This window comes from Pseudomonas sp. ICMP 561, assembly GCF_002699985.1.
Lineage (GTDB): Bacteria > Pseudomonadota > Gammaproteobacteria > Pseudomonadales > Pseudomonadaceae > Aquipseudomonas > Aquipseudomonas quasicaspiana.
On sequence record NZ_LKBT01000025.1, the window covers coordinates 1 to 43,297 of the forward strand.

The 43,297-nt window shown below is 56.4% G+C and carries 38 protein-coding genes; 34 read left to right on the top strand and 4 right to left on the bottom strand.

The features are described from left to right. Window positions 1–655 precede the first annotated feature (655 nt). The 23 genes from rpsB (at window position 656) to ispD (ending at window position 26,866) form a co-directional block, all read left to right on the top strand. Window positions 656–1,396: a 30S ribosomal protein S2 gene (gene rpsB, locus AO242_RS18765; RefSeq protein WP_095093596.1), complete on the top strand. Its 741-nt coding sequence runs from the start codon at window positions 656–658 to the stop codon at window positions 1,394–1,396. Between the two features lie 191 nt (window positions 1,397–1,587). Continuing rightward, window positions 1,588–2,457 carry a translation elongation factor Ts gene (tsf, locus tag AO242_RS18770; protein WP_027898811.1) on the top strand — a complete coding sequence of 290 codons (870 nt, stop codon included), beginning with the start codon at window positions 1,588–1,590 and terminating at the stop codon, window positions 2,455–2,457. Between the two features lie 207 nt (window positions 2,458–2,664). Then, entirely contained in the window at window positions 2,665–3,408 is a 744-nt protein-coding gene (gene pyrH, locus AO242_RS18775) for a UMP kinase (RefSeq protein WP_027898810.1), read from the top strand. Next, window positions 3,405–3,962, top strand: coding sequence for a ribosome recycling factor (gene frr, locus AO242_RS18780; protein ID WP_027898809.1), 558 nt, complete (start codon window positions 3,405–3,407; stop codon window positions 3,960–3,962). Before pyrH ends, frr begins: the two co-directional genes overlap by 4 nt. Window positions 3,963–3,978: 16 nt before the next feature. Next, window positions 3,979–4,734, top strand: coding sequence for a polyprenyl diphosphate synthase (uppS, locus tag AO242_RS18785; RefSeq protein WP_027898808.1), 756 nt, complete (start codon window positions 3,979–3,981; stop codon window positions 4,732–4,734). Continuing rightward, the gene (locus AO242_RS18790) at window positions 4,734–5,549 is read left to right on the top strand and encodes a phosphatidate cytidylyltransferase (protein WP_099269917.1); all 816 of its coding nucleotides are present in this window, start codon (window positions 4,734–4,736) and stop codon (window positions 5,547–5,549) included. Before uppS ends, AO242_RS18790 begins: the two co-directional genes overlap by 1 nt. After that, window positions 5,546–6,736 (top strand): 1-deoxy-D-xylulose-5-phosphate reductoisomerase, encoded by a 1,191-nt coding sequence (gene ispC, locus AO242_RS18795; RefSeq protein ID WP_099269918.1) that lies wholly within the window; start codon window positions 5,546–5,548, stop codon window positions 6,734–6,736. Before AO242_RS18790 ends, ispC begins: the two co-directional genes overlap by 4 nt. A 60-nt stretch (window positions 6,737–6,796) precedes the next feature. Continuing rightward, on the top strand, window positions 6,797–8,149 hold the full coding sequence (gene rseP / locus AO242_RS18800) for a sigma E protease regulator RseP (RefSeq protein WP_099269919.1): 1,353 nt from the start codon (window positions 6,797–6,799) through the stop codon (window positions 8,147–8,149). Between the two features lie 79 nt (window positions 8,150–8,228). Continuing rightward, complete coding sequence (gene bamA, locus AO242_RS18805) at window positions 8,229–10,601, top strand: outer membrane protein assembly factor BamA (protein ID WP_099269920.1); 2,373 nt, start codon at window positions 8,229–8,231, stop codon at window positions 10,599–10,601. 45 nt (window positions 10,602–10,646) lie between these two features. Then, window positions 10,647–11,150: an OmpH family outer membrane protein gene (locus tag AO242_RS18810; protein WP_027898803.1), complete on the top strand. Its 504-nt coding sequence runs from the start codon at window positions 10,647–10,649 to the stop codon at window positions 11,148–11,150. Between the two features lie 3 nt (window positions 11,151–11,153). After that, entirely contained in the window at window positions 11,154–12,209 is a 1,056-nt protein-coding gene (gene lpxD / locus AO242_RS18815; RefSeq protein ID WP_099269921.1) for a UDP-3-O-(3-hydroxymyristoyl)glucosamine N-acyltransferase, read from the top strand. Window positions 12,210–12,320: 111 nt separating this feature from the next. Next, window positions 12,321–12,761 carry a 3-hydroxyacyl-ACP dehydratase FabZ gene (gene fabZ, locus AO242_RS18820; protein WP_099269922.1) on the top strand — a complete coding sequence of 147 codons (441 nt, stop codon included), beginning with the start codon at window positions 12,321–12,323 and terminating at the stop codon, window positions 12,759–12,761. After that, window positions 12,758–13,534 (top strand): acyl-ACP--UDP-N-acetylglucosamine O-acyltransferase, encoded by a 777-nt coding sequence (lpxA, locus tag AO242_RS18825; protein ID WP_099269923.1) that lies wholly within the window; start codon window positions 12,758–12,760, stop codon window positions 13,532–13,534. Before fabZ ends, lpxA begins: the two co-directional genes overlap by 4 nt. Window positions 13,535–13,536: 2 nt before the next feature. Beyond that, on the top strand, window positions 13,537–14,676 hold the full coding sequence (gene lpxB, locus AO242_RS18830) for a lipid-A-disaccharide synthase (RefSeq protein WP_099269924.1): 1,140 nt from the start codon (window positions 13,537–13,539) through the stop codon (window positions 14,674–14,676). Between the two features lie 11 nt (window positions 14,677–14,687). Then, complete coding sequence (gene rnhB / locus AO242_RS18835) at window positions 14,688–15,338, top strand: ribonuclease HII (protein WP_099269925.1); 651 nt, start codon at window positions 14,688–14,690, stop codon at window positions 15,336–15,338. A gap of 74 nt (window positions 15,339–15,412) precedes the next feature. Then, complete coding sequence (gene dnaE / locus AO242_RS18840) at window positions 15,413–18,934, top strand: DNA polymerase III subunit alpha (RefSeq protein ID WP_099269926.1); 3,522 nt, start codon at window positions 15,413–15,415, stop codon at window positions 18,932–18,934. 113 nt (window positions 18,935–19,047) lie between these two features. Further along, entirely contained in the window at window positions 19,048–19,995 is a 948-nt protein-coding gene (locus tag AO242_RS18845; protein WP_099269927.1) for an acetyl-CoA carboxylase carboxyltransferase subunit alpha, read from the top strand. A gap of 113 nt (window positions 19,996–20,108) precedes the next feature. Further along, window positions 20,109–21,449, top strand: a complete 1,341-nt coding sequence (gene tilS / locus AO242_RS18850) for a tRNA lysidine(34) synthetase TilS (RefSeq protein WP_099269928.1) — start codon at window positions 20,109–20,111, stop codon at window positions 21,447–21,449. 265 nt (window positions 21,450–21,714) lie between these two features. Then, a complete protein-coding gene (locus tag AO242_RS18855; RefSeq protein ID WP_095093583.1) occupies window positions 21,715–23,346 on the top strand; it encodes a CTP synthase in 1,632 nt (543 codons plus the stop codon). A 17-nt stretch (window positions 23,347–23,363) separates the two neighbouring features. After that, window positions 23,364–24,209, top strand: coding sequence for a 3-deoxy-8-phosphooctulonate synthase (gene kdsA / locus AO242_RS18860; RefSeq protein ID WP_027898794.1), 846 nt, complete (start codon window positions 23,364–23,366; stop codon window positions 24,207–24,209). Between the two features lie 164 nt (window positions 24,210–24,373). Continuing rightward, the gene (gene eno / locus AO242_RS18865; protein ID WP_099269929.1) at window positions 24,374–25,660 is read left to right on the top strand and encodes a phosphopyruvate hydratase; all 1,287 of its coding nucleotides are present in this window, start codon (window positions 24,374–24,376) and stop codon (window positions 25,658–25,660) included. Between the two features lie 189 nt (window positions 25,661–25,849). Next, on the top strand, window positions 25,850–26,128 hold the full coding sequence (gene ftsB / locus AO242_RS18870) for a cell division protein FtsB (protein ID WP_027898792.1): 279 nt from the start codon (window positions 25,850–25,852) through the stop codon (window positions 26,126–26,128). A gap of 24 nt (window positions 26,129–26,152) precedes the next feature. Further along, a complete protein-coding gene (gene ispD, locus AO242_RS18875) occupies window positions 26,153–26,866 on the top strand; it encodes a 2-C-methyl-D-erythritol 4-phosphate cytidylyltransferase (protein ID WP_099269930.1) in 714 nt (237 codons plus the stop codon). 370 nt (window positions 26,867–27,236) lie between these two features. Here ispD and AO242_RS18885 read toward each other — a convergent pair whose 3' ends face one another. Then, entirely contained in the window at window positions 27,237–28,124 is an 888-nt protein-coding gene (locus tag AO242_RS18885; RefSeq protein ID WP_176560665.1) for a LysR family transcriptional regulator, read from the bottom strand. A 112-nt stretch (window positions 28,125–28,236) separates the two neighbouring features. Here AO242_RS18885 and AO242_RS18890 point away from each other — a divergent pair, with 112 nt between their 5' ends. From AO242_RS18890 to rpoS, 8 genes are all read left to right on the top strand, one after another. After that, window positions 28,237–29,349 (top strand): S-(hydroxymethyl)glutathione dehydrogenase/class III alcohol dehydrogenase, encoded by a 1,113-nt coding sequence (locus AO242_RS18890; protein WP_099269932.1) that lies wholly within the window; start codon window positions 28,237–28,239, stop codon window positions 29,347–29,349. 90 nt (window positions 29,350–29,439) lie between these two features. Next, window positions 29,440–30,285, top strand: a complete 846-nt coding sequence (gene fghA / locus AO242_RS18895; RefSeq protein ID WP_027898788.1) for an S-formylglutathione hydrolase — start codon at window positions 29,440–29,442, stop codon at window positions 30,283–30,285. 53 nt (window positions 30,286–30,338) lie between these two features. Next, on the top strand, window positions 30,339–30,812 hold the full coding sequence (ispF, locus tag AO242_RS18900) for a 2-C-methyl-D-erythritol 2,4-cyclodiphosphate synthase (RefSeq protein ID WP_099269933.1): 474 nt from the start codon (window positions 30,339–30,341) through the stop codon (window positions 30,810–30,812). Next, on the top strand, window positions 30,809–31,867 hold the full coding sequence (gene truD / locus AO242_RS18905; RefSeq protein WP_099269934.1) for a tRNA pseudouridine(13) synthase TruD: 1,059 nt from the start codon (window positions 30,809–30,811) through the stop codon (window positions 31,865–31,867). Before ispF ends, truD begins: the two co-directional genes overlap by 4 nt. Further along, a complete protein-coding gene (surE, locus tag AO242_RS18910) occupies window positions 31,855–32,604 on the top strand; it encodes a 5'/3'-nucleotidase SurE (protein ID WP_099269935.1) in 750 nt (249 codons plus the stop codon). The genes truD and surE overlap by 13 nt, the downstream gene beginning before the upstream one ends. A 41-nt stretch (window positions 32,605–32,645) precedes the next feature. Continuing rightward, the gene (locus tag AO242_RS18915) at window positions 32,646–33,281 is read left to right on the top strand and encodes a protein-L-isoaspartate(D-aspartate) O-methyltransferase (protein ID WP_176560666.1); all 636 of its coding nucleotides are present in this window, start codon (window positions 32,646–32,648) and stop codon (window positions 33,279–33,281) included. 191 nt (window positions 33,282–33,472) lie between these two features. Then, window positions 33,473–34,339 (top strand): peptidoglycan DD-metalloendopeptidase family protein, encoded by an 867-nt coding sequence (locus tag AO242_RS18920; protein ID WP_099269937.1) that lies wholly within the window; start codon window positions 33,473–33,475, stop codon window positions 34,337–34,339. Window positions 34,340–34,440: 101 nt separating this feature from the next. Then, window positions 34,441–35,457, top strand: coding sequence for an RNA polymerase sigma factor RpoS (gene rpoS, locus AO242_RS18925; protein ID WP_099269938.1), 1,017 nt, complete (start codon window positions 34,441–34,443; stop codon window positions 35,455–35,457). Window positions 35,458–36,010: 553 nt separating this feature from the next. Here rpoS and fdxA read toward each other — a convergent pair. Beyond that, on the bottom strand, window positions 36,011–36,334 hold the full coding sequence (gene fdxA, locus AO242_RS18930; protein WP_099269939.1) for a ferredoxin FdxA: 324 nt from the start codon (window positions 36,332–36,334) through the stop codon (window positions 36,011–36,013). A gap of 247 nt (window positions 36,335–36,581) precedes the next feature. Further along, on the bottom strand, window positions 36,582–39,149 hold the full coding sequence (mutS, locus tag AO242_RS18935) for a DNA mismatch repair protein MutS (protein WP_176560667.1): 2,568 nt from the start codon (window positions 39,147–39,149) through the stop codon (window positions 36,582–36,584). A gap of 521 nt (window positions 39,150–39,670) precedes the next feature. Between mutS and AO242_RS18940 the strand changes: the two genes are divergently transcribed. From AO242_RS18940 to recX, 3 genes are all read left to right on the top strand, one after another. Then, window positions 39,671–40,171 (top strand): CinA family protein, encoded by a 501-nt coding sequence (locus tag AO242_RS18940; protein ID WP_099269941.1) that lies wholly within the window; start codon window positions 39,671–39,673, stop codon window positions 40,169–40,171. A 93-nt stretch (window positions 40,172–40,264) separates the two neighbouring features. Next, window positions 40,265–41,329, top strand: a complete 1,065-nt coding sequence (recA, locus tag AO242_RS18945; protein WP_027901813.1) for a recombinase RecA — start codon at window positions 40,265–40,267, stop codon at window positions 41,327–41,329. A gap of 6 nt (window positions 41,330–41,335) precedes the next feature. Further along, window positions 41,336–41,803, top strand: a complete 468-nt coding sequence (recX, locus tag AO242_RS18950; protein ID WP_099269942.1) for a recombination regulator RecX — start codon at window positions 41,336–41,338, stop codon at window positions 41,801–41,803. Between the two features lie 3 nt (window positions 41,804–41,806). Here recX and AO242_RS18955 read toward each other — a convergent pair whose 3' ends face one another. Next, window positions 41,807–42,922, bottom strand: coding sequence for a TIGR00730 family Rossman fold protein (locus tag AO242_RS18955; RefSeq protein WP_099269943.1), 1,116 nt, complete (start codon window positions 42,920–42,922; stop codon window positions 41,807–41,809). Window positions 42,923–43,297: the final 375 nt, after the last annotated feature.

Consider the following 43,297-nt stretch of genomic DNA (forward strand, 5'->3'; position numbering starts at 1 on the left):
ATGCCCCGCATCTTTCGATGCGGGGCATTTTCTTAAATCTGAAAGGAGTTGGCTAGGTTTTCACACAGTCTGTACCGGTCCGAGGCGCTACCGCCGTTTTCGCTCTGCTTTTGATCTGCTTTTGATTTTGATCTTAAGCGCCCCTTAAACCACGCCGGCCGGAATTCGATATTGCTGTGTGGGGTGAACCGGCAGGGATGCCGGTTTAGCCGCCTCAGGCCATGGATGGCCGTTGGCGGCGGCCCCACGCAGCAATGTCGGATTACGGGTATGCCGAGCGACAGCGAGGCACCCAGTGGTGGGGCAAGAGCCTTTTGCTTACTTTTGGGCCCAANCCAAAAGTGAGGCGCCGTAAGGGCGCAACCAATATCAGCCGTTATCCCGGTAATGGATATGTACGCAAAAAATCGCCTCCGCATTATTCGTGCTTACACAGGGCTAATGAGTGGGGCAGTAAAGCGCCGTGCAACCTGCATGTAATTCGAGTTCCGTTATCCAGACTTCTATGGTATAAAATGCGCCGCTTTCCGGGGTAAGCCCCGCAAGCACTAACCCACACACGTGTCGACACGATGACCTGGGTGCCCTCGGCTAGAAGCCGCTGGTTGGTCATTGGGATACGTGGAGGCCTAACCCGACTTATCAAGGAACTATCATGTCCCAAGTCAACATGCGCGATATGCTGAAGGCCGGTGTGCACTTCGGTCACCAGACCCGTTACTGGAACCCGAAAATGGGTAAATACATTTTCGGCGCGCGTAACAAGATTCACATTATCAACCTTGAAAAAACCCTGCCTATGTTCAACGAAGCTCTGTCTTTCGTTGAGAAACTGGCTTCGGGCAAAAACAAGATTCTGTTCGTCGGCACCAAGCGTTCCGCTGGCAAGATCGTTGCTGAAGAAGCAGCACGTTGCGGTTCGCCGTACGTCGATCACCGCTGGTTGGGCGGCATGCTGACCAACTTCAAAACCATCCGTCAGTCCATCAAGCGTCTGCGTGACCTTGAAGTTCAGGCTGAAGACGGTACTTTCGCCAAGCTGACCAAGAAAGAGGCGCTGATGCGCACTCGCGATCTGGAAAAGCTGGATCGTAGCCTGGGTGGTATCAAGGACATGGGCGGTCTGCCAGACGCACTGTTCGTTATCGACGTTGATCACGAGCGCATCGCGATCACCGAAGCCAACAAGCTGGGGATCCCGGTTATCGGTGTAGTCGATACCAACAGCAGCCCGGAAGGCGTTGACTACATCATCCCAGGCAACGATGACGCAATCCGCGCTATCCAGCTGTACATGGGTTCGATGGCTGATGCTGTAATCCGCGGTCGCAACAACGTTGCTGGCGGCACCGACGTTTTCGTCGAAGAAGCTCCAGCAGCTGCAGTTGAAGGCTGAGTAATTAACGCCTAGCGTTTACTCAGTACGCAAAAAGGGGGCTTGGCCCCCTTTTTGCCACCTCGAGAACCATGTGTTGGCGTTGTCATGACTTTCTTGTCATGTGCGGCATGCCACCATGGGTTTTCAAGAATTTGAACGCCCGTTCAGGCGGGTGGAATGGTTAAAGACCTGTCCAAGAGGATTTTGAAATGGCAGAGATTACTGCAGCGTTGGTTAAAGAACTGCGCGAGCGCACCGGCGAAGGCATGATGGATTGCAAAAAGGCCTTGACCAAGGCTGGCGGCGACATCGAAAAAGCCATTGATGACATGCGTGCTTCTGGCGCTATCAAGGCTGCCAAGAAAGCAGGCAACGTCGCTGCTGAAGGTGCTATCGCTGTCAAGGTTGCTGAAGATGGCAAGCGCGCTACCATCATCGAAGTCAACTCCCAGACCGACTTCCTGGCCCTGCAAGACGACTTCAAGAACTTCGTCACCAGCAGCCTGGAAAAAGCGTTCGCTGACAAACTGACCGACGCAGCTCCGCTGATCGAAGCTCAGGAAGTCGAGCGTACTGCTCTGGTTGCCAAAGTTGGCGAGAACGTGAACATCCGTCGTCTGGCGAGCATCGAAGGTGACGTGGTCAACGCTTACCTGCACGGCAACAAGATTGGTGTTGTCGTTGTCTTGAAAGGCGGCGACGCTGAACTGGCCAAAGACATCGCTATGCACGTAGCGGCCAGCAACCCTGAGTTCCTGCTGCCTTCGGAAGTTTCTGCCGAAGCGATCGAGCGCGAGAAGGGCGTCTTCCTGCAACTGAACGAAGACAAGATCAAAGGCAAGCCAGCCGAAATCGTTGAGAAAATGGTTGCCGGTCGTATCACCAAGTTCCTGGCTGAAGCCAGCCTTGTTGAGCAGGCTTTCGTCAAGAACCCGGAAGTCAAGGTTGGCGAGCTGGCCAAGAAAGCCGGTGCTGAAATCGTTTCCTTCACTTACTTCAAAGTGGGCGAAGGCATCGACAAGCCAGTTGACAACTTCGCTGAAGAAGTCGCTGCGCAAGTAGCTGCAAGCAAGAAGTAAGACGGTTCACTGACTGTCGTACCCAAGAGGCTGCCCGCTTACGCGCGCAGCCTCTTTGTCAAAAAGGAAAAGGTGTTTGTTTTCCTTGGAGAAGTGGCTTACAAGGCTGCATTCTTCTGACGCTGTCGCAGCGTCAAGCTAGAGTTAGCGCAGGCTTAAAGTGCCCGCACAGATTTTTTTCAGAAAACGCCGCAGGAGAGATTCGCAATGGCTCAGCAGGGCAGTGGTTATCAGGCTCGCTATAAACGCATTCTACTCAAGCTTAGCGGCGAGGCCCTGATGGGCTCCGAAGAGTTCGGAATCGATCCAAAAGTACTGGATCGCATGGCGCTTGAAGTCGGCCAGCTGGTTGGCATAGGCGTCCAGGTCGGACTGGTTATCGGCGGTGGCAACCTGTTCCGTGGTGCCGCACTCAGTGCTGCTGGAATGGACCGTGTCACGGGCGATCACATGGGCATGCTGGCCACTGTGATGAATGCCCTGGCAATGCGTGATGCGCTGGAGCGCGCCAACATTTCTGCCATCGTGATGTCTGCCATTTCGATGGTTGGTGTGACCGATCATTACGATCGCCGCAAAGCCATGCGTCACCTGAGTTCAAAAGAAGTCGTGATTTTCGCGGCAGGTACTGGCAATCCGTTCTTCACCACCGATTCGGCTGCTTGCTTGCGGGCCATTGAAATCGACGCTGACGTTGTCCTCAAGGCAACCAAGGTGGATGGTGTGTACACCGCAGACCCATTCAAAGACCCGCATGCAGAGAAGTTCGATCATCTGACTTACGATGAAGTCCTGGATCGCAAGCTGGGCGTGATGGATCTGACGGCAATCTGTCTGTGCCGCGATCACAAGATGCCACTCCGTGTTTTTAATATGAACAAGCCCGGCGCCCTGCTGAACATCGTACATGGCGGCGCTGAAGGAACCCTGATCGAGGAAGGCGCACAATGATCAACGAAATCAAGAAAGACGCTCAAGAGCGCATGCAGAAATCCCTGGAATCCTTGAGCCATGCATTTGGCCAGATTCGTACCGGCAAGGCTCACCCAAGTATTCTGGGCAGTGTGATGGTGCCTTACTACGGCGCTGATACCCCTTTGAGTGGCGTTGCGAACGTGACTGTCAAAGACTCCCGCACCCTGCAGGTTGTTGCCTTTGAGCGCAACATGCTGGCGGCTGTCGATAAGGCAATCCAGAGCGCTGGTTTGAACCTTAATCCGACTAACCTCGGTGAGTTGCTGCTGATTTCCATGCCGGCGTTGACCGAAGAGACCCGTAAGGGCTTCACCAAACAGGCACGTAGCGCTGCTGAGGATGCTCGCGTCGCTGTGCGTAATATCCGCCGTGATGCATTGGGTGATCTGAAGAAACTGGTCAAGGACAAGGAAATCAGCGAAGACGAAGAGCGTCGTGCTGCTGCAGATATCCAGAAACTGACCGACAAGGCAGAGGCTGACATCGATTCGGCCACCAAGGCAAAAGAAGCAGACCTGATGGCCGTATAAGGTTCGGGGCGCTTTCATGGAAAAGACAAAATCGACCGCGCCGTCATCGGTGCCGCGTCATGTCGCGATCATCATGGATGGTAATAACCGCTGGGCGAAGAAGCGCCTGTTGCCCGGTGTTGCCGGGCATAAAGCGGGCGTGGATGCGGTTCGCGCGGTCATTGAGGTGTGTGCTGAGGCCAAGGTCGAGGTGCTCACGCTTTTTGCGTTTTCCAGTGAAAACTGGCAGCGGCCAGCCGAAGAAGTCGGGGCGTTGATGGAGCTTTTCTTCACGGCCTTGCGCCGTGAAACCAAGCGCCTGAACGAGAACGAGATCAGTTTACGCATCATTGGTGATCGATCCCGTTTTCACCCCGAGCTTCAAGCGGCCATGCGAGAAGCTGAAAACCGCACTGCCGGAAACGATCGGTTTGTCCTGCAGATCGCGGCCAACTACGGTGGTCAGTGGGACATTGCCCAGGCTGCACAGCGACTTGCGCGCGAAGTGCAGGCAGGGCATCTGCGTCCGGATGACATTACGCCTGAATTGCTGCAAACCTGTCTGGCGACCGGTGATTTGCCGTTGCCGGATTTGTGTATTCGTACGGGTGGCGAACACCGCATCAGTAACTTCCTGCTTTGGCAGCTTGCGTATGCCGAGCTGTACTTCTCCGACCTGTTCTGGCCGGACTTCAAACACGATGCCATGCGCGCTGCGCTGGCCGATTTCGCTTCGCGTCAGCGTCGCTTCGGTAAAACGAGCGAGCAGATCGAAGCTGGAGCCCGGGTTTAATGCTCAAACAACGGATTATCACTGCACTTATTCTGCTGCCGATTGCGCTTTGCGGATTTTTCCTGCTTTCCGGGGCCAGCTTCGCCCTGTTCATCGGCGTGGTGGTAACCCTTGGTGCCTGGGAATGGGCGCGTCTCGCCGGTTTCCCCGCTCAGTCGGCGCGCATCGCTTATGCCGCAGTTGTGGCGGCGCTATCGTTTCTTCTCTATCTCATGCCGGGGCTTGCTCCCTGGATTCTGATAGCAGCGGTTATATGGTGGGTGCTGGCAACCTGGCTGGTACTGACCTACCCGGAATCCAGTCGACACTGGTCCAGTGCGATCTGCAAGCTGGCTATCGGTCTGGTGATCCTGCTGCCCGCATGGCAGGGGCTGGTACTGATCAAGCAATGGCCGCTGGGTAACTGGTTGATCCTGTCGGTCATGGTCCTGGTCTGGGGGGCGGATATCGGTGCCTATTTCTCTGGCAAGGCTTTTGGCAAACGCAAGCTGGCGCCGAAAGTCAGCCCGGGCAAAAGCTGGGAGGGAGTGTACGGTGGTTTGCTCACCTGCTTGCTGATCACTGTCGTTGTCGGTGTTGTTCGTGACTGGACTGGATCACAGTTCGTGTTCGGTTTGCTGGGTGCTGCGATTGTTGTGTTTATCTCTGTGGTAGGCGATTTGACTGAAAGCATGTTCAAGCGCCAGTCCGGCATCAAGGACAGCAGTAATCTGCTGCCTGGCCATGGCGGAGTGCTTGATCGTATCGACAGTCTGACGGCTGCTATTCCGGTTTTTGCAGTGCTGCTGTGGGCTGCTGATTGGGGCGTGCTGTGAGTCGTCCTCAACAGGTTACCGTTTTAGGCGCTACCGGCTCGGTCGGTTTGAGTACGCTGGACGTCATTGCTCGTCATCCTGATCTCTATCAGGTATTTGCGTTGACTGGCTTTACCCGGCAAAGCGAGTTGCTGGCACTGTGCATCAAACACACGCCTCGCTTTGCTGTGCTGCCGACCCAGGAGTCTGCGCGCAAGTTGCAGGACGATCTGGCCGCCGCAGGTCTCGATACTCGAGTGCTGGTGGGGGAGAGGGGGCTTTGTGACGTTGCCGCCCACCCACAGGTTGATACCGTGCTGGCTGCGATTGTCGGAGCTGCTGGACTGCGGCCTACCTTGGCGGCTGTCGAGGCAGGCAAGAAAATTCTGCTGGCGAACAAGGAAGCGCTGGTCATGTCCGGCGCGCTGTTCATGCAGGCGGTTCGTCAAAGTGGCGCGGTTCTGCTGCCTATAGATAGCGAACACAACGCGATTTTTCAGTGTCTGCCGCTTGATTACGCGCGCGGGCTGGCGCCGGTTGGTGTGCGACGCATTTTGCTGACTGCGTCGGGTGGTCCGTTTCGCGAGACACCGTTGAGCGAATTGAACGATGTATCTCCTGAGCAAGCCTGCGCTCATCCCAACTGGTCGATGGGGCGCAAGATTTCAGTGGACTCTGCCAGCATGATCAACAAAGGTCTCGAGCTTATTGAGGCTTGCTGGCTATTCGATGCACGGCCGGATCAGATTGAAGTGGTGATTCATCCGCAGAGCGTCATTCATTCGATGGTCGACTATGTCGATGGGTCGGTGCTTGCCCAATTGGGCAATCCGGATATGCGTACGCCGATTGCTCATGCGCTGGCCTGGCCGCAGCGTATTGATTCAGGTGTGGCACCTTTGGACCTGTTCAGCATCGCACGTCTGGACTTTCAGGCACCTGACGAACAGCGCTTCCCGTGTCTGCGTCTGGCGCGGCAAGCTGCCGAGGCTGGCAACAGCGCCCCGGCCACGCTGAACGCAGTAAACGAAGTTGCTGTAGCTGCATTTCTCGATCGGCGCATCCGTTATCCGGAAATCGCGGGTATGATCGACGATGTTTTGAATCTTGAACCCGTTGTGCCGCTTCCTGATCTGGAAGCTGTATTCAGTGCGGATTCAAAAGCGCGCGTTCTGGCCGAGCAATGGCTCAGTCGCAACGGGCGTTAATCGCAGACGCTAGACGGTACTGGCTCGGGGCTTGACCCAGACGGTACCCGGAGAAAGTTGATGAGCGCGCTCTATATGATTGTCGGCACCCTGATTGCGCTGGGTGTGCTGGTTACCTTTCACGAATACGGCCACTTCTGGGTCGCACGGCGTTGTGGCGTCAAGGTTTTACGCTTTTCGGTCGGCTTCGGCACTCCACTGGTTCGTTGGCATGACCGGCAGGGCACCGAATTCGTAATCGCAGCCATCCCGTTGGGTGGCTACGTAAAAATGCTCGATGAGCGTGAAGGTGACGTTCCTCCCGAGCTGGCTGATCAGTCGTTCAATCGCAAATCGGTTTATCAGCGCATAGCCATTGTCAGTGCTGGCCCGATTGCGAACTTTCTTCTGGCAATTTTCTTTTTCTGGATTCTGGCCATGCTGGGCACCCAGCAGGTACGCCCGGTTATCGGTGCAGTCGAGGCTGGCAGTATTGCGCAACAGGCAGGGCTGAGTTCCGGTCAGGAAATTGTTTCTGTGGATGGCGAAGCAACTGCAGGCTGGTCAGCTGTGAATCTGCAACTGGTGCGCCGGCTGGGTGAAAGCGGTACGGTCGCGCTCAAGGTGCGTGAGCCTGGCGCGACGGTCGATACCGCTCACAGCCTCGCTCTGGATAACTGGTTGAAGGGGGCAGAAGAGCCGGACCCGATCAAGTCGTTGGGCATTCGTCCATGGCGTCCGGCACTGCCGCCGGTTCTGGCCGAGCTGGATCCGAAAGGTCCCGCCCAGGCAGCAGGGCTGAAAACCGGTGACAGGCTGGTTGCCCTGGATGGTCGTCCGGTAGAAGAGTGGCAGCAAGTGGTTGATTGGGTGCGCGAGCGCCCTGACGCGAAAATTTCCCTGCGTGTTGAGCGTGACGGTGTACAACTTGATGTGCCGCTGACACTCGCGGCGCGTGGTGAAGGCAAGGCTGCGAGCGGTTATCTGGGGGCTGGCGTCAAAGGTATCGACTGGCCTCCGGATATGCTGCGCGAAGTCAGTTATGGTCCATTAGCCGCTGTGGCCGAGGGCGCCAGCCGTACGTGGACCATGAGCGTATTGACGCTCGATTCACTCAGGAAAATGTTGTTCGGCGAGCTCTCGGTAAAAAACTTGAGTGGACCGATAACCATTGCTAAAGTGGCGGGCGCTTCGGCCCAGTCGGGCATAGGTGATTTCCTGAATTTCCTCGCTTATCTGAGCATAAGCCTGGGAGTCCTGAATTTACTGCCTATTCCAGTGCTGGACGGGGGGCATCTGTTGTTCTATCTGATTGAGTGGGCACGTGGTCGCCCCCTGTCAGAAAGGGTTCAAGGTTGGGGGATTCAGATTGGTATCAGTCTGGTGGTGGGCGTTATGTTGCTCGCACTGGTCAACGATCTGGGTCGACTGTAAAGCTTAGCTTTGCTGAGTTGCGAATCTGCCGCATTTTGCGGCAGTTTGTTTATTGCCAGTTGGAATAAGAAAGGACTTCATGAAACGTCTGCTGCTAACTGCGGTTCTTGCCGTACTGATGATTGCCGAAGTTCACGCCGAGTCCTTCACTATCTCCGATATCCGTGTCAATGGCCTGCAGCGGGTATCCGCGGGCAGTGTATTTGGTGCGTTGCCGCTGAACGTTGGCGAGCAAGCGGATGATGGTCGTCTGGTCGATGCCACTCGCGCACTGTTCAAAACCGGATTCTTCCAGGATATCCAGTTGGGTCGTGACGGCAACGTGCTGGTCATCACCGTCGTCGAGCGTCCATCTGTCGCGAGTATCGAAATCGAAGGCAACAAAGCCATCTCTACTGAAGACCTGATGAAGGGTCTGAAACAGTCGGGTCTGGCTGAAGGCGAAATCTTCCAGCGGGCAACTCTTGAAGGTGTGCGTAACGAACTGCAGCGCCAGTATGTCGCTCAAGGCCGCTATTCGGCTGAAGTTGCGACTGAGGTCGTTGCTCAGCCACGCAACCGGGTTGGTCTGAAGATAAACATCAATGAAGGCACGGTCGCGTCCATCCAGCACATCAACGTGGTGGGTAACAGTGTCTTCCCTGATGAAGACCTGATCGATCTGTTCGAGCTCAAGACCACCAACTGGCTTTCCTTCTTCAAGAACGACGACAAGTACGCCCGGGAAAAACTTTCCGGCGACCTCGAGCGTCTGCGTTCCTACTACCTCGATCGCGGCTATATCAACATGGATATCGCCTCGACTCAGGTCTCGATCACGCCTGACAAGAAAAACGTTTACATCACGGTCAACGTCAATGAAGGCCAGAAATACAGCGTCAAGTCGGTCAAGTTGAGCGGAGACCTCAAGGTTCCCGAAGATCAGGTCAAGTCCTTGCTGCTGGTCAAGCCAGGTCAGGTGTTCTCGCGTAAGGTCATGACCACGACTTCCGAACTGATCACCCGCCGTCTGGGTAACGAAGGCTATACCTTCGCGAACGTCAACGGCGTGCCGACACCTAACGACGAAGATCATACTGTCGACATCACCTTCGTGGTTGATCCAGGCAAGCGTGCTTATGTAAACCGCATCAACTTCCGTGGTAACACCAAGTCTGCCGACGAAGTGCTGCGCCGTGAAATGCGTCAGATGGAAGGCGGCTGGGCTTCGACCTATCTGATCGATCAATCCAAGACTCGTCTGGACCGTCTGGGCTTCTTTAAAGAAGTGAACGTCGAGACGCCTGCCGTACCGGGTACTGACGATCAGGTTGACGTCAACTATGCGGTAGAAGAGCAGGCATCCGGTTCGATCACCGCCAGTGTCGGCTTTGCACAGAGCGCAGGTTTGATCCTCGGTGGTTCGATCAGTCAGAACAACTTCCTCGGTACTGGTAACAAGGTCAGCATTGGTCTGACGCGCAGCGAATATCAAAGCCGTTATAACTTCAGCTACGTCGATCCGTACTGGACCGCTGATGGTGTGAGCCTGGGTTACAACGCGTTCTACCGCACCACCGACTACGATGATCTAGACGTCGACGTCGCAAGTTATGCGGTAGATAGCCTGGGTGCTGGTATCAGCATGGGCTACCCGATCAACGAGACCTCTCGTCTGACTTACGGTCTGACCGTGCAGCAGGACGAAATCAAGACCGGTACCTACACCGTCGACGAAATCTTCGACTTCGTGGACAAGGAAGGCGACAAGTACCTGAACTTCAAGGGCTCTGTCGGCTGGTCCGAATCCACCCTGAACAAAGGTGTGCTGGCGACCCGTGGTCACTCGCAAAGCCTGACATTTGAAACCACTTTGCCGGGTAGCGACCTGTCGTTCTACAAACTGGACTATCGCGCTCAGTACTTCCACCCGATTACCGACAACTACACCTTGCGTCTGCACACTGAGCTGGGTTACGGCGACGGCTACGGTTCGACTTCAGGTCTGCCGTTCTATGAAAACTACTATGCCGGTGGCTTCAACTCGGTTCGTGGTTTCAAGGACAGCACCCTGGGTCCGCGCAGTACGCCTAGCAGTGGTACTCGTCGGGGTACGCTTGCAGACCCGGATCAGGATCCACTTCCGTTCGGTGGCAACGTCCTTGTTCAAGGTGGTGTAGAGGTTATGTTCCCTCTGCCGTTCATCAAGGATCAACGTTCTCTGCGTACCTCTCTGTTCTGGGACGTCGGTAATGTGTTTGACTCGAACTGCGACTCAAACCGCACCCGCAATGGCGAGAAAGTTGAATGTAACAACGTTGATCTGTCCGGTATGGCCAGCTCCGTTGGTGTAGGTGTGACCTGGGTCACCGCGCTCGGTCCATTGAGCTTCGCTTTGGCGATGCCGATCAAGAAACCGGATGACGATTCTGAAACCCAGGTTTTCCAATTTTCCCTTGGTCAGACTTTCTAAGCGTCTGACTTTAGATAACGACAGCGAATTCTGTAGGAGTACATCGTGCGTAAGTTGACTCAATTGGTACTGTTGGCAACCGTTCTCGCAGCAGGCCCGGCTTTTGCCGACATGAAAATTGCCGTTCTGAACTATCAAATGGCTTTGCTGGAATCTGATGCGGCCAAGAAATATGCCGTTGATGCAGAGAAGAAGTTCGGTCCGCAACTGACCAAACTGAAAACTCTGGAAAGCAGCGCGAAGGGCATTCAGGACCGTCTGGTTAGCGGTGGCGACAAAATGGCTCAGCCTGAGCGCGAGCGTCTTGAGCTTGAATTCAAGCAGAAAGCCCGTGACTTCCAGTTCCAGTCCAAGGAGCTGAACGAAGCCAAAGCCGTTGCTGACCGTGAAATGCTCAAGCAACTGAAGCCAAAGCTGGATCAGGCCGTTGAAGAAGTGATCAAGAAAGGTGCATTTGATCTGGTCTTCGAGCGCGGTGCAGTGATTGACGTCAAGCCACAGTATGACGTTACTCGCCAGGTCATCGAGCGCATGAACCAGCTGAAGTAACCTATGACCGCGACTATCAAGCTCGGTCAATTGGCCGAGTTCCTCGGGGCTACGCTACGTGGTGCCGAGGATAAAGAAATTACCGGGCTGGCCACTTTGCAAGAGGCCGGTCCAGGTCAGGTCAGTTTCCTGGCAAATCCGCAGTACCGTAAATTCCTCGTTGATACTCAAGCTTCGGCGTTGCTTTTGAAGCCTGCCGATGCTGATTCATATGCTGGCGATGCGTTGCTGGTGCCGGATCCCTATCTGGCCTACGCACGTATTTCCCATCTGTTCGATCCGAAGCCGAAGGCAACTGCCGGGGTTCATCCGACGGCAGTCGTCGCTGATGATGCGCAGATTGATCCTGCTGCGAGCATCGGCGCGTTTGCTGTGGTTGAGAGCGGGGCGCGAATTGCAGCTGGTGTTACCGTAGGGGCTCAGTGTTTCATTGGAGCCCGTTGCGAAATCGGCGAAGGCGGTTGGCTTGCTCCACGGGTTACGCTTTATCACGATGTACGCATCGGCAAGCGGGTGGTCATTCAGTCAGGTGCTGTCCTGGGGGGCGAGGGCTTCGGTTTCGCCAACGAGAAGGGTATCTGGCAGAAGATTGCCCAGATTGGCGGTGTACTGATCGGTGATGATGTGGAAATTGGCGTAAATACCGCCATTGACCGCGGTGCATTGGCCGATACACGAATTGGCAATGGTGTGAAGCTGGATAACCAGATTCAGATCGCTCACAACGTGCAGATCGGTGATCACACGGCCATGGCGGCTTGTGTGGGTATCTCCGGCAGTACCAAAATCGGCAAGCACTGCATGCTGGCCGGTGGCGTTGGGCTGGTAGGCCATATCGACATTTGTGACGGTGTTTTCATCACCGGCATGACCATGGTGACCCACTCCATTACTGAGCCAGGTTCTTATTCGTCTGGTACGGCAATGCAGCCTGCGGGCGAATGGCGCAAAAGCGCTGCACGTATCCGCAAGCTCGACGACATGGCACGTCGACTGCAAAAGCTGGAAAAGATTGTTGAGGGAGTGACCTCAGGCGTTAATGCTTCATCAGATGGCTGATACTTTTTTCATATCAAGCGTGCACTGCCGATAAATTGCTTCCTTGATTTGCAGAGGAGTGCAGCGCAATTGCCGCGCACTCCCAATCTTGACTACAGGCTTCCCCTCGAAATGATGGACATCAACGAAATTCGTGAATACCTGCCGCACCGCTACCCGTTCCTGTTGGTAGACCGCGTAGTGGCGCTCGATGTCGAGAGCAAAAGTATTCGCGCTTATAAAAACGTCAGCATCAATGAGCCGTTCTTCAACGGCCACTTTCCGGCGCATCCAATCATGCCGGGTGTGTTGATCATTGAAGCGATGGCTCAGGCTGCCGGTATCCTTGGTTTCAAAATGCTGGGTGCCAAGCCTGCCGATGGCACGCTGTATTATTTCGTGGGATCGGACAAATTGCGTTTCCGCCAGCCAGTGCTGCCGGGCGACCAGTTGATTCTTGAAGCGAAGTTCCTCAGCTGCAAGCGTCAGATCTGGAAGTTTGAGTGCAGCGCCTCGGTTGATGGCAAGCCTGTTTGCTCCGCAGAAATTATCTGTGCGGAACGTAAACTATGAGTTTAATTGACCCTCGCGCAATCATCGATCCGACAGCCATCCTGGCTGACGATGTGGAGGTCGGCCCTTGGTCGATCATCGGAGCCGGTGTGGAAATTGGCGAGGGTACAGTGGTTGGGCCTCACGTGATCCTGCGTGGTCCGACCCGGATCGGTAAGCACAATCGCATTTACCAGTTTTCATCGGTAGGCGAGGACACGCCCGATCTCAAGTACAAAGGTGAAGAGACGCGTCTGGTCATTGGCGATCACAACGTGATTCGCGAGGGCGTGACGATTCATCGCGGCACCATCCAGGACCGTGCTGAAACGACGATTGGCGACCACAACCTGATCATGGCCTATGCACACATCGGTCATGACAGTGTTATCGGCAATAACTGCATTCTGGTCAACAACACTGCGTTGGCGGGTCATGTGCACGTTGCGGATTGGGCGATCCTTTCCGGTTTCACCCTTGTCCATCAGTACTGCCACATTGGCGCCCATAGTTTTTCCGGCATGGGTACCGCCATTGGCAAGGACGTTCCTGCGTTTGTTACCGTATTTGGTAACCCTGCCGAAGCCCGGAGCATGAACTTCGAGGGCATGCGTCGTCGCGGCTTCAGTGAAGAGGCTATTCACGCGTTGCGCCGCGCCTACAAAGTAGTTTATCGCCAGGGGCTGACGGTTGATCAGGCCATCGCCGAGCTGGCTGAGCCTGCTGCCCTGTTTCCGGAGGTTGCGGTGTTCCTTGAGTCCATCCAGACTTCGACCCGCGGCATCACCCGCTAATCATGTCCAGCGTATTGCGTGTCGCTTTAGTCGCTGGCGAGGCGTCCGGGGACATTCTCGGATCCGGTCTTATGCGTGCCATCAAGGCTCGTCATCCTCAGGTTGAGTTTATCGGCGTCGGCGGCCCGCTGATGGAAGCCGAAGGTATGGCCTCCTATTTCCCGATGGAACGTCTTTCGGTCATGGGGCTGGTTGAGGTGTTGGGTCGTTTGCGCGAGTTGTTGGCTAAACGCAAGGCGCTGATTCAGACCCTCATCGATCAACAGCCAGATGTTTTTATTGGCATCGATGCGCCGGATTTCACGCTCAATATCGAGCTTCAACTGCGTCGTGCCGGCATCAAGACGGTGCACTACGTCAGCCCGTCGGTGTGGGCGTGGCGGCAGAAGCGCGTCCTCAAGATTCGCGAAGGCTGCGATCTGATGCTGACGTTGCTGCCCTTCGAGGCGCGCTTCTATGAAGAAAAAGGCGTGCCGGTCAAGTTTGTCGGGCATCCGCTGGCTGACACTATCCCGCTGCAGGCGGATCAAGCTGCTGCTCGTGCCGAACTGGGGTTTGGTGATGGTCCGGTTGTTGCGTTGATGCCTGGAAGTCGTGGTGGTGAAGTCGGGCGTCTGGGCAGTTTGTTCTTCGACGCTGCCGAGCGTCTGCTGGCGGTGCGCCCCGAGGTGAGATTTGTCTTGCCGTGCGCGAGCCCCCAGCGTCGCCTGCAGATCGAGCAATTGTTGCAGGATCGCGATTTACCGGTGTCGTTGCTCGACGGTCGCTCTCATGTAGCGCTGGCCGCCTGCGATGCGGTATTGATTGCATCGGGCACGGCGACCCTGGAAGCACTGCTGTACAAGCGCCCCATGGTGGTTGCCTATCGCATGGCACCGCTTACTTTCTGGATACTCAAGCGTCTGGTGAAAAGCCCCTACGTCTCGCTACCCAATCTTCTGGCTCAGCGCCTGTTGGTGCCTGAGCTGTTGCAGGATGAAGCCACTCCTGATGCGTTGGTGCAGCAATTGCTGCCGCTTCTGGATGATGGTCTGGTGCAGACTGCGGGTTTTGACGAAATACACCGGACCTTGCGTCGCGATGCATCCAATCAGGCCGCAGAAGCGGTGTTGAACCTGATTGGTCATTCGCCTTCACTGTGAGTTCGTGTTCAATGCAAATGGGTCTGGATTTCAATCTGGTAGAAGAACTGGTTGCCGGCGTTGATGAGGTGGGTCGCGGTCCGCTTTGTGGTGCTGTGGTGACTGCCGCGGTAATTCTCGACCCGCGTCGCCCGATTCTGGGGCTCAACGATTCAAAGAAGCTGACAGAGGCCAGGCGCGAACTGCTCTTCGATGAAATCTGCGAGAAGGCCCTGTCCTGGCACATTGCCCGGGCAGAAGTCGAAGAAATCGATGAGTTGAACATCCTGCACGCCACTATGCTTGCCATGAAGCGTGCTGTTGAAGGCTTGATGATTACGCCGAAACTGGCCTTGATCGACGGTAATCGTTGCCCGCAATTGTCTGTGCCCAGTGCGCCGGTGGTCCAGGGAGACTCCAAGGTTCCGGCGATTGCCGCCGCGTCCATCCTGGCTAAGGTCAGCCGTGACCGTGAGATGGCTGCCATGGAACTCAAGTATCCTGGTTACGGGATCGGCGGGCACAAGGGTTATCCAACACCTGTGCATCTCGAAGCCCTTGCGCGTCTCGGACCGACGCCGATTCACAGGCGCTCTTTCGGGCCGGTGCGTGCTGCTTACGCTGCGCGGGATGCAATGATCCAGTCGACGATGTCTTCAGCGTCGATTTTCCCATTGAACTGACAGTGGGCTGATGTTTTGCCAAAGGCCCGGTACAATCCGGGCCTTCGTTTTTGTTCTAGCGCTATAGGATCTCCATGCCGGCTTCTTTCGTTCATCTACGCCTGCACACCGAATATTCGCTGGTCGATGGCCTGGTACGGGTCAAACCGCTGGTCAAAACCCTCGCAGCCATGAATATGCCTGCCGTTGCGGTGACTGATCAGAACAACCTGTGCTCGCTGGTCAAGTTCTATAAGGCGGCAATGGGCGCGGGGATCAAGCCTATCTGCGGCGCAGACCTGTGGCTGTCGAACAAGGACGAAGATGCAGCGTTGAGCCGCATCAGCCTGCTGGTCATGAATGCCAAGGGCTACCGAAATCTCACTGAGCTGATTTCCCGTGGTTTCATTGATGGTCAGCGCAACGGCCAGATCATCATTGAGCGCGAGTGGGTGGCCGAAGCCAATGAAGGCCTGATCGCGCTGTCAGCGGCGAAAGAGGGCGAGATCGGTATGGCGTTGCTGGGTAATAACCCCGCCGATGCTGACCAGTTGTTACGCGAATGGATGGCGGTATTCCCTGATCGTTTCTATGTCGAAGTGCAGCGCACCAACCGCCCAAATGACGAAGAGCATCTGCACGCGGCGGTAGCCCTGGCCGAGCGCCACGGTGCGCCGCTGGTGGCGACCAACGATGTGCGATTCATCAAGCAGGAAGATTTCGAGGCGCATGAAACCCGTGTCTGCATCGGTGAAGGGCGTGCGCTGGATGACCCGCGTCGCTCGCACAATTACAGCGACCAGCAGTACCTGAAAAGCGCCGAGGAAATGGCAGAGCTTTTCAGCGACCTGCCTGAAGCGCTGGAAAACTCGGTGGAAATCGCCAAGCGCTGCAACATCGATGTGAAGCTGGGGACTCACTTCCTGCCTGACTACCCGATTCCTGATGGCATGACCATCGACGAGTATTTCCGCAAGGTTTCGTTTGAAGGGCTTGAAGAGCGCCTCGCGGTACTTTGGCCTAAAGAGACGACGCCGGACTATGAAGCCAAGCGTCAGGTGTATGTCGACCGGTTGAATTTCGAGCTGGATATCATTATCCAGATGGGCTTTCCCGGCTACTTCCTGATCGTTATGGACTTTATTCAGTGGGCCAAGAGCAACGGCGTACCGGTAGGTCCCGGCCGGGGATCGGGTGCCGGGTCGCTGGTGGCCTATGTGCAGAAGATTACCGACCTTGATCCTCTCGAATATGACCTGCTGTTCGAACGCTTCCTGAACCCGGAGCGGGTATCCATGCCCGACTTCGACGTCGACTTCTGCATGGATGGCCGGGACCGCGTGATTGATTACGTGGCCGAGAAGTATGGCCGTAATGCTGTAAGCCAGATCATCACCTTCGGTTCCATGGCCGCCAAGGCGGTGGTGCGGGACGTGGCGCGGGTCCAGGGCAAGTCTTACGGCCTGGCTGATCGCCTCTCGAAGATGATCCCGTTCGAAGTCGGCATGACCCTTGAGAAAGCCTACGAGCAAGAGGAGATCCTGCGGGACTTCCTCAAGGTCGATGAAGAGGCTGCCGAAATCTGGGAGATGGCGCGCAAGCTCGAAGGCATTGTGCGTAACGTCGGCAAGCACGCCGGTGGTGTGGTTATCGCACCGACCAAACTGACTGACTTCTCGGCCATTTACTGCGATGAAGAGGGCAGTGGTCTGGTGACGCAGTTCGACAAGGACGACGTCGAGGCGGCGGGGCTGGTGAAGTTCGACTTCCTCGGTCTGCGGACCCTGACCATCATCGACTGGGCGCTGAAAACGATTAACCGTGACCGTGCCAAGGTCAACGAAGAGCCGCTGGATATCGCCTTCATTCCGCTGGATGACGCGCCGACTTATCAGTTGCTGCAGAAAGCTGAAACGACAGCGGTGTTCCAGCTTGAGTCGCGCGGCATGAAGGAGCTGATCAAAAAGCTCAAGCCCGACTGCCTGGAAGACTTGATCGCACTGGTGGCCCTGTTCCGTCCGGGGCCTCTGCAATCGGGCATGGTGGACGACTTCATCAACCGTAAGCACGGTCGCGCTGAACTGTCGTATCCACACGTCGATTATCAATACGAAGGGCTAAAACCTGTTCTGGCGCCGACTTACGGCATCATTCTTTATCAAGAACAGGTAATGCAGATTGCCCAGGTCATGGCCGGTTACACCCTCGGCGGTGCAGACATGTTGCGCCGGGCCATGGGTAAGAAAAAGCCCGAAGAAATGGCCAAGCAGCGCGGCGGCTTCATTGAAGGTTGCAAGACCAACAATATCGACCCCGATCTGGCGGGTAACATTTTCGACCTGGTGGAAAAATTCGCCGGTTATGGCTTTAACAAATCTCACTCGGCTGCCTACGGGCTTGTGTCGTATCAGACGGCCTGGCTGAAAGCCCATTACCCGGCGCCGTTCATGGCCGCGGTGCTGTCGGCGGATATGCACAACACCGACAAGGTCGTGACCTTGATCGAAGAAGTGCGGATCATGAAGCTGCGCCTGGACGCGCCGGATGTGAACACGTCCGAATACAAGTTCACGGTGAGCGAAGACGGCCGCATCATTTACGGTCTTGGCGCGATCAAGGGGGTGGGTGAAGGCCCGGTTGAAGCGATTACCGAAGCCCGTGAAGACGGACCGTTCAAGGATCTGTTCGATTTCTGCGCCCGTGTCGACCTCAAACGAGTCAATAAACGAACCCTTGATGGTCTGATTCGCAGTGGTGCACTTGATCGTCTCGGTCCTTACTTTGAAACCGAACCTAAAGCGTACCAGGCCAACATCGATCGCAACCGCGCAGTGTTGCTGGCTTCGCTGGTAGAAGCGATTCAGGCCGCCGAGCAGACTGCACGCAGTCATGACAGCGGCCATTCGGACCTGTTTGGCGGACTGTTCGTCGAAGAAGATACCGATGTGTATGCCAATCATCGCAAGGCCAAGGAAGGTAGTCTCAAGGATCGTTTGCGCGGCGAGAAGGAAACCCTTGGGCTGTACCTGACCGGTCACCCGATTGACGAATATGAAGGCGAGATTCGCCGTTTTGCACGGCAACGAATCATCGACCTCAAGCCGGCGCGTGACACTCAGACCGTCGCAGGTCTGATCATCGCGTTGCGGGTCATGAAGAACAAGAAGGGCGACAAGATGGGGTTTATCACCCTTGACGACCGCTCTGGACGAATAGAAGCTTCGCTGTTTGCCGAAGCGTTCCATTCGGCGCAGGCCTTGCTGCAGACCGACGCGATGGTGGTGGTCGAGGGTGAGGTCAGCAACGACGATTTCTCTGGTGGTCTGCGCTTGCGTGCCAAACGGGTGATGAGCATCGAAGATGCGCGCACCAATCTGGCTGAAAGCTTGCGCCTGACCGTGCGTGCCGAAGCGCTGAAAGGCGACCGGCTGCGCTGGCTGGGCGATCTGTGCAAGCGCCATCGCGGTGCGTGCCCGATTACTCTGGATTACACCGGGCTGGATGCCAAGGCCTTGCTGCAGTTTGGCGAAGCGTGGCGAATTGATCCCGCAGACAGCTTGATTCAAGCTCTGCGTGACCAGTTCGGACGTGAGAACGTCTTCCTGCAGTATCGCTGAAAGCATCAGCCCAGAATTTTTTAAACTCGACCTGAATGCGCCTGTTCCCGTAAGGTAAGGCGCTAACGGATCAACCGGCCGGCCTCTTGGCCGTCGACCCAAGACGGATGCCTATGAACCCGAATTTTCTTGATTTCGAACAGCCGATCGCTGACCTGCAAGCCAAGATTGAAGAATTGCGCCTGGTAGGTAATGACAACTCGCTGAACATTGGCGATGAGATCTCGCGACTGCAAGACAAGAGCAACACGCTGACCGAAAGCATTTTCGGCAACCTGACCAGTTGGCAGATTGCACGCATGGCGCGTCACCCGCGTCGTCCGTACACTCTGGACTACATTCAGCACATCTTCACCGAGTTCGATGAGCTGCATGGCGACCGTCACTTCTCCGACGATGCCGCAATCGTTGGCGGTGTTGCCCGTCTGGAAGGTCAGCCGGTTATGGTCATCGGCCATCAGAAAGGCCGTGAAGTGCGTGAGAAGGTTCGTCGTAACTTCGGTATGCCGCGTCCTGAGGGCTATCGCAAGGCCTGTCGTCTGATGGAAATGGCCGAGCGTTTCAAGATGCCGATCCTGACCTTCATCGACACACCGGGCGCATACCCGGGTATCGATGCAGAAGAGCGTAACCAGAGCGAAGCGATTGCCTGGAACCTGCGGGTCATGGCGCGTCTGAAAACGCCGATCATCGCCACTGTTATTGGTGAAGGTGGTTCTGGCGGCGCATTGGCAATCGGTGTCTGCGATCAGTTGAACATGCTCCAGTACTCTACCTACGCAGTTATCTCTCCAGAAGGTTGCGCGTCGATTCTGTGGAAAACCGCGGAAAAGGCACCTGACGCTGCTGAGGCCATGGGCATTACGGCTGATCGCCTGAAAGGCCTGGGTATTGTCGATAAAGTTATCTCCGAACCTCTGGGCGGTGCGCACCGCGACCCGGCCGCTGCTGCACTGGCAATTCGTCAGGAATTGAGCAGTCAGCTGGCGATGCTCAAGAAGTTCGATAACGATGCGCTGCTGGCTCGTCGTTATGATCGTTTGATGAGCTACGGTTTGTAATCTTTTTGTTGGAGCGAGGCTTGCCCGCGAAGGCGTAATTGCAGCTTATACACACGCTGACTGATACTCCGCTTTCGCGGGCAAGCCTCGCTCCAACAGGTCAGACGACGCTGATGTCTTTATTCGGGTCCCCCGGTCATGATCTCCCCGCCAGGCTTCTTCAAGTCCTGGCACCCTGGCGCAGCGCGCCGGCCTGGTATGTCGGTTTTTCCGGTGGCCTGGATTCAACTGTCTTGCTTCACCTTCTGGCTGAACTCGCAAAACGCGAAAGCCTGCCGCCTCTAAATGCCCTACATGTCCATCACGGCCTACAGGCTGTTGCTGATGCGTGGCCGCTGCATTGCCAGCAGGTTTGCGAGGCGCTTGGCGTTCCTTTGCGAGTGATCAGCGTGCAGGTGAAGCCGGGCGCAAGCATTGAGCAGGCCGCGCGTGATGCGCGTTACGCCGCTTTCAGCGATCTCCTTGCTGAAGATGAAGTGCTGATGACCGGTCAGCATCAGGACGATCAGGCTGAAACCCTGCTGTTTCGCTTGTTGCGCGGCGCGGGGGTTCGGGGGCTGGCGGGCATGCCGGTTAGCCGCACGTTGGGACATGGCCAACTGCTCAGGCCCTTGCTGAGTATTTCCCGGGAAGAGCTGGAAGCCTATGCTCGTAAGCATCGTCTGCTATGGGTCGAAGATCCCAGCAACGAAGACTCTCATTATTCGCGCAACTACCTGCGCAATCAGGTGCTACCGGTATTGAGTTCCCGCTGGCCGCAGGCATCCGCGAGTATGGCGCGCACGGCCGCCCATCTGGATGAAGCGCAGCAATTGCTTGAGGAACTGGCCCAGGCTGATCTGGCGTCGGCGCAATCAGTCCATGCATTCGCGTGGCTCAAGTTGCCCTCGCTGGCACTGCCTGAGCTGGCTGGCCTGTCTCCCGCCAGGCAACGAAATGCGCTGCGCCATTGGCTTGCACCGCTGACCCGCCTGCCGGACAGTGATCATTGGATTGGCTGGGAAAATCTCCGGGACGCGGGGGCGGGCGGGCGCCCGGTGTGGCGGCTGGCCGATGGGGAACTGCATCGTGATCAGGGGCGTATCTGGTGGCTTTCCGACAACTGGCTGCAACCACTGATGCAGCGCGCTCAATCCTGGATGGATGCGCGACATGCGCTGGAGCTGCCTGGTAACGGTCAGGTTTTCATTGACGGTGAAACTCCTTCGGGGCTGCTGGAGGTGCGCTATCGCCAGGGAGGAGAGGTGCTCAGCCTGCCGGGCCGCGGACGTCGCGATCTCAAGCGTCTGCTCAATGAGCGCGAAATACCGCTATTTGTCCGCGGCCGATTGCCGCTGCTGTTCCGTAACGGCGAAATTCTGGCGGTGGCGAACCTGCCTGCGCTCAATGTTTGCGGCCATGAAAGCTGGGTGTTGCGTTGGGTGCCGCCGACGAATGACCAAAGTTTGAGCTGAAAGCCCAATTCCGGTAGACTACGCTCCCTTCTTGATACAGCTTCTGTGGATCCTTTTGGATCGACATGAGTTGCCGGTTACCAACCAGTCTTTGCTGGATGATTCTTGACATGTGGCGCGCAATTGACAGGCTTTTTCAGTCAGTCCGTTTCAATGCAGCAGTTCGGGAGTTCACCGTGAATTTTGTCGGTAATCGGGGGCTTCGGCCTTCCTTCGCTTTCCCCGGCGGCTCTGACCGCTTTAACGCAGACTTCTAGGGTTTTTCATGACGCGCTACATCTTCGTCACGGGCGGTGTTGTTTCTTCATTGGGGAAAGGCATTGCCTCGGCTTCATTGGCGGCCATCCTGGAGGCGCGGGGACTTAAGGTCACCATGCTGAAGCTTGACCCCTATATCAACGTCGATCCGGGCACCATGAGCCCGTTCCAGCACGGTGAAGTGTTCGTCACGCATGACGGCGCCGAAACCGACCTGGACCTTGGCCACTACGAGCGGTTCATCCGCACGACCATGACCCAGAACAACAACTTCACCACTGGCCGTGTGTATGAACACGTCCTGCGCAAAGAGCGCCGTGGTGATTATCTGGGTGCGACCATTCAGGTGATTCCGCACATCACCGACGAAATCAAACGCCGGATCATCAAGGGCGCAGGCGATGCCGATGTTGCGCTGGTCGAGATCGGCGGCACCGTGGGTGACATCGAGTCGCAACCGTTCCTGGAAGCGATCCGTCAGTTGCGTTTCGAAGTAGGTGCCAAGCGCGCCATGCTGATGCACCTGACACTGGTTCCTTACATTGCGACTGCTGGCGAAACCAAAACCAAGCCGACCCAACACTCGGTGAAGGAATTGCGTTCCATCGGCCTGCAGCCTGACGTTCTGGTATGCCGTTCCGATCACCCGATCGACATTTCATCGCGTCGCAAGATCGCTCAGTTCACCAACGTCGAAGAGCGCGCCGTTATCGCTCTGGAAGACGCCGATACCATCTACAAGATTCCGGGCATCCTGCACTCTCAGGGTCTGGACGATTTCGTCGTCGAGCGCTTCGGCCTGCAATGCAACAGCGCAGACCTGTCCGAGTGGGACGCTGTGGTAGACGCCAAGCTCAATCCTGAGCATGAAGTCACCATCGCCATGGTCGGCAAATACATGGAACTGCTGGACGCTTACAAGTCGCTGATCGAAGCGATGAGTCACGCTGGCATCACCAACCGTACCAAGGTCAACCTGCGCTACATCGACTCTGAAGACATCGAGAATCAGGGCACTGCGCTGCTGGAAGGTGTGGATGCGATTCTGGTCCCGGGCGGCTTCGGTCTGCGTGGCGTGGAAGGCAAGATCACTGCCGTTCAGTTCGCTCGTGAGAACAAGGTGCCGTATCTGGGCATCTGCCTGGGCATGCAAGTGGCCGTGATCGAATACGCTCGTAACGTGCTGGGCTGGAAAGACGCCAACTCCACTGAATTCGATCGCAATGGCGCACACGCTGTTGTAGGTCTGATCACCGAGTGGGCTGACGCCACCGGCGCGGTTGAAACCCGTACTGAAAGCTCTGATCTGGGCGGCACTATGCGCCTGGGTGCTCAGGAGTGTCAGCTTGAGCCAGGTTCGCTGGTGCACGACTGCTACGCCAGCGACGTGATCGTCGAGCGTCATCGTCATCGCTACGAAGTGAACAACAATCTGCTGCCGCAGTTGCTGGAAGCCGGCCTGAAAGTGTCGGGTCGTTCCGGTGATGGCGCGCTGGTAGAAGTGGTCGAAGCACCGGATCATCCATGGTTTGTTGCTTGCCAGTTCCACCCTGAGTTCACCTCGACACCTCGCGACGGTCACCCGCTGTTCAGCGGCTTCGTCAAGGCTGCACTGACTCAACACAAGAAAAATTCTTGATTCGGGAAACTCAGAACATGGCTCAGAAAACTATCCGCGTAGGCTCAATCGACATTGCCAATGACAAGCCAATGGTGCTTTTCGGTGGCATGAACGTTCTAGAGTCCCGTGACATGGCCATGCAGATTTGCGAAGAGTATGTACGGGTTACCGAAAAGCTCGGTATCCCTTATGTGTTCAAGGCCAGTTTCGACAAAGCTAATCGTTCGTCCATGCACTCCTACCGTGGCCCGGGCCTGGAAGAGGGTATGCGGATCTTTGAAGAAGTTAAAAAGACCTTCAATGTGCCGTTGATCACTGACGTGCATGAGCCAGAGCAGGCGAAAGTAGTCGCTGAAGTTTGCGACATCATTCAACTGCCTGCTTTCCTGTCGCGTCAGACCGACCTGGTGGTTGCCATGGCCCGTACTGGCGCTGTGATTAACATCAAGAAAGCCCAGTTCCTTGCCCCTCAGGAAATGAAACACATCCTGAGCAAGTGCGAAGAAGCCGGTAATGATCAACTGATCCTCTGTGAGCGCGGCACCAGTTTTGGCTACAACAACCTGGTTGTGGACATGCTCGGTTTCGGCATCATGAAGCAGTTCAACTACCCGGTATTTTTCGACGTGACCCACGCCTTGCAGATGCCGGGCGGTCGTTCTGACTCTGCTGGCGGTCGTCGTGCGCAGGTATTGGAACTGGCGAAGGCTGGCATGAGTCAAAACCTCGCTGGATTGTTCCTTGAGGCTCATCCTGATCCGGACAATGCCAAATGCGATGGCCCTTGCGCCTTGCGTCTGGACAAGCTGGAGCCATTCCTGGCTCAGCTCAAGGCTCTGGATGAGTTGGTCAAAAGCTTCCCGGCGGTAGAAACCGCTTAAATCGGGCTTCTCCGGCAGGTTAGCCTCCGGTAAAGTGCCGCACGTTTACATCCCCCGGCCCCAGGTCGGGGTTTGTCGCTCTAAGGTCTGCCCTGTAATGAGCCCTTGAGCGACAGGCATTTCCCAGCTGCGTCGTTTTCGTCAATCTTGGAGTGTTTACAACAATGGCAAAAATCGTCGACATCAAAGGTCGTGAAGTTCTCGACTCCCGTGGCAATCCCACCGTGGAAGCAGATGTGCTCCTCGACAACGGCATCATCGGCAGCGCATGCGCTCCGTCCGGTGCTTCAACCGGCTCGCGCGAGGCGCTGGAGCTGCGTGATGGCGACAAGAGCCGTTACCTGGGCAAGGGCGTTCTCAAGGCTGTAGCCAACATCAACGGCCCGATCCGCGACCTGTTGCTGGGTCAGGATCCGGTTGACCAGCAAGCGCTGGACCGCGCGATGATTGCTCTGGACGGTACTGAAAACAAAGCCAGCCTGGGCGCCAACGCGATCCTCGCTGTATCCCTGGCCGCCGCGAAAGCCGCTGCTCAGGATCAGGATCTGCCGTTGTACGCGCACATTGCCAACCTGAACGGTACGCCGGGTGTTTACTCGATGCCGGTTCCGATGATGAACATCATCAACGGTGGCGAGCATGCCGATAACAACATCGACATTCAGGAATTCATGATTCAGCCTGTCGGCGCCAAGACCTTTTCTGAAGGCCTGCGCTGGGGCACCGAGATTTTCCATCACCTCAAAGCTGTGCTGAAGGCTCGTGGCCTGAACACCGCCGTAGGTGACGAAGGTGGTTTTGCACCTGACCTCAACTCCAATGCCGATGCACTGGACGCTATCGCCGAAGCTGTTGCCAACGCTGGCTACAAGCTGGGGACCGACGTGACCCTGGCGCTGGACTGTGCGGCGAGCGAGTTTTACAAGAACGGCAAATACGTTCTGAGCGAAGAAGGCGAGTACGACTCTGCCGGTTTCGCTGACTACCTGGCCGATCTGGTCAGCAAGCACCCGATCATCTCCATCGAAGACGGTCTCGACGAGTCCGACTGGGATGGTTGGAAGATTCTCACCGACAAGATCGGCGACAAGGTGCAGCTGGTAGGTGACGACCTGTTCGTGACCAACACCAAGATCCTCAAGGAAGGCATCGACAAGAAAATCGGTAACTCGATCCTGATCAAGTTCAACCAGATCGGTACCCTGACCGAAACGCTGGAAGCCATTCAGATGGCCAAGGCTGCTGGTTACACCGCTGTTATTTCGCACCGCTCGGGCGAAACCGAAGATTCCACGATTGCCGATCTGGCAGTGGGTACTTCCGCGGGTCAGATCAAGACCGGTTCGTTGAGCCGTTCTGATCGTATTTCCAAGTACAACCAGTTGCTGCGTATTGAAGAGCAACTGGGTGCCAAGGCGGTATACCGTGGTCGCGGCGAGTTTCGCGGCTGACACCGAGATGGTAAAAAGACAGCCGGTGCTGTGACAATCGCCTGCTTTCCCGGATGATTGATCAGCATTGATGCGGCTAACACCGCTATAGAGCCTGGCCCTGCCAGGCTCTATGCCCTCAGTCCCTGTTGTGTTGTTGGCTTCACGTTGTCGGCTCTGCTGTCTTTTTTACTGGGTACCTGATATTCAATGCGCAGTCCTAACTGGTTGTTTCTCGTCCTGATCCTGATGCTTGCGGGCCTGCAATATCGCCTGTGGGTAGGGAACGGGAGTCTGGCGCAAGTGGCCAGCCTTAATCAGCAGATCGCTGACCAACATGCCGAAAACGAAGCGCTGCTTGAGCGCAATCGGGTCATGGACGCTGAAGTGCTTGAGCTCAAAAAAGGTATGGAAACCGTCGAAGAGCGTGCCCGTCATGAACTGGGCATGGTCAAGGAAGGCGAAACGCTCTATCAGTTGGCACAATGAAGCTGACTCTGTGAAGCTTACCTCGTGAATAAGTGCATCCTTCCTGCCTTCTGGGCAGTCATTCCTGCCGCGGGTGTTGGTGCCCGTATGGCCGCAGATCGTCCCAAGCAGTACTTGCAACTGGGCGGCCTGACAATTCTTGAACACAGCCTTCTCTGTTTTCTCGATCACCCCCGTCTCAAGGGCCTGGTGATCAGTCTGGCTGTGGACGACCCTTACTGGCCCAATCTGCCGTGTGCGCTGGATTCGCGGATTACGCGGGTTGATGGCGGCAAAGAGCGTGCGGACTCGGTGCTCAACGCGTTGCTGCACCTGCATGCCCTAGGCGCGGATGAACATGACTGGGTGTTGGTGCACGATGCTGCGCGGCCCAATCTGGCGCGCTCAGACCTGGATAACCTGCTGGGTGAACTGGCCGATGACCCGGTGGGCGGGCTGCTGGCCGTTCCAGCCCGCGACACGCTCAAGCGTGCGGGGCCTGATGGCCGGGTCACCGAAACGGTAGACCGTAGCCTGATCTGGCAAGCGTATACCCCGCAGATGTTTCGCCTGGGCGCGTTGCACCGTGCGCTGGCCGACGGCCTGGTTTCCGACGTTGCCATTACCGATGAAGCGTCTGCCATCGAATGGGCAGGACAGTCCCCCCGATTGATCGAAGGACGCTCGGATAACATCAAGGTCACTCGCCCCGAGGATCTTGAATGGTTGCGGCAGCGGCGTAGCGAGTTCAATCGCTGATTAGCTAATTTTCTGCATGTTACTGATGCGTTTGATTTTGCATCATCACGACGAATATCAACCTCAAAAACACCGCGGAAATAGCGTCGGAAGGCTGAGCGCAGGTGTCGTGGTGTGGGTCGCTCGGCATGGATGCCGAGCGAGCGCCGTTGGGCCATGGATGGCCCGTCGGCGCGTGCTCACACCACGGCACCGGAGTCGAAGGTACCCCTGCGAAGCGGGGGCCGTACGTCAGCGCAAAATGGTTTTCGCCCCTTTTGCCGTAACAAAAGGGGCTCGACCGTTAGGGCGAAACCAGTCTCATCCGCGACGTGGGTATCGTTGAATCAATTTGATGTGGGTAGCCCCTGTATTCGCCGAGTCCAGGTGCCTAACGATACTCATCCCGCAACGCCAACCCTTCTTTCAGATAATCCACCAGCTTGCGCACCTTTGGCGACAGATGCCGCTGCTGGGGATATAACGCCCATACCGCAGTATTCGGCGGTTGATGAGTCTCCAGCAGGGAAACCAGCGCGCCACTGTTCAGATGGCTCAGTACGTAATAATCCGGTAGCTGACACAACCCCACGCCGTGCAGGGCAGCATCCAGCACCGCCTGCCCACTGTTGCAGCGCCAGTTACCCTGAACACGCTGGGAAAACTCCCGTCCGTGTTGTTGCAGTAACCAGGTGTCGCTGCTGCCGATCAAGCAATTGTGTCGGCTTAGCTCCGACAGGCTATGCGGCCGACCGTATCGCTCCAGATAGGACGGCGATGCGCACAGGTACATCCGGCGTGGCGCGAGGCGGGTTGCTACCAGGCGGGAATCCTGTAGTCGGCCCAGCCTGATGGCCAGATCCAGTCCCTCATGAACCATGTCCAATGTGTCATTGTTCAACTGGATTTCCACCCGGATCTGCGGATAGAGGTCCATGAAGCGCGTCACCAGCGGCGTGATAAAGCGTTCGCCGTAAGCCACCGCGCAGGTCATGCGCAGCAAGCCTTTGGGTTCGCTGGTAAGGTCACCGACTGCGCGCAGCGCTTCCTCGCGACCATCCTGCAAGCGCTGGCAATGGTGCAGAAACGTCTGACCCGCTTCGGTCAGGGCGACCCGCCGGGTGCTGCGATACAGCAGGCGGGTCTGCAAGCGTTCTTCGAGGCGGGCGATTTGCCGGCTGATGTGCGAGGACGAAACGCCCATACGTTCAGCTGCTGCCGTGAACTGCCCGCATTCAGCCACTGCGACGAACTCATCAAGGCCTTCCCAGCGGTTGATGTACATCGATTATCCCTGTTCAGCAATAATGTTTTGCTTTTGATCGGATTATTAACCAAACGGCAGTGCTTTACACTCTCTCCATCGTTTTAACCTCGTTGGAGAAAGATTGATGATCAAGTCACGCGCTGCTGTTGCCTTTGCCCCCAATGAACCGCTGCAAATCGTCGAAGTTGACGTCGAAGCGCCAAAGGCCGGTGAGGTGTTGATTCGCACGGTCGCTTCCGGTGTTTGCCATACCGACGCTTACACGTTGTCCGGTGCCGATTCTGAAGGCGTGTTCCCGTGCATTCTGGGTCACGAAGGCGGCGGTGTTGTTGAGGCCATCGGCGAGGGTGTTACGTCCTTGGAAGTCGGCGACCATGTGATCCCGCTGTATACCGCCGAATGCCGGGAGTGCAAGTTCTGCAAGTCCGGTAAAACCAACCTTTGTCAAAAAGTTCGCGCTACTCAGGGCAAAGGCCTGATGCCTGATGGCACGACCCGCTTCAGCTACAACGGCGAGCCGGTGTATCACTACATGGGTTGCTCGACGTTCTCCGAGTACACCGTGGTGCCGGAAATTTCTTTGGCCAAAATCCCCAAAGAAGCCCCGCTGGAAAAAGTCTGCCTGTTGGGCTGCGGCGTCACCACCGGTATTGGTGCTGTGCTCAACACCGCCAAAGTCGAAGAGGGTGCGACTGTCGCCATCTTCGGTCTGGGTGGTATCGGACTGGCTGCGATCATCGGCGCGAAAATGGCCAAGGCTTCGCGGATCATCGCAATCGACATCAACCCGGCGAAATTCGACGTGGCCCGTGAACTGGGTGCGACCGATTTCATTAATCCAAAAGATCACGAAAAGCCGATTCAGGATGTGATCGTTGAATTGACCGACGGTGGTGTGGATTACAGCTTCGAATGTATCGGTAACGTGAACCTGATGCGTGCCGCGCTGGAATGCTGCCACAAAGGCTGGGGCGAATCGGTGATCATCGGCGTAGCGCCGTCGGGTCAGGAAATCGCCACTCGCCCATTCCAGCTGGTGACCGGTCGCGTCTGGCGCGGTTCGGCTTTCGGCGGCGTGCGTGGTCGTACCGAACTGCCAAGCTACGTCGAAAAATCTCAGACAGGCGAAATCCCGCTGGATACCTTTATTACCCACACCATGGGGCTTGAAGACATCAACAAGGCGTTCGACCTGATGCACGACGGTAAAAGCATTCGTACAGTCATTCACTTTTAAGCAGTTGCAAGCTTCAAGCGACAAGCTACAAGAGGGTTCCGCGCCTCTTGCAGCTTGAAGCTTGTAGCTTGTGCCTGGGAGTTTACGACCATGGCTCTAGAGAATATTTCCTGTCAGAAAAGCTTTGGCGGCTGGCACAAGCGTTACAAGCATCATTCCGAGGTGCTCGGCTGTGACATGGTGTTTGCTGTCTACCTGCCGCCACAGGCTGAGCAGGGTGGCAAGTTACCAGTGCTGTACTGGCTTTCCGGTCTGACCTGTACCGATGAAAACTTCATGCAGAAGGCGGCGGCTCAACGCGTCGCGGCCGAGTTGGGGTTGATCATCGTTGCGCCGGACACGAGCCCGCGTGGCCCTGGTGTTGCGGGGGATCCTGATGGCGCGTGGGATTTTGGCCTCGGTGCCGGGTTCTATCTCAATGCCACCCAGGAACCGTGGGCCAGGCATTACCGCATGCATGACTACGTAGTGAACGAATTGCCTGCGTTGGTCGAGGAGCATTTCCCGGCTTCGCAGGCGCGTGGGATCAGCGGCCACTCCATGGGCGGCCATGGTGCGCTGATCTGCGCGTTGCGTAATCCGGGGCGCTATAAATCGGTCTCGGCGTTTTCGCCGATCACTAATCCGATGGATTGCCCTTGGGGGCAGAAAGCCTTTTCCCGTTACCTGGGTGAAGAGCGCTCCCGCTGGCGCGAATGGGATGCCACTGTGCTGATTGCCGATGCGCGCGAGAAGCTGCCGATACTGGTGGATCAGGGTGATCGCGATGACTTTCTCGCCAACCAGCTCAAGCCCGAAGCGCTGGTTCAGGCGGCGAAAGCGGCGGGGCATCCTCTGACATTGCGGATGCAGCCCGGTTACGACCACAGCTATTTCTTCATCGCCAGCTTTATTGAAGACCACCTGCGGCATCATGGCGACGCGTTGAACAGCTAAGCGTCGACAAAGTAGGTAGAATCACGCCCTGACTTTTTTCAGGGCGTTTTTTTATGCGTATTGGCCATGGCTATGATGTGCACCGTTTCGCTGAAGGCGACTTCATCACCCTGGGTGGCGTGCGCATTGCTCACCGATTCGGCCTGCTCGCTCATTCCGATGGTGATGTTCTGCTGCACGCCTTGAGTGATGCATTGCTCGGCGCTGCCGCACTGGGTGATATCGGCAAGCATTTCCCGGACACCGATCCGCAGTTCAAAGGCGCTGACAGCCGGGCATTGCTGCGCCACGTCTTGAAGCTGGTGAAAAGCAAGGGCTGGAAAGTGGGCAATGTGGACGCGACGATTGTTGCTCAGGCACCGAAAATGGCCCCTCATATCGAATCCATGCGGGCATTGATCGCAGAGGATCTTCAAGTCGAGCTGGATCAAGTGAACGTCAAGGCAACCACCACTGAGAAGCTCGGTTTCACAGGTCGTGAAGAAGGCATCGCCGTTCACGCCGTCGCGCTGTTGCTGTCCGCATGACCGAATCAGAACTGCTGGGCCCGCAAGCCTATGGTCAGCCGCTGGGCAGCGCGGTGCTCAAGGCGACCGCCGAAGATTTTCAGGTCGATGAAGTGCTGGACATCCCGCTCTCCGGCGATGGCGAGCATTTATGGTTATGGGTCGAGAAACGCGGCCTCAACACTGAGGAAGCCGCCCGCCGTCTGGCGCGTGCTGCTGGCGTTCAGTTGAGGACTGTCAGCTATGCCGGGTTGAAGGATCGTCAGGCCCTGACTCGTCAATGGTTCAGCATCCAGTTGCCGGGCAAGGCTGACCCCGACTTGAGTTCGGCGGAAAACGAGACCCTGAAAATTCTTCAATGCACCCGTCACAAGCGCAAGCTTCAACGCGGTGCCCATGCTGCAAATGGATTCACGTTGCGTCTGACCCAGCTGAATGTCGACAAAGACGCGCTGAACGCGCGACTTGAGTTGATCGCCAAGGCCGGGATACCCAATTACTTCGGTGCCCAGAGATTTGGCTACCAGGGCGGGAATCTGGGGGAGGCACGCGATTACGCTGCGCGTCAGGCATTGCCGGAGCAGCGTGCAGTGCGTTCCCGACTGTTGTCCACCGCTCGTAGCTACCTGTTCAATCAGGTCCTGGCGTCCCGTGTGGCTGATGGCTCATGGCAGGTTGCTCAGGTGGGTGATTTGCTGGCATTCACCGACAGCCGCAGTTTTTTTCCGGCGGGCGAAAATGAATGCAGCGATCCTCGGCTGGCGATTCTTGACCTGCATCCAACCGGTCCGCAATGGGGAGAAGGCCCATCGCCAGCCTCCGGCGCCACGGCCGCGCTGGAAAATGACGTGGCCAATCGCGAGTCAGCATTGCGCGACTGGCTCACAAGAGCAGGAATGGAGCACGAACGACGCATCCTGCGACTGCCCATTGGGCGGTTGACGTGGCATTATCCCGAGCCTGACATTCTGCAACTGGAATTCGTCCTTCCGCCCGGATGCTTCGCCACTGTACTGGTGCGCGAACTTGTTGATCTGGCGCCGGTTGGGCAGACGGACAGCTCATGCGTATTCTGATTTCTAACGATGACGGGGTCACCGCACCTGGTCTCGCTGCGTTGTATGCGGCGCTGGCCGATTACAGCGAGTGCGTGGTGATCGCCCCCGATCAAGACAAAAGCGGCGCCAGTAGCTCGTTGACGCTCGACCGGCCTTTGCATCCCCATGCCTTGGAGAACGGTTTCATCAGCGTCAACGGTACGCCGACCGATTGTGTGCACCTGGGCCTTAACGGGTTGCTGGACGTGCAACCGGATATGGTCGTGTCGGGTATCAACCTGGGCGCGAACCTGGGGGACGACGTGCTGTATTCCGGTACCGTGGCGGCAGCGCTTGAGGGTCGATTCCTGAACAAGCCTTCATTTGCGTTCTCTTTCCTGTCGCGTCAGCCGGATAACCTGGCAACCGCTGCGCATTACGCGCGAATGCTGGTCGAAGCTCATGAGCAGCTGGATTTGCCACCGCGCACAGTGTTGAACGTGAACATTCCCAATCTGCCCCTTGATCGTATTCGGGGCATTCAATTGACTCGTCTTGGTCATCGGGCGAGAGCAGCAGCGCCGATCAAGGTCGTCGACCCACGGGGTCGGGCCGGTTACTGGATTGCAGCTGCCGGTGACGCAGAGGATGGCGGTGCAGGCACGGATTTTCATGCAGTGATGCAGGGTTATGTTTCGGTTACTCCCTTGCAGCTTGATCGTACTTACCAGGACGGGTTCGCTAGCCTGAACAAATGGCTGGAGGGCCTTCTTTGATGTCGCGCGAGCAAGATGATCTGTTACGTCGTGGAATCGGGATGACCTCCCAGCGGACTCGCGAGCGTCTGATTCAACGCCTCTACGATGAAGGGCTGTCCAACGCGCAGGTGCTGGAAGTCATACGCAAGACCCCCCGGCATCTGTTTGTCGATGAAGCCCTGGCTCATCGCGCCTACGAAGATACGGCGCTGCCAATTGGTCATAACCAGACCATTTCTCAGCCTTACATGGTCGCGCGGATGAGCGAGCTGCTGTTGGCGGCAGGTCCTCTGGACAAGGTCATGGAGATCGGTACCGGTTCCGGCTACCAGACTGCCGTTCTGGCACAGTTGGTAGAGCGTGTGTTTTCGGTTGAGCGCATCAAGGTCCTGCAGGATCGCGCCAAGGAGCGTCTGGTTGAGCTGAACCTTCGCAACGTCGTGTTTCGCTGGGGCGACGGTTGGGAAGGCTGGCCGGCGCTGGCACCGTACAACGGGATTATCGTGACCGCTGTAGCAACCGACGTGCCGCAGGCTTTGCTCGACCAGCTTGCTCCCGGAGGGCGATTGGTTATCCCCGTTGGATCGGGCGAAGTGCAGCAGTTGATGCTCATTGTGCGTGAAGAAAACGGGTTCTCCCGGCATGTGCTGGGAGCGGTACGTTTTGTACCTTTGCTCAATGGTCCGCTAGCTTGATGACAACTCACTGAATTCTGCGCACCGCCGCCTGTCTACCCCATGGCATTGAGGACCGGCAGCGCAGTTGAGCTCGAGAAACAGCGAGCCCTGACGTACCCATTGGCTTCAAAGCATTAAGCAGTAGCTGCCAGCCGTTATTACGGCACAATAGGCATCTTTAATTCAGTCACCAGTAAAGGGAGTGGCGGGTGAGTCGCACAGTCATTCGGCAGCGTAGTTATTCAACAAGTTTTCAGCGGCTGGTGATTGGCATTGCGCTCAGTGTCCTCTTGGTCGGTTGTTCCAGTGCGCCGTCCGGTGGCGTGCGTGTTGTCGATCGGAATAGCAATGCTGCCCCTCAGCGTCCAACAGTAACTACCGGACAATACGTCGTCCGTCGGGGCGATACGCTTTTTTCCATTGCCTTTCGTTACGGCTGGGACTACAAGGCGCTGGCGGCGCGTAATCAGATTCCTGAACCCTACACGATTCGTCCGGGTCAGACGATTCGCTTCGACGGGCGTTCAAATTCAACATCGTCGGCCGTTGCGAGCTCATCTGGAGCCGGGCGTCCACCTGTTACGGCCACGACGACTTCAACGACAACAAGTCCCTCTGGCTCGGTCAAAACCACGGTTATTTCCAAGCCGGTGACGGTGGTTCCGCCTCCAGCGGGCAGCTCTACAGTGCCTGCCGGGCCTTCTCCCAAGGGCTGGACGTGGCCGTCGAACGGTATTTTGATCGGGAAATTTTCTTCAAACGGTAGTTTGAATAAAGGCATTGATATCGCTGGAGATTTGGGACAGCCTGTTTTAGCTGCGTCTGATGGGTCAGTGGTTTACGCCGGGAGTGGGTTGCGGGGCTACGGCGAATTAGTCATCATCAAACACAGCGATACCTACGTAAGTGCTTACGGCCACAACCGTAGGCTGTTGGTTCGGGAGGGGCAACAGGTCAAAGCTGGGCAGACGATTGCCGAGATGGGGTCAACGGGAACTGACCGGGTGAAGCTGCATTTTGAGATTCGCCGCCAAGGTAAACCTGTAGATCCGCTGCAATTCCTGCCACGTCGTTGATTGTTGCCAGCCTGTTCCTGGCGTAGAGGGACAGGCTCAAGCGTTGCCATGGAACTGGCGTCGCTGGAGCTTGAGGTCGAACTCACCAAAGGACTATAACAATGGCTCTTAGCAAAGAAGCGCCGGAGTTTGACATCGACGATGAGGTTCTCCTTATGGAAACCGCCATCGTTCTGGAGTCGGAGCTTGAAACGGATGAGAAGCAGACTCGTGCTGCCTCTGTTCCCCGATCCAGAACCAAAAACTCCACATCACTCAAACAGCACAAATATATCGACTACACCCGGGCGCTTGATGCGACCCAGTTGTACCTCAATGAAATCGGGTTCTCCCCGTTGCTCACCCCGGAAGAGGAAGTCCATTTTGCGAGACTCTCGCAAAAAGGTGATCCGGCCGGTCGAAAACGCATGATTGAGAGTAATCTGCGACTGGTGGTAAAAATCGCCAGGCGCTACGTCAATCGTGGATTGTCATTGCTGGACCTGATCGAAGAGGGCAACCTCGGGCTTATCAGAGCAGTCGAAAAATTCGATCCGGAACGTGGATTCCGTTTCTCAACCTACGCGACATGGTGGATTCGTCAGACCATTGAGCGTGCGATCATGAATCAGACCCGCACCATTCGGTTGCCGATTCATGTCGTCAAAGAACTCAACGTCTATTTGCGGGCTGCTCGCGAACTGACGCAAAAACTCGATCACGAACCCTCGCCCGAAGAAATCGCCAACCTGCTTGAAAAGCCGGTGGGTGAGGTCAAGCGCATGCTTGGTCTGAATGAGCGGGTTTCCTCTGTCGACGTTTCTCTCGGTCCGGATTCCGACAAGACATTGCTCGATACCCTGACCGATGATCGCCCTACCGACCCGTGTGAGTTGCTGCAAGACGATGATCTTTCACAGAGCATTGACCAATGGCTCTCAGAGCTGACCGACAAGCAGAGAGAGGTCGTGATACGGCGTTTCGGCTTGCGCGGACATGAGAGCAGCACGCTGGAAGATGTAGGGCTGGAAATCGGCCTTACTCGCGAGCGTGTCAGGCAGATCCAGGTAGAGGGCCTCAAGCGTCTGCGTGAGATCCTCGAAAAAAATGGTCTGTCGAGCGAGTCATTGTTTCAATGACGTGAATGTTCATGAAGATAAACTATGTGTTTATCTTTCACACAACAAAAACACCCCGTTCAGGGGTGTTTTTTATTGCACGGGAAACTAGCTGGCTGCCATTAGTGGCTTTTCAAATACTGCACGGTCGGTTCGTAACTTGACTCTTTCGTTGTAAGCCATTACTTACGCGTGCTGTAAGTCTTTGCGAAATACCGTGAACAACATCGGCTTTTTCGAGTGTAGTAGTTTATTAAGTTGTTGATAAATATGGTTTTATTTTTAGATCGGTTCAGGTCTGGAAGATCTTGAAAGATTTAACCTGCTTGCTCGCGCCGTAAAAATCACTACTATCAGAACTGTGCCCACGGATGGACACAGGCCGTCAAGGAAGACAGTCAAGGACATCGCAGGACGCGATTCATCAGGATGATGAAAGGGATTAAAAGGATTAGGGAAAAAATGTGGGCGGGTTATACCGCCCCTTTTTTCGTCTGGAGAAAAGTGCTTTCAAGTCCGGACGACGCCTACAAAAAAAGCCCCGAAAGGGGCCTTCTTCAACAGCCGGGAATTCTTAGCGTTCCAGGTCTGCGATCTTGCCGATTTTGCCGTCCCACTCTTTTGCGTCTGGCAATGCGTCTTTTCTCTCGGTGATGTTCGGCCAGACGTCCGCGAGCTCGGCGTTGAGCTCGATGAAGTTTTCCATCCCGGCAGGGATCTCATCTTCCGAGAAAATGGCGTTAGCGGGGCATTCAGGCTCGCAAAGCGCACAGTCGATGCACTCATCCGGGTGAATCACCAGGAAGTTCGGGCCTTCGTAGAAGCAGTCCACCGGACAGACTTCCACACAGTCGGTGTATTTGCACTTGATGCAGTTGTCGGTGACGACGAAGGTCATTTCTAATTCTCTCCTCAGGCGGCGACAGCAGAGCCCTTCGGTTTAGGGTTGCCGGGTTCGGGATTCTCCCGTGCCGTGTGAAACACATGCATTAGGTAAACGCTGCTGAATGCAGATCGACTGCACGACAGGGCGTTCGACCTTGGGTTCGCTACGTCTCACGCGGCCCGGATCAACTGCTCAGCCAGGCTAAAAGCTGTCAGCGTCTCAAACCGCGCGGGATTCTAACAGCTTGTTACGGTTCTCGTTAGATGCGAGTTTGCAGTGCATATAACAACTCTAACGCCTGACGTGGCGTGACATCGTCGAGTTTTGCCCTGGAAAGCTCTTCGAGCACCGGATGCGGCAGGCTGGCGAACATGTCGCTCTGCATAGGCGCAGCCGGTTTACCTGCTTTGGGACGAGGTTGTTCGTGGGGCAGACTGGTGGTCTCCAGCCGGTGTAGATGCTCTTTCGCCCGGACAATGACGTTGGCTGGAACCCCCGCCAATTGGGCCACGGCCAGGCCATAGCTCTGACTGGCTGGCCCTGGCAGCACCCGGTGAAGGAACACGATTCGCTCGTTGTGCTCTGTTGCGTTGAGGTGCACGTTTGCGACCAGCGGTTCGCTTTCAGGCAGCACAGTCAGCTCGAAATAGTGCGTGGCGAACAGAGTGTAGGCGCGCAACTGGGCGAGACATTCTGCCGCAGCCCATGCCAATGACAGACCGTCGAAGGTGCTGGTGCCGCGTCCCACTTCATCCATCAGTACCAGGCTGCGGTCCGTGGCGTTGTGCAGGATGTTGGCCGTTTCACTCATTTCCACCATGAAGGTCGAGCGTCCGCCAGCAAGGTCATCGCTGGAACCGATCCGCGTGAAGATCCGGTCAACCAGCGATAATTCACAACTCGCCGCTGGTATGAAGCTGCCGATATGGGCCAGCAGCACGATCAGCGCGGTCTGGCGCATGTAGGTGGACTTACCGCCCATGTTCGGGCCGGTGATGACCAGCATTCGGGTTTTGTCATCAAGGTCGAGATCGTTGGCCACGAACGGTGAGGTCAGCACTTGCTCTACCACCGGGTGGCGACCTTGATCGATGCGCATGCAAGGCTCATCGACGAACTTCGGACAGTTCAGATCAAGATTAAGGGCGCGCTCGGCCAGGTTGCTCAGCACATCCAGCTCGGCAAGTGCCGATGCGGTGTCCTGCAGCGGCGCAAGATGACCAATCAGGTCTTCCAGCAACGCTTCGTACAACATCTTTTCTCGCGCCAGCGCACGGCTCTTGGCCGACAGCGCCTTGTCTTCGAATTCTTTCAATTCAGGCGTGATAAAGCGCTCGGCGCCTTTCAGCGTCTGTCGACGGATATAGTCCGCAGGTGCCTGTTCGGCCTGTTTGCTTGGCAGCTCGATGAAGTAGCCGTGGATCCGGTTGTAGCCAACTTTCAGGTGGGCCAACCCGGTACGCGCTTTTTCACGGGCCTCGAGATCAATCAGGAATTGTCCGGCGTTTTCACTCAGGGACTGCAGTTCGTCCAGCTCGGCGTCATAACCGGTCTTCAACACGCCGCCGTCGCGGATTACCGCTGGGGGGTTATCAATGACGGCGCGTTGCAGCAGGTCGGCGAGCTCGGGATAGACACCCGCGATCCTTGCCAGCTCCTGCAGATGCGGCGCTTCAAGTTCGGTCATCGCCATTTGCAGCTCAGGCAGTGCGCTCAGTGCGTCGCGCAGGCGTGCCAGATCCCGTGGACGGGCGTTACGCAGGCCAATACGCGCGAGGATTCGTTCGATGTCGCCGATTTCTTTGAGTTGCGGTTGCAGATTCTCGAAGCGATAGCGTTCCAGCAGGCATGTGATCGACGATTGGCGTGCCTTGAGGATCGACAGGTCGCGCAATGGACGATTCAGCCAGCGGGTCAGCAAGCGTGTGCCCATAGCGGTCTGGCAACGATCAACCACCGATTGCAACGTGTTGTCGCGACCACCGGCCAGGTTGGTGTCCAGTTCCAGGTTGCGTCGGGTCGCACCATCAAGGATGACGGTATCGTCCAGACGTTCGTGACGCAGGCTGCGCAAATGCGGCAGGGCAGTGCGCTGGGTTTCCTTGGCGTAGCCCAGCAGACAGCCCGCGGCACCAATGGCGAGGGTCAGGTTTTCGCAGCCGAAGCCTTTCAGGTCCTGAGTGGAAAACTGTTGGCAAAGGCTTTTGAGTGCCGAGTCACGTTCGAAATCCCATGGTGCACGACGGCGCGCGCCACGACGTTTTTCCGCTGGCAGGCCTTGTGGCCAGTCATCCGGAATCAGTAGCTCTACCGGGTTGATGCGCTCAAGTTCAGCCAGCAGGTTTTCCCAACCCTTGATTTCCAGCACGCTGAAATTGCCACTGGTGATGTCCATTACCGCCAGGCCGAACAGGCGTTCATCGCCCAATACGGCTGCGATCAGATTGTCGCGCCGCTCGTCCAGCAGGGCTTCATCGCTGACAGTGCCGGGGGTGATGATGCGTACTACCTGACGATCTACCGGGCCTTTGCTGGTCGCCGGGTCGCCAACCTGCTCACAGATCACCACGGATTCACCGAGCTTCACCAGCTTGGCGAGATAGCCCTCGGCAGCGTGATACGGAATCCCGCACATGGGGATGCTCTGACCGGCGGACTGGCCCCTGGCTGTCAGGGTGATGTCCAGCAATTTGGCGGCTTTCTTCGCGTCTTCGTAGAAGATTTCGTAGAAATCGCCCATGCGGTAGAACATCAACTGGTCAGGGTGCTGATTCTTCAGCCGCCAGTACTGTTGCATCATCGGGGTGTGTGAAGAGAGATCGGAAATTGCTTTATTCATCAGATAGTTAGGCAAGTTCGTTAGAAAGATAGGGCAAATTCGGAGGCGTGCCTGATATCCCCTTTGGGCTAACAGGTCGGTAAGTCCGTGCGTTTTGCGATGGGCGCAAGATTACCACGCGAGGCTTCGCGACGCAGGCCCGCTGCAAAATGGCTTATTCGTCACGGCGCGTTTCCAGGCGCCCACAGATTTGAAATCGCTGTATAGACTTTGCTGCGTCGCCACTCAATCTCGAGCAGGCGTTTATGTAAAAGGAATTTTATATGGCTAACAAACGCGGAAGGGATTCCGGAAGCGGGCGTTTCATTCCCATCGAAGAGGCTCGTCGTCGTCCCAAGGAAACGACTGTCGAAACCATCAGGAAACCGCACTGCCCGAAACCGAAAGACAAATGATTGCTCGAAGGAAGCGGTCCCTGGCGGCCGCTTCTGCTTGAACCTTGAAAGCGCTCGTGTACGGTGACGGTTTAGCTGGCTTTCTTTTACCTGCTTATCTAAAGGAAAAGCACCTTGGATGAAATCACCCGGCTTGCCGCGACACTGGGCGAGCATCTGCAATCAATCAACGCCCAGGTGACGACCGCCGAATCCTGCACGGGAGGTGGCATTGCCGAGGCGATTACCCGGATACCCGGTAGCTCAGCCTGGTTTGAAGCCGGTTATGTCACTTACTCCAATCATCAAAAAAATCTCCAGCTGCAAGTGCCAGCCGAGCTCTTTGCTCGTGTCGGGGCGGTCAGTGAGGAAGTGGTGCGCGCCATGGTGTCGGGTGCCCAGCGTCATAGCGGTGCACGGTTTGCCGTGGCAGTGAGTGGTGTCGCCGGGCCGGATGGCGGGTCGATCGAGAAACCGGTCGGCACGGTGTGGTTGTGCTGGGGTGTGGGTGAAAAGCTGATTTCCCGGCGCGAACAGTTCGCCGGAGATCGTGACGAGGTGCGCCGACAAACGGTGAAGGCCGCGCTGGAAGGGCTGATCCAGCTTGTCGATGCAGAAATACCAACTCAGGGGTAGGCGCGCGCTCAACCCTGTGGAATAATACTGGCTACTTATACAGGTGTTGTGGCCGTCAGGCCCCTAATTGAATTTGATTACGTGAGGACTTCAATGGACGACAACAAGAAGAAAGCCTTGGCTGCGGCCTTGGGTCAGATCGAGCGTCAATTCGGTAAAGGTGCCGTAATGCGCATGGGTGACCATGACCGCCAGGCGATTCCTTCTATCTCCACCGGTTCGCTCGGGCTGGACATCGCACTGGGTATTGGCGGTTTGCCGAAAGGCCGGATCGTTGAAATCTACGGTCCGGAATCTTCCGGTAAAACAACGCTGACGCTTTCGGTTATCGCCCAGGCTCAGAAGATGGGTGCTACTTGTGCGTTCGTCGATGCCGAGCATGCTCTCGATCCAGAATACGCAGGCAAGCTGGGCGTCAATGTTGACGATTTGCTGGTTTCGCAACCGGACACCGGCGAGCAGGCCCTGGAAATCACCGACATGCTGGTGCGCTCCAACGCCATCGACGTGATCGTGGTCGACTCCGTTGCCGCGCTGGTGCCAAAGGCCGAGATCGAAGGCGAAATGGGTGACATGCACGTGGGTCTGCAGGCTCGTCTGATGTCTCAGGCGCTGCGCAAGATCACCGGCAACATCAAGAACGCCAACTGCCTCGTTATCTTCATCAACCAGATTCGTATGAAGATCGGTGTGATGTTCGGCAGCCCGGAAACCACTACCGGTGGTAACGCTCTGAAGTTCTACGCTTCGGTCCGTCTGGACATCCGCCGTACCGGTGCTGTGAAAGAGGGCGACGAAGTCGTCGGCAGCGAAACCCGTGTCAAAGTCGTCAAGAACAAGGTGGCTCCGCCGTTCCGTCAGGCAGAGTTCCAGATTCTTTACGGCAAGGGTATCTACCTCAATGGCGAGATCATTGATCTGGCCGTGTTGCATGGCTTCGTAGAGAAATCCGGTGCCTGGTATAGCTACCAGGGCAGCAAGATCGGTCAGGGCAAGGCCAACTCGGCCAAGTTCCTGGCAGATAACCCGGAAGTCGGTGCCACACTCGAGAAGATGATTCGCGAGAAGCTGCTGACCCCAGGTGTTGATACCAAGTCCGAAGCCTCCCGTGCACCAGCGCCAGCTGATGACATGGCCGAAGCTGACGTTGATATCTGATAGATCATGTCAGCGGTACTTGATACACCCGTCGCCGTAAGGCGCACCGCAATGGACCTGCTCGCACGACGCGAGCACGGTCGTGTCGAGCTGACGCGCAAGCTGCGTCAGCGCGGCGCAACTCCTGAACTCATCGAACCTGCCCTCGACCGTCTTGTGGAAGAAGGGCTGCTGTCCGAAGCTCGCTATCTCGAAAGTTTTGTCTCGTACCGTGCACGTTCGGGCTACGGTCCTGCGCGTATTCGTGAGGAGCTGAACCAAAGAGGGTTGCAACGGGCGGAGGTCGAGCAGGCGATTCGGGAGTGTGGCTTCAACTGGCAGGAAAAAATGCACGAAACCTGGCAGCGCAAGTTTGCCGGGCAGTTGCCAGCAGATGCGCGGGAGCGCGCCAAACAGGGGCGCTTTCTGAGTTACCGCGGTTATTCAATGGATATGATCGGCCGCTTGTTGAGCGGCCGGGGCGAGGATGACTGACTCTCAGGTTTCCTTTGACGATTCGGATTCCCGGATCTTCAACTCTGCTCTTGGCTGAGCCCAGTTCTCCGACAAATTGATGTAGTCCACCAATTCCCGCAAACGCCCTTGATTTCGTCCACTGAAAGTAAAAACCAGACGCGTCAGATGGCTGAAATCAGCCTCGTGCTCTTCACCCTGATAAGCATGTTGCTGGAAGTCTTCAGCCAGACGCAGATCGGCGAAGGCTTCCTGCATGGTCGCAAGCGCCTGCTCGGTGAGTGGATGATGCATGCGGATAATGAATTTGTTCTTCAGCCAGCGGCTTGAATGGAAGTTGCTGTAGAACTGATGAATCTCCTCAACTGCTTCTTCTGCGCTGTAGACCAGACGCATTAGCTTCATGTCGTTGGGCAGAATGTAGCGGTTGTCTTCCAACTGATTCTTGATGAAGTCCAGTGCGCTCTGCCAGAAACTCCCGCCCGGCACATCCAGCAGTACGATAGGCACCAGCGGACTTTTACCCGTCTGAATCAGCGTCAGTACTTCAAGCGCTTCATCGAGCGTGCCGAACCCACCTGGGCAAAGCACCAGCGCATCGGCCTCTTTGACGAAGAACAGCTTGCGGGTGAAGAAGAAGTGGAAAGGCAGCAAGTTGCCCGTCCCTTCCACTGTGGCATTGGCGTGTTGCTCGAACGGCAGCGTGATATTGAAGCCCAGGCTGTGATCGAGCCCGGCGCCTTCATGGGCCGCAGCCATGATGCCGCCGCCTGCACCGGTGATGACCATCAGATCTGCTTTGGCCAGCAGCGCGCCAAGTTCTTTCGCCATGGCGTACAGTGGATGCTCAACCGGCGTGCGCGCCGAGCCGAATACCGTCACCTTGCGACGTCCGCGGAATTGCTCAAGTACCCGGAAAGCATTGTCCAGTTCGCGCAACGCTTGCAGCGTGATTTTGGCGTTCCAGCGATTGCGGTCGTCCTGAGCCATGCGCAGCACAGTGAGCATCATGTCGCGGTAAAGCGGAAGGTTCGGGCTGTTGGGGGCTACCAGATTGATCTGTTCCTCGATCTTGCTGATGAGGTCGTTACCGTTACTTTGGAAGTGGCTGCTTAAAAGGTCGTTGGGTACATAGGGCATTAAGGGCTTCTCCGTGCGCGAAATCATCGCTCCAGCTCGCACCGCCGTCTGAAGCGTGACGCTTATTCCAATTCGATAATGTGCCTAGCCTGCATGGAACTGGCAACGTTTGTTTATGGCATCAAATTTCCGCTGATCGAACCGTGAGGGGGGTGGCGGATGGAATAGAGGGCACACATACCACTGGCGGACACAGCGCTGTAGAGCACGATTGTCTTTAGGGTTTACGCGGGCGCCGTCGCAAACCCGATGCCAAAGCGGTTCTGTGGGAGCCGGGCTTGCCCTAATGCCTATCAGTTAAGCTCCGTTGGTTTTTTCTTTGGATATTTGACCGGCCTTGGTTTGACCACTCGGGGGTAAGCTCGCTTACGCCTG

What these genes read in the sequence shown, in the direction of transcription:
- rpsB (WP_095093596.1), top strand. Translation starts at nt 656, where the DNA reads ATGTCCCAAGTCAACATGCGCGATATGCTGAAGGCCGGTGTGCACTTC.
- tsf (WP_027898811.1), top strand. Translation starts at nt 1,588, where the DNA reads ATGGCAGAGATTACTGCAGCGTTGGTTAAAGAACTGCGCGAGCGCACC.
- pyrH (WP_027898810.1), top strand. Translation starts at nt 2,665, where the DNA reads ATGGCTCAGCAGGGCAGTGGTTATCAGGCTCGCTATAAACGCATTCTA.
- frr (WP_027898809.1), top strand. Translation starts at nt 3,405, where the DNA reads ATGATCAACGAAATCAAGAAAGACGCTCAAGAGCGCATGCAGAAATCC.
- uppS (WP_027898808.1), top strand. Translation starts at nt 3,979, where the DNA reads ATGGAAAAGACAAAATCGACCGCGCCGTCATCGGTGCCGCGTCATGTC.
- AO242_RS18790 (WP_099269917.1), top strand. Translation starts at nt 4,734, where the DNA reads ATGCTCAAACAACGGATTATCACTGCACTTATTCTGCTGCCGATTGCG.
- rseP (WP_099269919.1), top strand. Translation starts at nt 6,797, where the DNA reads ATGAGCGCGCTCTATATGATTGTCGGCACCCTGATTGCGCTGGGTGTG.
- bamA (WP_099269920.1), top strand. Translation starts at nt 8,229, where the DNA reads ATGAAACGTCTGCTGCTAACTGCGGTTCTTGCCGTACTGATGATTGCC.
- lpxD (WP_099269921.1), top strand. Translation starts at nt 11,154, where the DNA reads ATGACCGCGACTATCAAGCTCGGTCAATTGGCCGAGTTCCTCGGGGCT.
- fabZ (WP_099269922.1), top strand. Translation starts at nt 12,321, where the DNA reads ATGATGGACATCAACGAAATTCGTGAATACCTGCCGCACCGCTACCCG.
- lpxA (WP_099269923.1), top strand. Translation starts at nt 12,758, where the DNA reads ATGAGTTTAATTGACCCTCGCGCAATCATCGATCCGACAGCCATCCTG.
- lpxB (WP_099269924.1), top strand. Translation starts at nt 13,537, where the DNA reads ATGTCCAGCGTATTGCGTGTCGCTTTAGTCGCTGGCGAGGCGTCCGGG.
- rnhB (WP_099269925.1), top strand. Translation starts at nt 14,688, where the DNA reads ATGCAAATGGGTCTGGATTTCAATCTGGTAGAAGAACTGGTTGCCGGC.
- dnaE (WP_099269926.1), top strand. Translation starts at nt 15,413, where the DNA reads ATGCCGGCTTCTTTCGTTCATCTACGCCTGCACACCGAATATTCGCTG.
- AO242_RS18845 (WP_099269927.1), top strand. Translation starts at nt 19,048, where the DNA reads ATGAACCCGAATTTTCTTGATTTCGAACAGCCGATCGCTGACCTGCAA.
- tilS (WP_099269928.1), top strand. Translation starts at nt 20,109, where the DNA reads ATGTCTTTATTCGGGTCCCCCGGTCATGATCTCCCCGCCAGGCTTCTT.
- AO242_RS18855 (WP_095093583.1), top strand. Translation starts at nt 21,715, where the DNA reads ATGACGCGCTACATCTTCGTCACGGGCGGTGTTGTTTCTTCATTGGGG.
- kdsA (WP_027898794.1), top strand. Translation starts at nt 23,364, where the DNA reads ATGGCTCAGAAAACTATCCGCGTAGGCTCAATCGACATTGCCAATGAC.
- eno (WP_099269929.1), top strand. Translation starts at nt 24,374, where the DNA reads ATGGCAAAAATCGTCGACATCAAAGGTCGTGAAGTTCTCGACTCCCGT.
- ftsB (WP_027898792.1), top strand. Translation starts at nt 25,850, where the DNA reads ATGCGCAGTCCTAACTGGTTGTTTCTCGTCCTGATCCTGATGCTTGCG.
- AO242_RS18890 (WP_099269932.1), top strand. Translation starts at nt 28,237, where the DNA reads ATGATCAAGTCACGCGCTGCTGTTGCCTTTGCCCCCAATGAACCGCTG.
- fghA (WP_027898788.1), top strand. Translation starts at nt 29,440, where the DNA reads ATGGCTCTAGAGAATATTTCCTGTCAGAAAAGCTTTGGCGGCTGGCAC.
- ispF (WP_099269933.1), top strand. Translation starts at nt 30,339, where the DNA reads ATGCGTATTGGCCATGGCTATGATGTGCACCGTTTCGCTGAAGGCGAC.
- truD (WP_099269934.1), top strand. Translation starts at nt 30,809, where the DNA reads ATGACCGAATCAGAACTGCTGGGCCCGCAAGCCTATGGTCAGCCGCTG.
- surE (WP_099269935.1), top strand. Translation starts at nt 31,855, where the DNA reads ATGCGTATTCTGATTTCTAACGATGACGGGGTCACCGCACCTGGTCTC.
- AO242_RS18915 (WP_176560666.1), top strand. Translation starts at nt 32,646, where the DNA reads ATGACCTCCCAGCGGACTCGCGAGCGTCTGATTCAACGCCTCTACGAT.
- rpoS (WP_099269938.1), top strand. Translation starts at nt 34,441, where the DNA reads ATGGCTCTTAGCAAAGAAGCGCCGGAGTTTGACATCGACGATGAGGTT.
- fdxA (WP_099269939.1), bottom strand. Translation starts at nt 36,334, where the DNA reads ATGACCTTCGTCGTCACCGACAACTGCATCAAGTGCAAATACACCGAC.
- recA (WP_027901813.1), top strand. Translation starts at nt 40,265, where the DNA reads ATGGACGACAACAAGAAGAAAGCCTTGGCTGCGGCCTTGGGTCAGATC.
- recX (WP_099269942.1), top strand. Translation starts at nt 41,336, where the DNA reads ATGTCAGCGGTACTTGATACACCCGTCGCCGTAAGGCGCACCGCAATG.
- AO242_RS18955 (WP_099269943.1), bottom strand. Translation starts at nt 42,922, where the DNA reads ATGCCCTATGTACCCAACGACCTTTTAAGCAGCCACTTCCAAAGTAAC.